This window comes from Helicobacter baculiformis (assembly GCF_900197685.1).
Taxonomy (GTDB): Bacteria; Campylobacterota; Campylobacteria; order Campylobacterales; family Helicobacteraceae; genus Helicobacter; species Helicobacter baculiformis.
In genome coordinates, this window is record NZ_FZMF01000067.1 from 1 (window position 1) to 40,555 (window position 40,555).

Here is a 40,555-nt window from a genome sequence, read left to right on the forward strand (position 1 = left end):
TGTTCTTTGACATCCAAGCAAGAGAGTCTTGAAGCGCAAACGCTGGGTTTATAACCCATTTGTTTTCAAGGTCTCTTTATAAACGAACAACGCTATCACTTTGTGAGTTTTAAAGAGCGATGGATTTAACTTAACTTTATGGAGAGTTTGATCCTGGCTCAGAGTGAACGCTGGCGGCGTGCCTAATACATGCAAGTCGAACGATGAAGCCTAGCTTGCTAGGCGGATTAGTGGCGCACGGGTGAGTAACGCATAGATGACATGCCCTTTAGTTTGGGATAGCCACTAGAAATGGTGATTAATACCAAATATTACCCTACGGGGGAAAGATTTATCGCTAAAGGATTGGTCTATGTCCTATCAGCTTGTTGGTGAGGTAAAGGCTCACCAAGGCTATGACGGGTATCCGGCCTGAGAGGGTGAACGGACACACTGGAACTGAGACACGGTCCAGACTCCTACGGGAGGCAGCAGTAGGGAATATTGCTCAATGGGCGCAAGCCTGAAGCAGCAACGCCGCGTGGAGGATGAAGGTTTTAGGATTGTAAACTCCTTTTGTCAGAGAAGATAATGACGGTATCTGACGAATAAGCACCGGCTAACTCCGTGCCAGCAGCCGCGGTAATACGGAGGGTGCAAGCGTTACTCGGAATCACTGGGCGTAAAGAGTGCGTAGGCGGGGTTGTAAGTCAGGTGTGAAATCCTATGGCTTAACCATAGAACTGCATTTGAAACTACAACCCTAGAGTGTGGGAGAGGCAGGTGGAATTCTTGGTGTAGGGGTAAAATCCGTAGAGATCAAGAGGAATACTCATTGCGAAGGCGACCTGCTGGAACAATACTGACGCTGATTGCACGAAAGCGTGGGGAGCAAACAGGATTAGATACCCTGGTAGTCCACGCCCTAAACGATGGATGCTAGTTGTTGGGGGGCTTTGTCCTCCCAGTAATGCAGCTAACGCCTTAAGCATCCCGCCTGGGGAGTACGGTCGCAAGATTAAAACTCAAAGGAATAGACGGGGACCCGCACAAGCGGTGGAGCATGTGGTTTAATTCGAAGATACACGAAGAACCTTACCTAGGCTTGACATTGAAGGAATCTGCTAGAAATAGCGGGGTGTCTAGCTTGCTAGACCCTGAAAACAGGTGCTGCACGGCTGTCGTCAGCTCGTGTCGTGAGATGTTGGGTTAAGTCCCGCAACGAGCGCAACCCTCTTTCTTAGTTGCTAACAGGTTAAGCTGAGCTCTCTAAGAAGACTGCCTGCGTAAGCAGGAGGAAGGTGAGGACGACGTCAAGTCATCATGGCCCTTACGCCTAGGGCTACACACGTGCTACAATGGGGTGCACAAAGAGATGCAATGCCGCGAGGTTGAGCTAATCTTAAAAACATCTCTCAGTTCGGATTGCAGGCTGCAACTCGCCTGCATGAAGCTGGAATCGCTAGTAATCGCAAATCAGCCATGTTGCGGTGAATACGTTCCCGGGTCTTGTACTCACCGCCCGTCACACCATGGGAGTTGTGTTTGCCTTAAGTCAGGATGCTAAAGTAGCTACTGCCCACGGCACACACAGCGACTGGGGTGAAGTCGTAACAAGGTAACCGTAGGTGAACCTGCGGTTGGATCACCTCCTTTCTTAGAGAATTGCCTTTAGCATTCGTTTGCTATAGGCTATAGCGTTGCGCTTTAGACTCTCTTGCTTGGGTGTTGGGAATTTTCTTTTTGTTTCTGTAGATCTTATTTCACCTGGGTAGTGGTCTCTGTATGAGTTTTTCAACTATCCTCTCCATCCATTTTTTTGCTCTGTTGCTTCCAGGTCCTGATTTTTTCATCGTGAGTTCGTATGCTCTAAAGACGGACTTTAAAAGTGCGTTTTTGGTCGTTTGTGGAGTTTCTTTAGCTATCCTCCTTTGGATTATCTTATCTTTGAGCGGACTACACATTATTTTTACAACTTTTCCTTTGATGAAAGTTTTATTGATTCTTTTAGGGATGTTTTATTTACTATACTTGGCTTTTTTGCTTTTAAAGAATTTGAAACAAGCAGAGGATTTTAAGGATCTAAGCTATACAGACAAACCTTTTCTTAGAGGGTTTTTGACAAATATTAGCAATGTTAAGGCTCTGTTTTATTTTGGCAGTATTTTTTCAAGCTTAAATTTTTCGCATAGTTTTTCTAATCTCAGTTTTCTTGTAATACTTCTGTTTCTAGAGAGTTTTTTATATTTTCTTGGTGTGGCTTTACTCTTTTCCAATCCTAAGATTAAAGCTTTGTATATCAAGCATTGCAAAAAGATAGATTTTGCCTGTGCTTTAATCTTTATCGGATTTGTTGTATATGTTTTCATTAATCTTGTAAGGGGCGCATAGATGATTAAAAATATAAAAACTTTAGATCAAGAAACTATCATAGATCTGTTGTATGGCAAAGCACATTTTTGTTCATTGGGATGCGTTTTTGATGAGAATATCATTGGTTTTTGGTATCAAAATACTTTAAAAACACGAAATAGGGCATTATCACAACGCTCCTCTTATAAAGAGAATCGGCATGGCGTATTATGAAAGCATGGAAAATGAAAACATTAGGAGAAGCTACTATGAGAATGCAAATAGAAATAATCTTTTGATTAAAGAGATTACTTTTCCATACATTTCTCCAATTGATTATATAATTTCTTATTTAGATGTTGTGTGGAATCAAGGCTGTAAGAGAGCTGTTTTTGAGGACTATAAGACATTTTCCGGTTTGATAAGGGTTTTAAATGAGAAGTCTGATATAGAGCCACATCAGGATGTTTTTAGGAGGGACAATTATCAGCTTTGGCAAAATTTGCCTATCAAGGAACAAATTGCTTTTAATTGTTTTTTAAGCGTTGCTGATGAAGGGGGAGAAATGGAGATATGGGATTTTAAGCTCAGTGATGAGGAATATCGGAGATTACAGCATAAAGATGAGAAATTGCGTTATGGGCTTGATAGAAATAAGGTTTTCTCTAAAAAGATAGAACATAGACCAAAATTGGGTGAAATAGTGTTGTTTAACGCTGGCTATTTACATGCAGTAAAAAAGGTAAAGAGGGGAAATAGATTGAGTATGTCAAGTTTTATAGGAATTATAGATGGTAGTGGTGCAGGTGTTAAATATTTGTAGTGAGGATGGGCATGTCTGATCTGGTATATTATCAGAACATGTATGGGGAGGGGCATGAGCAACGGGAAAAGCGCCCTTACTTTGTCATTTATCAAAATGAGCAGTTCGTCTTAGCGTTTCCAAAGACAACCCGAAATAAACAACATAAAGAATACCCTTCGCACAAGAATTATATTCTGGGTGATAGCGAGGTAATGATCGATCAACTACAAGTCATTCCAAAGGCACAGATATTAGAGCAGACCCGAGAAACAAAACTTAGTATCCAGTTACTGACTATGTCTATGTCAGCGCACAGAAAGCCGCTTATTGAGCATTTTTTAGAGCAGATCGTCTTACAAGATAAGCCTTATGAGACCAAAGCAGTTAAGGAGATTGCTTTTGGAGATATACTTTCCATGCGTAACGAAAACCCTATTCTAAATAAATATGATACCTTTATCGTGCTCTCTCATGCCAAATTTCATCTTTCTAGTATGTGTTTAGTCGCCCCTTGTAAACACAAATCGATCGTTTTTAAGTTATTGCATTGCATGGATTTTCAAGAAAGGGAATTTCAAATCAGAGATGACGACTATGTCAAAAAGTTAGAACCTACGGCTTTATATGATCAGATTAAGACATTTTTGAGCAAACTTTAAAGTCCACTCTAGATATGTAAATTACATCAACAACACGTCCGCGCATTGCACACGCATATAGGCTTAATTGAGTGTTCTCGTAGTGTTAAGATGGTGTTAAACTGAATATAAAAGGCTTAAAGGAGTCATGCATGGACCTTCACGCAACACTCCTAAACTTAAATATTAAGTGCACTCAAGTGTACTAAAAAGTTATTACCACATCGGCATATTTCATCTTTTTAAGACTCTCTTTAAAAACATGGACATAGTTCCTCTAAAAGCAAACTTTTAGAAATAGTGAGATATAATCGAAACTTTTATGGGCATTTGTTGTCTTCTTCCAAAAGAAGGTTTACTTGTGTTCATGGGCTTATAGCTCAGGTGGTTAGAGCGCACCCCTGATAAGGGTGAGGTCAGAGGTTCAAGTCCTCTTAAGCCCACCATCTCATTTTCATCTTCTTTTTTTTGGGGGATTAGCTCAGTTGGAAGAGCGCCTGCTTTGCACGCAGGAGGTCAGCGGTTCGAGCCCGCTATCCTCCACCAAAAGAGTTCATGCTTACGCGTATATTGGGTAGTGGATGTGGGTTTGTTGCTTTCATTGCTATGTACAAAAAAAGAGACAATGCTACGAATTTGCATGAGTTGCCCATAGAGTTGAAACTCCCAATGCCTAACTTCAAAGATCACTTATTTTATCTTTGTTAAAGGGCGCTTTGTTGACTTTGTGTTACCGCTCATCCTGATATCTCTAGAAGTCTAGATTTAGTTCAGATTGCAGCGTATGTTTAAATAAAGGCTTTTGCAAATACTGAGAATGTGGATTAGTCAAACTTATAGTATGATTAAGCTATTAAATTAACACTCAGAGACAAGGCACTTAATCATGGGTTTTAAAACGAAGATTTTGTTGGTCTTAGCAGGATTGCTTGTTATAACCTTTGCATCTATCATTGCTATTATCAATGCGTCAGCGAGTTCCAGTATCACCAAAACGATACAGCATTCGCTAAACACAGCTGTAACTCTCATATCCTCATCTCTAGTGGAGTGGAATAATAATATCCGTATGGGCTTAGTGAATACGGCTAAAGATTTAGAATTACAAGATTTTAAGGACATTGCACGCATTACGCAAATTTTACAATTTGTACACGATGGTATGGTTACAGAAAATACTTATGTGGGGTTTGAAGATGGGCGTGTAGTAGGCACAATGTCCAACATTCCTAAAGACTACGATCCAAGAAAGAGGAAGTGGTATCAGGCCACCCAGCAGAGTAATACTATGGTGATCAGTAACCCGTATAAAGATATTTTTACGGGTAAATGGATTCTTACTTATAGCGTGCCTTTATCCAAAAATGGCGTTTTTCAAGGCGTATTAGCCCTCGATATTAGTTTGGATAGCTTTGGTCATAATGAGAAAAAATTTTACTTTGATGGGGGACGAATCCATATCTTAGATCGTGATGCCTTTGTGTTGCGTTCACCCATTTTTGAACAGGGTTCTAACTACCGCGATAGTCATTCCTATACGGGTGGTAAGGAATTAACCGATCAGATCTTCTCTACCACTTCTGGCTTTTTAGAACATAGGGCTGTGGGGATCGATAAGTTCTTCGTTTATACAACGGTTCCGGGTTTAGGCTGGAAGGTATTGGGTGTTATTAATAAAAAAGATGCATTCAGAAATCTTAGAAATCTCCAATCGACATTACTGATCATAGCCATCAGTTCTATCCTTTTTGTCTTAGCCGTGCTTTTTGGAGTGATCCAATTTTTATTTAAACCCTTGATCAAACTTAGAGATTTGATCATTGAACTAGTGTCTGAAGAAGGGGATTTAACTAAAAGATTGGCTGTAAAGGGTAAAGACGAAATTGCGATAATTTCCAAGAATATCAATGCATTTTTAGGAAAAACTCAAGGGATTATTTCTCAAATCAAGGAAATTAGCTCTGAAAACACCAAAATAGCCAGTGCCCTACATAAAAGTTCTGATAATGTACAACGACACACTCAGGAAGAAACTAAACGCATTGCTCTTGCTGTAAACAATGGAAACCATATTGTAAGTAGTATTTTGCCGGTGCGAGCAACGCCGACCTTAACAACAAGCATCTTGTGCAAACGGGGGATACTCTAGGTGAGGTGCGCTCTAAAATCCAAGACTTCAGCGCTAACCTAGCGAACAACGCTCAATTGGGCGTAGAGTTTTCCAACAGGCTAGAAGAAACCTCTAAAAACACAGAGAATATCAAGGCTGTTCTAACGATTATCTCTGACATTGCCGATCAAACAAATTTGCTTGCACTCAATGCAGCGATCGAGGCCGCGCGGGCGGGCGAACATGGACGTGGCTTTGCGGTGGTGGCTGATGAAGTGCGTAAACTTGCCGAAAAGACGCAAAATAGCTTGACAGAAATTAACACAACTGTTAATGAAGTGGTGCAAAGTGTGAGCTCTATTAGCCAAAGTTTACACAGCAATGCCCAAGAAATTCTAAAAACTTCCGAACTCACCAGTGCCCTGCAAGAAATTGTTGATGCAAATGTACAAAATATCCAAACCGTGATCAATGCTACGACAAAAGATGTTGAGGAGTTTAAGGGAGTTGCCGACGCAACAAAAGCGATCGTGGAAGAAATCCAAGAAATCAGCAAATTTGCATCGTTAAATTATCAAAGTGTGCAGGATATGAGCAAAGCCAGCTCCTCTTTGAACGACATGGCAAGCGTCTTTGATCTTGAATTGGGTAAATTTAAAGTTTAATCTTGTTTTTACGACCGCTTACCACCCAATCCTTGAGTTGATCCACTTTTTGGGTAGAGTTTCCCATCTCTTTAGTATAAGAATAAATGGTATCCCGCTCATTATCATGCCAACGGCTATCCACTAGAGCAACAGAAGTTAGCTCCAACAATACGGCATGTTAGGCTTTGCTCAGCTCACTTAAAGGAGCTTCTTTTTCGCTAATGCTATGCTCGCATTGCTTCTTGATCACATCCAGCGCGCCTAGCTGCAACTCGTGCAACACGCCATCGGCTTCAATGACCTTTTCTAGCCAAATACAAAAACACTTGTTGCTGTTCCACATTTAAATCTTGGATAAACATATCCGCTCCTTGCTTAAAAACTAAAATACGAGGAGCATTGTAGCAAGAGAGAGAGCCAAGAGGCATTTGAAACAGATGCCCACATGAGAGGCATACAATAAAATCCAATCGGGTGTAGTGCAGTTAATGGGTTCTAAACACCCTTTGCAAATGGGCGCTGTAGTTTTGAAGATATTGTTCGACTTGGGGGTTTTTGCTCACATCATTGCAGATAAAAGTGGGCAGGGCGTGCATGCCTAAAAACTCGTGGGCTTTGTGTAGAGGGAAATATACGCCATCTACACCCATCCCCTCAAAGAATTCTTCTTTGTCTGTAAAAGCCTCTAAAGGCGCGTTCCAAGTGAGCGAAAACATGTATTGCTTGCCTTGCAACAACCCACCTCTGCCATAATTCTTAGTGGGGTTATCTAAAGTGCGTCCGTCATTTTTAAAGAGTCTGCCCCGTCCAGTGGTGAAAACCTCATCCATGTATTTTTTCACAATCCAAGGCGCGCCCATCCACCAACCGGGCATCTGCCAAATCAAAACATCCGCTTTTAGGATTTTTATAATCTCTTCTTCAATGTCATAGCCTTGATCGATTTGGGTTTGGGTGGTGCTATGCCCTAATTCTTGCAAGGTTTGCCATGCGTGGGCGTGTAAAGCCGCACTAAGTCTTGCGCCAGAACTGCCAAATTTCTTTGCTCCATTGAGCAGTAAAACATGTCGCATTAAAAATCCTTCAGGGTTACATCAAAACATAGAGGGGGATGGTGTCAAAGGGGGGACTTGAACCCCCGACCTCCGGCTTATGAGACCAGCGCTCTAGACCAGCTGAGCTACCTTGACAAAAACGCCTATTATAAAGGCATTTTGCTTAAAAATACTTGATTAGAGCATCACATCAAGGGCTTGGTAGGCTTGATCATAAGCGTTTTTATAGCGATCTACAAAATTTTGATCCAAACCTAGGGCTTTTTTGAACTGACTCTCTTGAATGGCTTGCAAGCCGTCAAATTTGCGTTCGATCTCTTTAGCGTCTTGTTGAATCTGCCCGCCATAAAAACTTGTCAAGCTGTAGAGCGACTGAGCGGCTAGGCGTTTTTCATTCTCATTCATCCCCGCCGTGGCGCGCAAAAACGCGCTGTACTCGTTATCGCTCATCAACTCCAAGACTAAAAAGCCATAAGTCTCGCGCTTTAAGCCATTGGGCTCGCGCTCCACTTTAGAGACCTCAGCGACCACTTCGGGCTGTTTTTCTCCCTTAGCGGGCGCGGGAGTTTCACCGCGTTCTAAATGAGACGCGTTCAACAGGGCATAGAGATTAGGTTGGTTGCGTATATCTTTAACTTCCATGAAATCCATCCTAAATCAAAGGTACACATCCAAAGCAAAAATTAGTCCAACTTGATCTTAAAGCCCTCCAATGGCTATAATAGCGCATGCAAACATTAGAATCACCCTTTTTTCCTCTCGATGCGCCCGCGCGCTTTTTTGCCTCCACCCATGCCCCTATTGCCTTTCACTTTAAAAAATGCTCTCGAGATTTTAGCGTGGTAGAAGAACCTCTTTACCCCTTTAGTGGGTGTGGGGAGCATGTCATTCTCAGGGTACGCAAGAAGGACAAGAGTACTTGGGAGATGCTCTCCATGCTCTCTGCCGTGAGCGGGTGCAAAATCTCAGAATTTGGTTATGCCGGGTTAAAGGACAAGCAAGCCATCAGCACGCAATACATTTCTCTGCCCAAAATCCACGCCCCCACCCTCGAAAAACACGCCCCTACTCTGCTAGAGCATGGTATTAAGATTTTAGAAATCAACGCCCATAACCATAAAATCCGCTTAGGGCATCTCAAGGGTAACCACTTCTTTATGCGCTTAAAAAAACTCAAACCACTAGATGCGCGCAAAATAGAGCAGGTGCTAGACTTTTTAAAGGTGTATGGCTTCCCTAATTACTTTGGGGCGCAACGCTTTGGCAAGAGTGGGGATAATTTTAAACAGGCGCACACCCATCATAAAAAGCTCAACGCCTTTTTTCTCTCCAGTTATCAAAGCCATCTGTTCAACCATTGGTTGAGCACGCGCATGCGCTTGAACACGCTACTAGCCCACTTCTCCCCCCAAGAGATCCGCTCTGAATTTGCCAGTTTAGACCTAGACACCCTCAAAGCCCTCCAAGATCAAGAACACTATTTTAAACTCTTAGAGGGGGATATTCTGTGCCATTATCCCTTTGGCAAATACTTTGAACATGACGACCCACACAATTGCGCGCGCCTGCGCGCCCAAGAGATTGCCCCTACCGGTTTGCTCACCGGGCAAAAAGCACTCCATGCCAAAGAACTAGCATGGCATTTAGAGCGCCCCTATGTGCACCCCTTGAACACTAAGGGAGATCGCCGTTACGCGTTAGTCTTCCCTAGTGATGTGCGTTTTACCTATCTCCCTCAAGAAGCCCATGGCAAATTAGAATTTTTTCTGCCCAAGGGGGCGTATGCCACGATCTTTTTAGAAGAGATCGCCGGGCGCATTCTATTTTCCCCTAAGGAGTTAGCATGAGCTTTGATCAAATCATCGCCTCTAACCAACGCAAAAGCCTATTAGTTTTGATCACCTATGGGGCAACCTTTGTACTGATTGGCTTGCTTGTGGATTTGGTGCGCATTAATGCGCCTAGTTTGGGGGTAGGTTTGGCGCGCCTACTCAGCTTTCAGGTGATGCCCACCATCACGCTGATCATGTTAGCGGTGGCTTTGGGGATCATTGTCTTTTGTATCAACAACTCCCAAGCGATCATGCTCTCTGGCAATGAATACAAGCGCATCGATCCTAGCCATGTTTTGCGCGGCAAGGAGCGCATGCTCTCTGAGATTTTAGAAGAGTTGTTGCGCGCCTCTAACACCCCCTTTAGACCCCAACTCTATGTGATGGACGCGCCCTTTATGAACGCTTTTGCTAGCGGTTGGGATGGCAATAACGCGCTCATCGCGCTGACCACAACGCTTATTGACAATTTGGATCGCCAAGAGATCAAGGCGGTCATGGCGCATGAACTCAGCCATATTTTGCATGGAGACATTCGCCTAACCATGTGCGTGGGGATTTTGAGCAATATCATGCTCTTGGGGGCGAATGTGGGCGTGTGGGCGTTTTTAGGGGGGCGCAACAATAGCGGGGCGAATATAGCGCGCACGATCTTGCTGGTCTTGCAATTCATTTTGCCCATCTTTAGCTTGCTCCTACAAATGTATTTGAGTCGCTCTAGGGAGTTTATGGCAGATAGCGGGGCGGCTTATATCATGCATGATAGCGCGCCCATGGTGTCTGCCTTGCAAAAAATCGCTAGTAATTATGCCAGCCATGATTTTAGCCAAGCCGATCCCAACCCCACTAGACTCGCCAGCTATATCTTTAACCCCGCTGAACTTTTTAACACCCACCCTAGCATTGAACAACGCATCGCGCTGTTACAAAGAGGGCGTTAATGCAAGAGTTATGGGCTCAATTATGCGCATGCATAGGTGAAGACCCCCAAAGAGAGGGGCTAAAAGACACCCCCAAACGCCTCAAAGAGCTTTGGAATCACCTCATGCAGGGCTATCACTTAAACCCTGAACACATTTTACAAAGTGCTTTTAGTATTGAAGCGTGCGATGGGATTGTTATGCTTAAGGATATTGAGTTTTATAGCATGTGCGAACACCACTTACTGCCCTTTTTTGGGCATGTGAGTGTGGGCTATATCCCTAGAGATAAGGTTGTGGGCTTGGATGCGATCGCCAAATTAGTAGAGGCTTTCTCAAGGCGTTTACAGATTCAAGAACGCTTGAGTGAGGAGATTGCTAGCACCTTTGAGCGGATTTTACAGCCTAAGGGCGTGGGGGTGTTTTGTGTCGCCAAACACCTATGCATGGCGATGCGCGGGGTGCAAAAACAAGAGGCGTTAGTGAAAACCAGCGCGCTTAAGGGGCTTTTTAAAAGCGATGCGCGCACCCGTGCGGAGTTTATGCAATTATTACAATCCTAACTTCTTGCCTGTTTGGACAAACAGAGTACCAAACCCAAGGCTAAAGAATTGGCGATAATGGAGCTTCCCCCATAGCTCAAAAAGGGCACGGCGATCCCCTTGATAGGGATGATCCCGCTCACCCCAAAGGCGTTAATGATGAAAGAAAAGCCCATCAGCAACGCCACACCCAAGCAAAAAAGCATGTGCTTGGGATTGTCTAGGCGGTTGGTGATCTTAAACATCCCATGCAGGAGGGCTAACATCAACCCCACACAAATAAAGATCGCCACAAAGCCCAATTCTTCAGCCAGCCCGGCTAAGATCATATCCGTGTGCACCTCGCTTAAAAAACCCAGTTTCACCACCCCCTCGCCCAAGCCCTGCCCGAGTATCCCCCCATGCTTGATGGCGTTGGTGGCATGATAAATTTGGTAGGGTTCGGGCAGATTGTCAATGCGCAAGCTATTGGCAAGTTTGGAGGGCAATAAAGAGAGGATCGAGCTTTGCAGATTAGACCACCAAAGTTTCATGCGCAAAATGCGGTGCGCGCTGGTGAAAATCGCCACCAGCCCGATACACAGCGCAAGGGTGAAAAAGATTTTAAAGAGTTTAAAGCTCCCCCCAGAGAAAATGAGCAAAAAGCCCAAGACAATCGCTAGTAAGATCACCTGCCCCAAATCGTTTTGCAACACCCCGATAAAAAAGGCGGCGCATAGAAACAAGACGAAATAGGGGATGAGGATCATCAGCTCCTCTTTCACGCTGGCTTTTTCTTGATTAAAGAAGGTGCGCGACAAACTCCATGACAAGAAAAACACAAAGCCCACTTTAAAAAACTCTGTAGGGGCAAGCGAAAAGAAGGGGAGGCGAATCCATCGCTTTGCCCCCCCCGCGCTAGAGGACATGCTCTCAGGCAAAAAATTCATCAACACGATGAGTAAAAACGAGCCAAAGAAGAGCACAAAGCCCAGTTTGACAAACCATTTATCCGGATCCAACCACGAAACCCCCCACATCAGCACAATCCCCACCCCCACAGCCACCGCTTGGCGCACAAAAAAATGGAATTCTTGGTAGCGGTATAGTAAGGTGGTGTAGGTGGAGAGAGAGTAGCTCATCACTACGCTTAAGCCCATGAGCAGGCTTGCATAGAGAAATAAACGCCGGTAAGCCATCCACGACCTTTGGAAAATATGTTTGGAAACTATGCTATAATTATACAAAATTTTACCGGTTTGGCTTTTGGGGTTGTGGAATACTCCTTGCTTTTATATACTTATAAGAAAGGGTCGTTATGGATTTGTCTAAAGCCTATCCGTTGGTGTACAAGGCGATGGATTACCGCGCCTTGCGGCAGGATTTGATCGCGAGCAATATCGCCAATGTGGACACGCCTTTTTACCGCCCTAAGGATTTGGATTTTGAAACCATGCTAGCCCACAAAAAGGCAGAGGTCTTTGATCATCAAAAAGACCAGCACCTAGAGCTTGCGGTTACCAATAAAAGGCATTTAGAGCCTAAGGATTATGAGGACAACAAGGCGACCATCTTTTTTAGAGATGGGCACTTGGCTAAGAATGATGGCAATAGCGTGGACATTGATATTGAAACCTCAGAGATGGGGAAAAACTCTACCATGTATTTGGCTTTGACCACCGCGCTTAAAAAGCACAGAAGCATCGTTAATTACGCCATTGACGCGGCGAAGAATATTTAGAGGAAAGGACAGCCCATGTTTTTATCTAGTTTTGACATCAGCGGTTATGGATTATCCGCTCAAAGAGTGCGCGCCAATCTCATTTCTTCTAATATCGCCAACGCCAACACCACCCGCACCGATGAGGGCGGACCTTACCGCCGTCAAGAGGCGATCTTCAAGTCCTTTGACTTCAACAAGGTGTTGAACGAAAAGCTTGCGGAGAATAATAATTTGATGGAGTATGAAGACCCCTTAGATGAGAGCGATGACATTGAAAAGCCCAATCCGCCCATCATGGGGGTTTACATTGAAAAGATCGTCCGGGACGACAAGGCTCCCCTCCTCAAGTACGACCCCACCCACCCGGACGCGGACGCAAATGGCTATGTGTCCTACCCTAATGTAAACCCGGTGGTAGAAATGGCGGATTTGATTGAAGCCACGCGCGCCTACCAAGCCAATGTGGCGGCGTTTCAGAGCACGAAAAATATGGCGACCAACGCCATTGGCATGCTACAAGCTTAATTTACAAGAAAGGAGATTCTCTTTTAGACTTAAAGATTAGCTGAAAGGGACGATATAGGTGAACACGATGCAAGGAGTCAACATGAAAACTTTATACACTGATATAGGGTTGAATAAAGCTAGCACTCCTTTAGATTCAAAGGCGCATGAGAATCTAATGGAGAAGGGGGAGTTCTCTGCGATGCTCAAGCACTCTATTGATGAACTCAACAACACCCAAAAAGAATCCGACAAGGCGCTTGCGGACATGGCGACCGGGCAGGTGAAAGACCTGCACCAAGCCGCCATTGCCATTGGCAAAGCCGAAACCAGCATGAAACTCATGCTAGAGGTGCGCAACAAGGCGATCAGCGCTTATAAAGAACTCTTGAGGACTCAGATTTAACTAGCCTATGTGGCTTGTGCTTGAAGGGTTTTTTTAAGTGAGCACTGAGCCCAACTCCCCCTACTCCGACCCTAGAAACCCCGATTTAGACCCTAGACGCACCGAAAGACTCTTACTCATCTTCATGGTGGTAGGGGGCTGTTTGTTGCTCTTTGTGGTGGTGATGTTTTTCAAGGCGTTGTTGCCTAGAAAAATGCCCGCTTTCGTGGCTACCAAGACCAATATCGCCATGCGGGGCAGCATTTATAGCCAAGATGGTTTTTCTCTAGCCAGTAGCCAAAAGCTCTTTAAGGTGAGTTTTAACCCCCTCTCCATTGACCCAGACAAGCGGGATTTTTTCATTGACCTGCTCTCTATCTACACCAATATCCCCCGTTCTCTCATCGCCCAAAAATGCACCCAAACCACCTATGTAACCCTCTCTTATAGCATTAACGCCAACACGGCGGCTAGCTTGCGCCAACTCAATGCCAAGCTTTTAGCCTATAATGTTTTCGTGGAGTATGAGGATGCCAATAAGAAAATCATGCCCAAGGTGGGCTTGAGTATTGAAGTGAGCGGGATGGCGCGCAATTACCCTTATAAGGACAATTTTGAACCCCTAGTGGGCTATGTCAAAAAGATCGACACCTCTAAAATCACGATGGTACAAGGGGTCAAGGGCTTAGAAAAGTTTGACAACAAAATGCTCAGTGCCAAACATGACGGGCAGGACACGGGCAAGCGCGACATTGGCTTTAACTTGATTGAAGACAAGAGTTTTGAGAGCATCGCTAGAGTGGATGGTTTTGACATCACTTTGAGCATCCCCTTAAAAATCCAGCGCGATCTAGAGCGCATTTTAGATCGGGCAAAAACCCATTACAAATCCCAACAGATCATCGCGGGCGTGTTTTCTCCTAGCAATGGCGAAATTCTCACCTTAGCGACCACCAATAGATTTAACCCCAATAATATTCAAAAGAGCGATTACGGGGCGTTAAATGTGGACGCGATCGAGCTCTCCTTTGAGCCGGGCAGCACCATTAAACCCATTGTCTACAGCTTATTGATAGATAAAAAGCGGATCAATCCCGCCCAGCCCATTGATCTAAGCCATGGTATCTACAAATTGGGCAAATACACGATCAAAGACGATCTTATCCCCCCCAAAAACGCCACCATTGAAGATGTCTTAGTGCGTTCTAGCAATGTGGGCATGATCAAACTCTCCAAACGACTCAACGCCCAAGAGATGTATGAAGGGCTTAAGAGTTTTGGGGTGAGCGAACCTACCGGGATTGACTTGCCCTATGAGAAAAACGGGTTATTGCCCAGTGTACGCCTGCTCAGTGGTGAAGTGTATAAGGGCAGTGTCTCTTATGGCTATGGTTTGCGCACCACCTTTATGCAACTTCTGCGCGCTTATGGGGTTTTTGCCAACGATGGCTTTTTAGTAACCCCCCATTTAGCCCAACGCTTCAACGCCGCTAATGGCGATGTGTACACTCCCAATTTCCCGGCTAAAAAGCAAGTCATCGGCAAAGAGAGCGCGCGCAAAATGCAAGAACTCCTCATCAAGGTCGTAACGCATGGCACGGGCAAGAGCGCGCAGGTGAGCGGGCTTGTCATCGGGGGCAAGACGGGCACAGCGCGCATTGCCAACAAGGGCAGATACACCGATGTGTACAATAGTTCGTTTTTTGGCTTTGCTAAGGACAAACAAAACACTTATGGGATCGGGGTGGTGGTCTTTGGCTCTTTGGGCAGTGAAGAGTATTATGGTAGCCAGACTGCTGCGCCCATTTTTAAACAGATTGTGCAAATGCTCATCAAAAACCAGTATCTCACTCCCACCGCTCCGCACAAAGATTAAGCCAATCCTAACGCGCGCATGCTAGACTAAAAACATATCCAAAGGAGAATTATGATCACCCAAGAAGAAGTGCTACAGGCACTTAAACATGTTATTTATCCCAATTTTGAACGCGATATTGTGAGTTTTGGTTTTGTCAAGAATGTAACCTTGCATGAGAATCGCCTAGGACTGCTTTTAGAAATCCCCTCTAGCTCTTCTGAGGTCAAAGCCACCTTGGAGCAAGCGGTGCGTGCCAAAATGCAAGAAATAGGCATTAGTGCCCTGCAGCTAGACATCAAAACCCCCCCCAAAAGAGAACCCCAACAAGCCACCAGCAATAAAAACCTAGCCCCCAATATCAAACATGTGGTGATGGTCAGCTCAGGCAAGGGCGGGGTGGGCAAGAGTACCACAAGCGTTAATCTAGCCATCGCCCTAGCCCAACGCCAACAAAAAGTTGGGCTTTTAGATGCCGATGTTTATGGTCCTAATATCCCTAGAATGTTAGGCTTGGTGGGCGTGGATCCGATGAGCGATCCTAGTGGTAAAAAACTCATCCCCCTAGAGGCTTTTAATGTGAAAACCATGAGCATGGGTTTGCTCTATGAAGAGGGGCAGAGTCTCATTTGGCGCGGACCCATGCTGATGCGCGCCATTGAGCAAATGCTTACCGACATTTTATGGGGACAGCTAGACATTCTCATCGTGGACATGCCCCCGGGCACCGGGGATGCCCAGCTCACTTTAGCCCAAGGTGTGCCCATTAGTGCGGGCATTAGTGTAACCACGCCCCAACTGGTGAGCTTAGATGACGCGGCGCGCTCTTTGGACATGTTTGCTAAATTGCATGTCCCCATTGCGGGCGTGATTGAGAATATGAGCGGGTTTGTTTGCCCCCATTGCGCGCACACTAGCGATATTTTTGGCAAAGACAACTTGAGCACGCTCTTAGAGGCGTATCAAACCCACCTGCTTGCGCGTATCCCGCTAGAAATGCAAGTTAGAGAGGGGGGGGATAAGGGCACACCCATTAGTGTGCTCAATCCTAAATCCCCGGTCAGCCTTGCCTACCAACAAGCCAGCGACAAGCTTTTAGAGTTTTTAGCCAAAGTGGCGCGCGAAGAGCTAGCCACCAATAAAGAGATTCAGCCCACGATCCGCTAATTCTGTGCTTAACGCTCTCAAACGCGCCGTCCACCTCTACGATCCGGGTTACTTTAGCCTGATCTACGCACTTAAAGCGACCCTTACAACTTTTGTATGTGCGACTTTGGGCGCACTTTTTTTTAGCCCCTCTATCATGATTTGGGCAGGATTTCAAAGTATTTTTATCTACTTTTTGAGTGTACTCATTAGCGACAAGGATCATGAAATCTACTATTTATTGGGGTTTGTAGGATTAAGTTGTGTGATTATCGTGTTGGTTTACCCTGTAGCGCATTTTGGGGTGTGGCTATGCGTACCTTTATGCCTTATCACTTTCTCCGTAGGACTATCTATGGCTTATAGCATGGATTTACACAAGGTCTGTAACACCGCTCTTTCTAATGGGTTGATAACCTGTTTATATGTAGATGCCCACGCACCCATTGATTTTAAACAGAGCTTGGGGATGGTAAGTTTACTAGGGGCAGTGAGTATTGTGTTGCAGTATTTTATCTTTGTTTCCAAGTACAGCGCCTTCACTAAAAAGCGTTTTGGCATTCTGCTCTCCAATATGGAGCTGATGTTGCAATACGCCAACCGCCCACGCGATTACGCCATGATTCAAACCCAAGTGCTCCAACAAATCCAAAACACCAAGATCATCTTAAGCTCCAAGTCCAGCAAGATCAAAGACCCCCACACCGTTCAAAACCTGCAACGAAGTCTTTTTCAATTGCACGCTTTAGAAGAAATTTACCACTCTATCCATTCCATCTATGGTTACTTTAACACCCAAACCCTAGAGCTTGTCCGTCAAGAACTCTTGCTCAACCTCAAAATTTTAGCAGGCATGTTCACCGAACAAAACACCCCCTTGCGTACCGATGCCCTACAACATCTTGATCCCCATGTAGATAAGCTCGTGCGCCATTCTATTGAGATTATTTACAACAAAATGGAGGTATTTTTAATCGGTGGAGAGGGCATGCCCTTAAGTTCCCCTACCAGTACCCCTCCCTCTTTCAAAAATATCTTAGAAGCTTTGCATTTTAAGCACCCCGTTTTTCAATACGCCTTTAAATACGCTACCGCTATGGGAATTTCTGTATTTACTGCACGCTACTTTGGTTTTAACCATGGCATGTGGATTGCGATGGCAACTTTACTTGTTTCGCGCTCTTCTATTGGGAGCACTAAAGAAACCCAATTAGAATTCGTGAAAGGGTCAGCCATCGGGTTATTACCCGGCTTGTTGGTGGTGTGGCTTTTTGCGGACACTTGGTTTTTCTATGTCTGTCTTGTGCTTGGCGTATTTCTTTTCATTTATCTAAAAGTTTATTCCTATACCACATGGGCAGCTGCACTCATGTTTGCCTTTTTGCTCTGTTTTTCACTCTTTGCACGAGACTTTGTAGATATTGTGGCTTCTAGAGTGATAGATATCGCGTTAGGGATCACTATCGTTTATAGTGTCTTTCTATTTTTATGGCCAAAATACGATAAAGATGCCTTTATCCAGCACACTAAAAGCGTATTAAGTACTCTTAAAAACCTTTTAAGTCTTACGCTTAAACCCCATAATCTACATGCCCTAGAAACTCAGACAACATTTTTAAGTCAACTTAACGATTTTAGACTCTGCTTGAAGAACGCCCGCAGTGAAACTTCTGATACTAAAAGTATCCAATCTCTTTTTCGTGCACTCAAATGTTTAGATGTGCTGGATACCTTAACTTACCGACTCTATGAATATTGCCATAACACTCCCCTTTCTGCAGAAACCCAACTTCTTGTGCACAACAACACACGCCTTATTCTCTCGCGCTACACTCAAATACTCAACTACCTACACAACAAACCTCACTATTTTAAGCCACAGCAAGCTGGGCGTTTGCTTAGCATTAGTCATGACCTAGATACCTTATTTGACACACTATTTTTAACTCAAAATAAGTTATTTAAGGAAGTTACTTTTGTGTTTAAGTATTAAACTGGCTTTAGATTTTCTCATATGATGGAAGTTTGCACATAGATGAGTGAAGCTAATATAAAGATTTTTAGGCTATAATGGCGGTTTTGGAAAGAAATTTAGAAAAAGGACGAGTGTGCCCACTATCAACCAGTTGATCAGGAAAGAAAGGAAAAAAATTCTTAAAAAAACAAAATCACCCGCTTTGGTGGAGTGTCCTCAAAGAAGGGGAGTTTGTACTAGAGTTTACACTACCACCCCTAAAAAACCCAATTCGGCGTTAAGGAAGGTAGCCAAAGTGCGCTTGACCAGTAAGTTTGAAGTGATTAGCTATATTCCCGGAGAGGGGCATAACTTGCAAGAGCACTCCATCGTATTGGTGCGTGGAGGTCGTGTAAAGGACTTGCCAGGAGTAAAGTACCACATTGTGCGCGGAGCGCTAGACACTGCTGGAGTAAATAAACGCTCCGTTTCTCGCAGTAAATATGGGGCTAAAAAGGCTAAAGCTGGGGCTGAGAAGAAAAAATAAAGGTAAGATATGAGAAGAAAACGAGCGCCAATTAGAGAGGTTTTGGGAGATCCGGTTTACAATAGCAAGGTCATCACAAAATTTATTAATAAGATGATGTATGATGGCAAGAAGAGCGTAGCAGAGAAGATTATTTATGCTGCACTGAGTAAGATTGAAGAAAAAAGCGGAGAAAAGGGCATTGAGGTCTTTGAAAAAGCTTTAGAAAATGTTAAGCCCTTATTGGAAGTACGCTCTAGGCGCGTGGGCGGGGCGACTTACCAAGTGCCTGTAGAAGTACGCCCAGCGCGCCAACAATCTCTCTCAATTCGCTGGATCTTAGAAGCCACCCGTAAGCGCAACGAGCGTATGATGGTAGATAAACTGGCTAATGAGTTACTGGACGCTGCTAGCGACAAGGGTGCGGCTTTCAGAAAAAAAGAAGAAATCCATAAAATGGCAGAAGCAAATAAAGCTTTCGCCCACTATCGCTGGTAAGGGGACGCGATGGCACGCAAAACTCCTTTAGAAAAAATTAGAAATATTGGAATCGCTGCACACATCGATGCGGGTAAAACCACAACTTCCGAACGGATTTTATTTTATACCGGGGTTAGCCATAAGATTGGTGAAGTGCATGATGGCGCGGCGACGATGGATTGGATGGAACAGGAAAAAGAACGCGGAATCACTATCACTTCGGCGGCGACGACTTGTTTTTGGCAGGATCATCAAATTAACTTGATCGACACTCCCGGGCATGTGGACTTCACTATTGAAGTGGAACGATCCATGCGTGTTTTGGATGGCGCGGTTGCAGTTTTTTGCTCTGTGGGCGGAGTGCAACCCCAAAGTGAGACCGTATGGCGACAGGCAAACAAATACGGCGTGCCTCGTATCGTGTTTGTCAACAAAATGGATCGCATCGGCGCGAATTTTTACAGCGTAGAAAGCCAAATTAAAGAACGCTTGAAAGCTAATCCTATCCCCATTAATATTCCCATTGGTGCAGAAGATACTTTTCAAGGCGTAATTGACCTGGTGGCGATGAAAGCGATCATTTGGAATAATGAGGCGATGGGGGCTAAATATGATGTGGAAGAGATCCCCTCTGACTTGCAAGCCAAAGCACAAGAGTACCGCGATAAATTATTAGAGGCGGTTGCTGAGCAAGACGAATCTTTGATGGAAAAGTATTTAGGTGGAGAGACCTTGAGCGTAGAGGAGATCAAGCGCGGGATTAAAATCGGTTGCTTGAATATGGCGCTCATTCCTATGCTCTGTGGTTCGTCATTTAAAAATAAGGGTGTGCAGACTTTATTGGATGCGGTTATTGACTACTTGCCTGCACCCACTGAAGTGGCAGATATCAAGGGTGTAGACCCCAAGAGTGACGAAGAGATTAAGGTGCAATCCAGTGATGAAGGCGATTTTGCTGGACTGGCTTTTAAAATTATGACAGACCCTTTTGTGGGACAGCTCACCTTTGTACGGGTTTATCGTGGCAAACTTGAATCTGGTAGCTATATCTATAACTCGACTAAGGATAAAAAAGAGCGCGTAGGACGCTTGTTAAAAATGCACTCCAACAAGCGCGAAGACATTAAAGAGGTTTATGCGGGTGAGATTTGCGCCTTTGTAGGACTCAAAGATACTCTGACTGGCGATACACTCTGTCATGAGAAAAGCCCTGTCGTGCTAGAACGTATGGAGTTTCCAGAACCTGTTATTCATATTGCTGTAGAGCCTAAAACCAAAGCCGATCAGGAAAAAATGGGTGTGGCTTTGGGTAAGCTTGCTGAGGAAGATCCCAGTTTTAGAGTGATGACCCAAGAGGAGACTGGGCAGACTCTGATTGGAGGCATGGGCGAATTACATCTAGAAATCATAGTTGATCGCCTTAAGAGAGAGTTTAAAGTCGAAGCAGAGGTTGGTCAACCCCAAGTTGCCTTTAGAGAAACCATTCGAAGCGAGGTACAAAAGGAACATAAATACGCCAAACAATCCGGTGGACGAGGGCAGTATGGGCATGTTTTTATCAAGTTGGAGCCTAAAGAACCCGGAAGTGGTTACGAATTTGTGAATCAGATCAGCGGTGGTGTGATTCCTAAAGAATATATTCCCGCTGTCGATAAAGGCATTCAAGAGGCGATGCAAAGCGGGGTTTTGGCAGGTTATCCTGTTGTAGATTTTAAAGTAACACTTTATGATGGAAGCTATCATGAAGTGGATTCTTCAGAAATGGCATTCAAAATTGCCGGCTCGATGGCTTTTAAGGAAGCCTGTAGAATAGCTAACCCAGTGCTTTTAGAACCGATGATGAAGGTCGAAGTAGAAGTGCCCGAAGAATATATGGGCGATGTAATTGGAGATTTGAATCGGCGCAGGGGACAAATCAATGCGATGGAAGATCGCTTGGGACTTAAAATCGTGAATGCTTTTGTACCGTTGGTGGAGATGTTTGGCTATTCTACGGATTTGCGTTCAGCTACGCAGGGGAGGGGCACTTATTCAATGGAGTTTGATCACTATGGTGAAGTGCCTGCCAATATTGCTAAAGAAATCGTAGAAAAGCGCAAAGGCTAATTACAAATTGCTAACTTATACTAGCTGATCCCTAGCTTTGAGTGTGCAGACAGGGATGCCCTTTCTGTGCGCCCGTATAGACCTTTAAGACTTGCCATGCGCGCCGTAGGTTCCCCTGAGCTTTAGCTATGGAGCGTGTTAATCGAACACCCATTCGCGTGCTTTTTGCTAAGATGGCTATTACCACGCCCTACTAAGATAACTTTAGTGCCTGCTAGATGGCAAACTCTATATATTTGGCAATGAGGATAGCTTTAGAAATTATAAAGGGGCTCAAAGATATAACTCCTAGCGTTGTCATCATACAGAACTTGAAAAAGTAGAGGAATGGATAAGTATCAAGTCGTCATAGAGAGAAATTCCTTTTATTTTTCGAACACAAAGTTTGAGGAAGAATGCGAGGCGAGCACCATAAATTGCCTCAAAACTTTACTGCTGAACCTGCAAAATACAATCCGCAATAGAGGTTGTCAAGAAGAAGTTTTTGTAGAGTTTATGAGGTGTCATGAGTTTGGCTTGGAGGCTCTGCTTGTGCTCAATGCGCTAGCCTATGAAAATCTTAAGCGCATCATCACGATAGCAAGGATTGTGAAAGATAGGGAATTATCTAGACTTTTATGTCTAGAGGGGTGGGGAAACAACAAGGATGAGAGAGATATTAGGGAATGGGGCGATGCCAAGATAAAGAATCTTATTAGGGATAATGGGGACTTTGCTCGCGGACTTGTTAATCTTTTTTTTAAGGGTTCCTCTAACCCGTTCTTGGCTAAAACTCTGCCTCTGTTTGAGCTAAGCAAGCTCAACTTGTTAAAAATGAGTTTTGAGCCCCATGCTATGCTGGATACTTTAATTCGCTACAGACAGAAAGGGTCTTATAGCGGTTCTATGGGCAATAATCCTGAATCGGCGATTAGGGGTATTTTAGAGGACTGTAACATCTCTTTTGAAAGTGGAGATTTACCCCTTTTAAGCACGTATGAAGGACTTAAGAAGCGCACAATGGATTTTATAATCCCCAATAAAGAGAAACCACAACTTATTATAGAATCCTCATTTTTGAGCACAACAAGCAGTGGACAAGGCGATAAAGCAAAAACGGAGCTAGCGATCTCTCAGCTTGTCAAAAAATACTATCCAAAAACCAAGTTTGTGGGCTTTATTGATGGCATTGACTGGTATGTCAGAAAACAGGATTTAAAACGCATGGTAGAAGCTTACCAAGATGTTTTCACTTTTAGAGCTGATGAGTTAGAACGCTTCAGAGTGTTCATACAGAATAACTTAAAAAATGCCTGATCTTCCTTTAAACCGAATCTTGCATGGAGATTGTTTGGAGCTGTTTAAACATGTCCCCGATAACAGCATCGATTGTATCTTTGCCGATCCTCCTTTTAACCTCAAGAAAAAATATAACTCTCACAAAGATAAGCTCGAATGCTCAGAGTATGTCCAATGGTGCGAAGTGTGGATAGATGCATGTTTGCGGGTGCTTAAGAGTAATGGTTGCCTTTTTTTGCACAATATTCCAAAATGGCTTACTTTTTATGCCTCTTTCCTCAATACGCGAGCTGTATTTAGGCATTGGATCAGCTGGGATGCAATGAGTGCGCCTATGGGAAAAACCTTGCAACCCGCTCATTATGGTATTTTATTCTATTCTAAGGGAGATATAAGTGGGCGTTTTAAGGAAATCCGCTACCCGCATAAAAGGGATAGGAAAGGCGCGCTTTTAAAAGATTATGGGGGTAAAAAAGGAATGTTGCATCCCTTTGGTCCACTTTGTTCTGATGTATGGGCTGATATACATCGGATTCGCCATGCTAAAAAGAGAGATAAACACCCCTGTCAGTTGCCCCTGCATTTGCTAGAACGTATCCTTTTAATGAGTACAGAAGCTGGTGATGTGATTCTGGATCCCTTTTTAGGTACAGGCACTACAGCCATCGCTGCAAAGAGACTACAAAGGAATTTTATAGGCTTTGAAAAGGATGACGCGTATTGTCGCATAGCTCATGAAAAGGTGGATGCAGAAAAATTTATTTCCAAACTAGGAGATGTTTATGTTAGTTTTTATCTCAATGAAGTGATCACTTTAAGAGAATGCGATTGGTTAGATTTAAAAAATTCTTTTAAAATCCCACAAGAAATTAAAGATATTGACACACAAAAAATCAAACTGAAGACTGCAAAAGAGGTCAAGAGGTCATAACAATGGCAAAAACACTCTACCAGATCGTCGCATAAAAAGGCACTCCAAAGCAAAAAACAGCTTTAAGCGCGTTAAGAGTAGGGCAGCTAGCATGTTTTAGGGATTGTTGCCGCACGCGAGATTTTTGCTTTTCATTTCAGATAGATCAAGGCTTAAGATTAAGCTCAAACTCCATGATCTCTAATGTTTATGTCCGGTGTTTATGGTCGTGGTATCAAGATGGGGCTTTGGGTCTGAAAGAGTTTGGATATGCAAAGACATTTCTTGGGAAATGGTGTCAGTATATGTGGCGGATGTGCTAGAGTGATTTGAGCTATAGGTACTAGTTTGATAGAGCGTATTTATCCCATGTGAAAAGCTAGTTTTGCTAAGACTGACTAATTGCACAATATCCTGAACTCCCCCTTGTGTATGGCATAGAGACTGGATAAAACGAGGTATACGCTGCACTAAAAAAACTTCTAAGAGTGTGCTCACAACGACAAGCAAATAAGTTTCATAAGCTTGTGGAGTACTGAGTGTAGGGATCAAAGTCTGCAACACACGAGCATTGTAACAAGCGAGCAATATGATTAGGGGTTGATAGAAACTCAAAGCAACGCACTTTTTCAGGTAGAGCCAAAGTATCGCCCTAGTATTGGCAAAGAAACCTAGTGGCAATACCAACACCCCTAAAGCCAACCAAAGATAAATTTCAATAGCGATCATTAAAGCTAGAGCTAACAATAAAATAAGCAATGCGCCCTGAGAAAGCAGAACAGCCATACCAAGAAAACTATGGATGTTTGAAGTAGAAGTATCCATAATTTGTAATAACAAGCCTAGAGTGTGGAAGGTCTGGTTAGTCAGGAAGGCAAAATCTAAATGTGTGCTATCTATACCAAAACTAGAATTTTGTAGGCTAGAGCGTACAATTGCCATCAAAACATCTGCGCCATAGAAAACGAGACTTTTAAGGGTAGCATAAAAGTCTTGCGGGTGTTTCCACGCATAATTAAAAAGTACAAAAAAGCCCGCAAAACCCGCTAGAGAGAATAAGGTGTTGGAGTAAAATAAATCTCCCAAGCGTATGCGTTGATATGCCCATGCCATTAAAGCTAAGCTAACAACGATATTCAAGGGCAGTTTTAAGTTATCTAAAATTCTATCTCCCATACCAGCCAAAAGTACTTGTGTGGGATCTATGAAAAAGTGCAAGAGAGTCTGGTAAAGCTCCACAGCTAACCTTGATACAAACCTTGATACAAAAGTGCGTGTATTCTAACAAACGGGGACTAAAGGGGGGCTGTGTAATCCTCTGAATAGGTGCGGGATTTCGATCAATTTGTACGACTTGAAACATCCAAGCTAATATGTAATTTATTAATATATAATTCAGAAAATAATACTATAACGAGGCGAATCGTATTTGAAGGAAGTGGATGATCGGGAAATTTTTTATGGCTTGTTTTTTGGTAGCACATGTTTTTGCTGCTACGCCCAAGGATACTATTGTCATTGGTGTTGAGAACGAGACTAAACGCATTAATCCTTTATTTGATGGTCCTCATGACCCTGCGCTCTATTTTGTTTATAGCGGATTGACCCGATTCGCTCCCGACATGAAAGTTGAGCCAGATTTAGCTAAAAGTTGGGAAGTCAGTAAAGATGGACTCAGTTGGACTTTTCATTTAAGAGACGATGTGCTTTGGCATGACGGGCAGAAATTCAGTGCAGCAGATGTGGAATTTACGATCAACCAAGCACTTAACGATAAAATTAATACCCCGGCCCGGGCAGATTTTGAGGAGATTAAAAAAGTAGAGGTGGTGGATGCCCACACGATTAAGTTCACACTCAAGACTCCTTTCCCCCCCCTCTTGGATGTACTCAGTATGGGTATTCTGCCTAAGCATTTATTGCAAAATAAAGATATCAGTACCGATTCTTTCAACCAACACCCCATCGGTACAGGACCCTTTAAGCTTGTTCAATGGCAGAAGGGCGATCACATCAGTTTTGTAGCTAACCAACATTTTTACCGGGGCAAGCCAAAATCCCCCAAGGTGATCTTAAAAATCGTCCCCGATCATAGAGTGCGCACTTATGAGCTTAAGAATGGGTCGTTAGATGTGGCGTTAATTGAGCCTAATTTGGTAGGAAAACTTAAAGATGATAAGAATGTCAAAGTCATGGACTTAAAAAGCGCAGACTATAGGGCGTTAATGTTCAATTTCCACAATCCAATCCTAAAGTCCTTGGCAGTGCGTCAGGCAATTGAATACGCTATTAACCGCAAGCTCATCGCTACTAAGGTGCTTTATGGTTATGGCTCTGTGGCAAACAACCCGATCCAAGCGAGTTGGGCAAACGATCCTCATGCCAAAACCTATCCCTACGATCCTAAAAAAACTAGAGAAATCTTAGAAAAAGATGGCTGGAAGTTGCATAATAAGGTGTTTGTCAAGAATGGCAAACCATTAGAGTTTGACATTTATGCCCGTAGCCATGACCCAATTCGCGTAGCACTTGCTAATATTTTGCAAAGCGAGCTGAGCAAGGTAGGCATCAAAGCCCACGCTATTTCTAAGAATAGCGGAGCGTTTGAGATCACCAAAGTTGATTCTTTTATTATCGGCTGGGGGAGTCCCTTAGATCCGGACATGCAAACTTATCGAGTATTTAGCTCTAAAATGGATGTCAGTACCAACAAAGCCGGGTGGAATTACAGCCACTATAGTAATCCTCAAGTTGATGAAGCTTTGCTCAAGGCAAGAACAGCGACCAGTTTAGTGGAAAGAAAAACATGGTATGCCAAATTCATTAATGCCCTGCACGATAATCCGCCCTTTGCCTTCCTTGTTTACTTGAATTACCCGCTTGCCTATAGTAGCAAAATTCACGGAATCAAGCCCACTATTTTGGGACATCACGGGGCACGCTTTACGCACAATGTAGAAGAATGGATAAAAAAATAAGGAGTTTCTATGTTCAAATTGTTTCTAGCTGCTTTGCTAGCCACCCATGTTTTTGCTGCCACACCTAAGGATACCATCGTAATTGGTGTTGAAAACGAAACCACGCGTATCAACCCTCTTTTTGATGAGGATCATGACAGCGCTTTAGACTTTGTCTTTAGTGGATTAACACGTTTTTCTCCGGACATGAAAGTTGAGCCAGATTTAGCTAAAAGTTGGAAAGTAAGTAAGGATGGCTTAATTTGGACATTTTATTTAAGGGAAAATGTTTTATGGCATGACGGGCAGAAATTTAGTGCTGAAGATGTGAAGTTTACCATTGAGCAGGCACTTAATGACAAGCTCAACGCCCCTGCGCGTGCCAGCTTTGAAGAAGTAAAGAGTGTGGAGGTACTCAATCCTTACACTCTGAAGATCACTTTGAAAACCCCTTTCCCACCACTCTTAGATGCACTCAGCATTGGTATGCTTCCTAAACATCTTTTAGAGGGTAAAGATTTAAATACTGATGCGTTTAACCAAAAACCTATTGGCACGGGACCCTTTAAATTTGTTCAATGGCAGAAGGGTAGCTATATTCGTTTTGAAGCCAACCCCAACTTTTACCGCGGCAAACCCAAAGCAAGCAAAGTAATCTTAAAAATTGTACCCGATTACAATGTAAGAACTTATGAGATTAAGAATGGAAATTTAGATGTCGCGCTCATCGAATCTAATTTAGTCAAAGGGCTTGAGCACGACAAACACATTAAGATCATGAACATGAGTAGCGCCGACTATAGGGCTTTGATGTTTAATTTCCATAATGAGCTCTTAAAATCTTTGGCTGTGAGAAAAGCGATTAACTATGCCATCGATCGCAAGCTCATTGCTAGTAAGATTCTTCATGGTTATGGTTTTAGCGCGAATAACCCTATCCAAATGAGTTGGGCTAACGATAAGAATGCTCAAGTTTATACTTATGATTTAAAAAAAGCTAAAGAAATTCTAGCTAAAGATGGTTGGAAGCTTAAAAACAAAGTTCTATATAAGAATGGCAAGCCTCTAGAGTTTGATATCTACGCCTTCAACAATGACCCACTCCGCGTTACTTTGGCTAATGTTTTGCAAAGTGAATTAGCTAAGATTGGGATTAAGGCGCGTGCCATTGCTAAAAATAGCGGTGCTTTTGAAATCGATCAAGTAGATAGTTTTATCATCGGCTGGGGAAGTCCACTTGATCCAGATGTGCAAACCTACCGCGTTTTTAGTTCCAAAATGGACGCGAGCACGAATGAAAATGGTTGGAACTATAACCACTACAGCGATAAAAAAGTCGACGAAGCTCTGTTAAAAGCCCGCACCACAGATAAAGTTGCCCAAAGGAAATTGTGGTACAGTAAATTTATTAATGCTTTGCACGATGATCCCCCCTTTGCATTTTTGGTATATCTGCGCTATCCTTTAGCTTACAGCGATAAAATCCACGGAATCAAGCCCACTATTTTGGGACATCACGGGGCGCGCTTTACGCACAATGTAGAAGAATGGAGTAAGAATTAGTGTTTTTCTTTGCCACTAAAAGGGTGGCAGGAGCCCTGTTTCTCCTTTGTATTTTTAGCTTTTTTATCTTTGTCATGCTGGATTTTTCCAGTGGCAATGTTGTTTCTGGTATCTATGGAGATAGTATCCAAGCATTGAATCCGGCAGTCAAAGAGCGCGTAATAGCCAATTTAGGGCTAGACCGCCCTTTGATGGTACGCTATTTGGAATGGTTTTCTCGCTTCTTGCATGGCGATTTTGGTGTTAGTTTTGCAAGTGGAGAAAAAGTGCTCGATATCGTCAAAGAACGCCTACCCTACACTTTAATTCTAGGACTCACAAGCTTTTTCCTAAGTTTTATTTTAGCTCTTGTATTGGGAGGCTTGAGCGCCCTATTCAGAGGTTCGCTCTTGGATAAAATCGTGTTAGTTGTTACTCTATCATTTTTTAGTGTGCCTAGTTTTTGGTTAGGGTTGGTTTTTGTGATGTTTTTCAGTGTGATTTTAGGCTTTTTCCCCAGTTCTGGTGTCTATGATCTTGGGGGAGAGCAAAGTTTGGGGGATTTACTGCATCATATGGTACTTCCCGTTTCCGTGCTAACCCTCTCTCACTTAGCAATCTATACTCGCCTCGTGCGCAGTGTCGTACTAGAAACTTTCAAAGAACCCTTTATTGCTAGCTACCGATCTTGGGGGGTAGATGAAAAAATAATCCAATTAAAACTTGTTTTACGCTATTGTCTTCTACCCATTGTGAGCTATTTTGGGGCGAATGCTGCGGGAATCTTGGGTGGAACTTATATTGTGGAAAGTGTGTTTTCCATTGGAGGGCTGGGTAACACAACAATTAATGCGCTTTTAAACAAAGATTACCCGTTAGCACTGGCGATCATTTTGCTAAGCACCATCGTAGTAGTCTTATTTAATCTCGCGGTGGAAATTGTAGCAAAAATTTTAAACCCAAGATGGCAAGCTTGAAAAAGATTATTCTCTATGCGGCTATTTTTTTAGGCATGACAGCTCTTTTACCCCTGTGTGCCCCCTTTAATCCCGGTGAGGTGGATTTACTTAATCTCAAGTTACCCCCTGATACAGTACACTTTCTAGGTACAGATTTTTTAGGGCGCGATGAGTTTTCTAGACTCTTATTTGCCTTTAGAAACTCTGTATTTATTGGGTTATTGAGTGGCGTGTTTGCTCTTCTTATCGCCTTTGCTTTCGCCTTTATCACATGCAACGCTCCCAAGATGATCCAGTCTCTACTCTTACGCTTTTTAGATGGTTTCTTATCTTTACCTAATTTGCTGCTCATCTTACTTTTTAGTGCGTTTAATCACCGTGGGTTTAGTATTTTGAGCATTAGTCTGCTTTTGGCAGTGTTTTCATGGGGGAGTGTTGCTAAAGTGATTTACGATACATTTTCGGACATTGGTACGAATGAGTTTGTTTTAAATGAAAAGGCATTGGGTGCTTCGCGTTTTGCTCTCATGTTTTTTGAAATTCTACCTGTAGCCAAAAGTAGCGTGTTTGTACTTTTTGTGAATACCTGTGCGCATGCCATTAGCACAGAAGCCTTGTTAAGTTTTTTTGGGTTAGGTTTGATGGTGGGCGAGGCGAGTTTAGGTAATATGCTTAACGAAGCTTCGCAAGCGATTTTTATAGGGGCATGGTGGCTTGTCTTAACCCCCGGTTTGGTTGTCTTTGCTATCGTGTTTACCCTGATGCTGTTAGGCGAAAGGGTGCAAAAACATGGTTGAGGTCGCGCGTCTGAATGTCCACACACCCCAGACTCAGATTTTACATAGTATCAGTTTTGCTACCGATGCCCATTTAGCAATTTTAGGGAGTAGCGGGAGTGGGAAAAGCACCCTATGTAAAGCTATCTGTGGTATTCTGCCTAATAGTCTTAGGGCAGACTACGCCAAATTATATACGGATGGACGGGCTAGTTATGTTTTCCAAGATTGTATTAGTTGTTTTTTCCCTTATCTTAAAATCAAAGACACCTTTAAGATGGTTTTAAAAGAGATGACAGAAAAAGCATCGCCTATTTTTGATCGCCTCAATATTCCTTCTAAGGCTTGGAATCTCTACCCGTATGAGCTTAGTCGTGGAATGGCAAGCCGAATCCAAATCGCCCTCAATCTAGCCCTAGAAGCTAAAATTCTCTTGCTAGATGAGGTAACAAGCTCCTTAGATGCAGACAATACCCATAGCGTCATCGAATTACTCTTGCAGCTGGAGACTCAAAGGGTGGTTATTACCCATGACGAAGAAGTCGCATTCAGACTTTGCGATATGGTTTTGGTCTTGGAAAGCGGGCAGATAACTTATTTTGGAGACAAAATGGGATACTTCTCATGAGTCTGACCATTGCTCATTTAAAAAAGTCCTATGGAGAGGACACGATTCTACAAGATATTAGTTTTCATATAGATACCGGAGAAAGTGTGGCACTTATGGGAACTAGTGGCAGTGGGAAAAGTACACTGGCAAAATGTATCGCTAGGCTCGAATCTATGAGTGGGGGGCAGATTCTGTATAAAGGGGAGAATATTCTCAAAATTAAGGAAAGTGTATTTAGAAAAAATATCCAGTATGTATTTCAAGATCAACTCAACGCGCTTAACCCTGCCAAACGGGTTAAGGACCTCTTGATGAGCGTATGTAGGCGTTTTAGTATCAAGGAGGATTTAGCACAGATTTTACAGAATGCTAGGCTTGCCCCCGCTCTTTTAGATAGATTTCCTAGAGAACTTAGTGGAGGTGAGAGGCAAAGACTAGGGGTTGCTAGAGCTATGTTGGTTAAGCCGCAGGTATTGCTTTTAGATGAAATCACCAGTGCGCTAGATAAGCGTCTTAAGCACGAGATTATGGAAGTGTTGATGGATTACAAGAAAAAATTTGAGATTAGCATGATCTGTATCACCCATGATAGAACCATTGCCCAAAAGTATTTTTCGCGTCAACTGGTTATCGATAAGGGGCGCTTAATCAAAGATGAGAAAAGCTGAACTTGTGCGCCTTCAATACTTAAGTCCATCGTATTGCAAATTCATGTTTTTGGCATAGTAATAAAAACGCACCATGATCAAATCGAAAACGCGCGCTTGTTTTTGTCGCACAGATGTTCTTTATACCCCCCAAAATAAGCGTATTGTAATTTTAGCCATGTTAGAGTAAGTCTTATCGCTTCCCTAATTTAAATATCAGCGTAGGTTTGGCTTGACCTCATCCGCCCTTAAGGACCCTAATGGCTTACGAACCCCATAAACAAAGAACCCATACCCCTGTGAGTGGGTATCGCATTGAAGAATTGCGTGCAAAACCCACCGAAAAACTCCTAGAGATCGCCAACGAACTCAGGGTAGAAAACCCCCAGGAGTACAAACGCCAAGATTTGATGTTTGAAATCCTCAAAAACCAAGTCTCTCAGGGGGGCTATATTCTCTTCACGGGCATTTTAGAGATGTCCAATGAAGGGTATGGTTTTTTAAGGGGGATGGATGGGAGTTTTTCAGACAACCATAACGACACCTATGTGAGTCATTCGCAAATCAAGCGTTTCGCTTTGCGCAATGGCGACATTGTTACCGGACAAGTGCGTGCCCCCAAAGAACAAGAGAAATACTATGCCCTTTTAAAGATTGAGGCGGTCAATTACCTCCCCCTAGATGAAATCCGCCACCGCCCCCTCTTTGACAACCTAACCCCCCTCTTCCCCACCGAGCAAATCAAGCTAGAATACGAACCCACAAAGGTAACCGGGCGCATGCTCGATCTCTTTAGCCCCATTGGCAAGGGGCAACGCGCCCTCATTGTCGCCCCGCCCCGCACGGGTAAAACCGAACTGATGAAAGAGCTAGCCCATGGAATCACGGCTAACCACCCAGAAATGGAGCTCATTATTTTATTGGTGGACGAGCGCCCCGAAGAGGTTACGGACATGCAACGCAGCGTGCGTGCCCAAGTCTTTAGCTCTACCTTTGATCTGCCCTCACACAACCATGTACGCATTGCCGAGTTGGTGCTAGAGCGGGCTAAAAGGCGCGTAGAGATGGGTAAGGATGTGGTTATTTTACTAGATTCGATCACCCGTCTAGCTAGGGCGTACAACGCGATCACCCCTTCCAGTGGCAAGGTCTTAAGCGGGGGGGTGGACGCGCACGCCCTGCACCGCCCCAAACGCTTTTTTGGCGCGGCGCGCAACATTGAAGAGGGGGGGAGTTTGAGCATTATTGCCACCGCTTTGATTGAAACCGGATCGCGCATGGATGAGGTGATCTTTGAGGAGTTTAAAGGCACGGGCAATAGCGAAATTGTACTAGCGCGTAGCATCTCCGATCGGCGTATTTACCCCGCCTTTGATGTGCTCAAATCCGGCACGCGCAAGGATAATATCTTGCTAGGTAAAGACAAACTCACAAAAGTGTGGGTCTTGCGCAATGTGATGCAACAAATGGACGATGTAGAAGCGCTCAACTTCATCTACTCTAAAATGCAAACCACGAAGGACAACGCCGAGTTTTTGGATTTGATGAATCAAGGTTCTTAGTGCGTGTGGGGATTTTTGATAGCGGGGTGGGGGGGCTTAGTGTGCTTAAAAGCGTGTTGCAGGCGCGCTTGTTTGCAGAGATTATTTACTATGGGGACACCGCCCGCGTGCCCTATGGAACCAAAGACCCCCAAACGATCGCGCGCTTTGCCCTAGAAGCCCTAGATTTTTTCAAACCCCACCGCATAGAAATGCTCATTGTGGCTTGCAATAGCGTGAGCGCGTGGGCACTGCCCCAAATGCGTGCGCGCTCTAAAATCCCCATTGTGGGGGTGATTGAGCCTGGGATTTTAGCCATCACCAAAGACACCCCTAAGGACACTCCTATTTTGGTACTGGGCACAAAAGCCACCATCGCCTCGGGGCGTTACGCTAAGGAGTTGCACGCCCATGGCTACTCCCATGTACAAAGCCTAGCCACGGGGTTATTTGTGCCCTTGATTGAAGAGGGGATTTTAGAAGGTCCCCTTTTGCATGCATGCATGCGCCATTATTTTAACGATCTTAGCAGCACCCCTAGCGTGGTGGTGCTAGGCTGTACCCACTTTCCTTGGATTGCTCCGGCCTTAAAAAACTATTTTAAAGATCGCATAGATTGCACGTTGGTGCATTGTGGCGATGCGATTGTGCATTATTTACAAGAAAGCTACCGCCTAAGCCCCCTTAAGCACCCCTCTAAAGCGCGCTTTTTTGCTAGCGCAGATGTGGAGGGGCTCAAAGCCCAAGCGCAGGCGTGGTTGGGGCTAGGGTAAAAACCTTTCTGTTTGTCTAAGTTTGCTGTTAGCAAATCACTTCTACAGAGTTTTTAAGCAAACTAAAAACGAACAAAAGAGTATTTATACACATATTAGAGAACGCACAAAAGACATAGAAAGTAGCACCAACTGCCTCTTGGTGTTTCATGTCTATGAAAAACACAGGATCAACGGGCATGTAGTATGCAAGAAAATCTAAAGCTTACTTTATTGCCCCTCTAATCCTTGTGCCTGGGCATGCGCGATCAAGGGCTCGATCACGGGGTCTAGGTTGCCTGAGAGCATGATCTCCTCTAGACTATAGAGAGTTAAATTAATGCGGTGATCGCTCAAGCGGTTTTGTGGGTAGTTGTAAGTGCGAATCCGCTCGCTGCGATCCCCGCTGCCCACCTGCATTTTGCGCTCCTCTGAGTGGGCTTGTTGTTGCTCCTCAATTTGTTTTTCATACAAGCGGGCTTTTAAAATCTTTAGGGCTTTGTCCTTGTTTTTGTGCTGGGATTTCTCATCTTGCATAGAAACGCTGATCCCACTGGGTACATGCGTGATTCGCACCGCCGAGTCGGTGGTGTTCACGCACTGCCCCCCATGCCCGCCCGCTCTAAAGACCTCAATGCGCAAATCACTCGGATTAATGTTGATCTCCACATCGTCTGCTTCGGGCATGATCGCCACAGTGATGGCTGAGGTGTGGATACGCCCCTGTGATTCGGTCTCGGGCACGCGTTGCACGCGGTGCGTACCCGCTTCAAATTTGAGCCGTGAATACACTCCCTGCCCCTTGATGAGCGCGATCATCTCCTTATAGCCCCCTACGCTATTCTCACTAGAGCTGACAATCTCCACCTTCCAACGCTTCAAATCCGCATAACGGCAGTAGGCTTTAAAGAGATCGCCCACAAAGATCCCCGCCTCATCGCCCCCCGTGCCCGCGCGCAATTCTAAATAGATGTTTTTATTGTCATTAGGGTCTTTAGGGATGAGCAAAATCTTAATGCGCTCTTCTAGGGCTTTGCTTTGCTCTTCTAAGAGTTTGAGCTCTTCTTTAGCCAATTCGCCCAACTCCTTATCCTCTAATAAGGCTTTGTTTTCTTGAATAGAGTCCAACACACCCAAATACTCTTTTGCCTGTGTGGCGAGCTCCTCTAAGCTGGCTTGCTCTTTACTCAACTCAGTGAGGCGTTTGACATCGTTTAAAACTTCGGGTTGGGTGAGGGAGTGGGCGAGCGCGTCATAGCGCGCCACGACTTCTTTTAGTTTAGCAGAGAGCACGATTTTAAGCGTTGGCTAGAGCGATCTTTTTCACACTCGCGTTCAAACGCGACACCTTCCTAGAGGCGGTGTTTTTCTTTAAAACGCCTTTGCTCACGAATTTATGCAATTCTTTATTTGCCACTTTAAGGGATTCTTGGGCTTTGGGCAGATCGTTATGCGCCACCGCTTCGCGCACCGCTTTGACAATATTTTTCAAGCGGGTTTTATAAAAGCGGTTGCGCTCGGTGCGCTTAATGGTTTGACGGATGCGTTTTTGCGCCGACCTATGGTTTGCCATACACTTAATCCTTTTATCAAAAATAATGTGTTAGAATTGTAGCTTTATCTTAATTAAAGAGAACTAAATTTCTTTGGGGCGCGCATGATTTTTGGCACGGATGGAGTCAGGGGCAGGGCGGGCGTGGAGATCACGCCTATGTTTGTGATGCAACTGGGCATCGCTGCCGGGCTCTATTTTCGCAAACACGCCATTAGCAATAAAATCTTAGTGGGCAAGGACACGCGCCGCAGCGGTTACATGATTGAAAACGCCCTAGTGAGCGCGCTCACCTCTGTAGGCTATGATGTGATTCAAATCGGTCCTATGCCCACGCCCGCCATCGCCTTTTTAACCGAGAACATGCGCTGTGATGCGGGGGTGATGATTAGTGCGAGTCATAACCCTTTTGAAGACAATGGGATCAAATTTTTTGATCGCTTTGGCTACAAGCTCCAAAGGGAGAGCGAATTACAGATTGAAAAAATCTTTGCGGATAGCAAGCGCGTGGAGCAGAGTTGCCAATCTGGGTTAGATATCGGGAGCGCTAAACGCATTGACGATGTGATCGGGCGCTACATCGTACATTTGAAAAACTCCTTCCCTAAACATCTCAATTTGCAGGGCATGCGCGTGGTGATAGATACTGCCAATGGGGCGGGTTACAAGGTCGCCCCTGTAGTCTTTAGCGAGCTGGGCGCAGATGTGATTGTGATCAATGATGAACCCAATGGGAGCAATATCAACGCCCAATGCGGTGCGCTCTATCCGCTTGAACTCAGCCAAGAGGTGAGGCGCTACCGCGCGGACTTGGGCATTGCCCTAGATGGGGATGCGGATCGGCTAGTGGTGGTGGATCATTTGGGCGTGGTGGTGCCCGGGGACAAGCTCATTGGCGCACTCGCCCTTTACAACCACAAGCGCAACACCCTCAGTAACGCGAGCATTGTGGCGACCACCATGAGCAATCTCTCCTTAGAAGAGTATCTCAAGCAACACCATATCGGGGTGGTGTTTTGCGATGTGGGGGATAAATGCGTGAGCGCGGCGATGCAACAGCATGGTTTGAATTTTGGGGCAGAGCAGAGCGGGCATCTCATCTTTGGGGACTATGCTAAAACCGGAGATGGGATTATGGGCGCGTTGCAGGTGGCTGCGATGGTGGTAGAGAGCAAACAACCTAGTAGTAAGGTGCTCAACCCTTTTAATCTTTACCCCCAAGTGCTAGAAAATGTGCGCGTGAAAGAGAAAAAGCCCTTAGACAAATTGCCCGGGTTTGAGCAAAAACTCCAAGCCTTAGAAAAAGCCCACATCCGCCATCTCATTCGCTACTCGGGTACAGAAAATCTCTTGCGCATTCTGCTAGAAGGCAAGGAGCGCACCCTCTTAGAAAATAAAGCAAAGGAGCTCAAAGCTTTTTTACAAGAGCAGTTGCTTTGAGCGGTACGTCTTTTAAGCGCGCGCTATCTTGGTTTGTGGGGGTGGGGTTACTAGCAATACTCTGCGATCAAGCCATCAAGCAGTGGATTTTACAGGGTTTTAGAGCGGAGGGACCCGTGATCTCTATTGTGCTTGCCTACAATAAGGGCGTGGCTTTTTCTATGCTAGAATTCTTAGGACCTTGGCTCAAGTATTTGCAAGCCCTCTTAATTGTAGGGATGGCGATCATGCTCTTGTCCCAACGGGCGTTTTTTATGCAGACTTATCTCCCCTTTGGGTTGATTTTAGGAGCTGGGAGCTCTAATTTGCTCGATCGCTTTGTGCATGGGCATGTGGTGGATTATGTCTATTGGCATTACAAATTTGACTTTGCCGTGTTCAATCTAGCCGATGTGCTCATTGATGTAGGCGTGGGTTTGCTCTTGCTAGACGCGCTCAAACAAAGTTTAAGCAAGCGCAAATTAAAATAGGGCTTTTGGTCGCGTAGCTCAGTGGTAGAGCACTACCTTGACATGGTAGGGGTCGCTGGTTCAAGTCCAGTCGGGACCACCATCTTTCAACCTATTTGAATTTCGAACTCCAATAATCTAATCACTTATGGGTGCACTTTGCGTACCTGCGTAATACTCTGCCCCCCAACCCGTAATTATCTGTGTCAATCTCTTCAATGATCGCCACGGTAAAAGTCTTGCTTTTATTGAGGACTTGGACTAATACATCTGTAACCCCGGTGATCAACGCCTCCTTTGCTCCTTAGTGGGGCCATCTTCTTTAGTGATTTTGATATTGACAAAGGGCATGGATTCTTTCCTAAGTTTAAAACCTCTTAGTTTAGAATACCTGTTTATTTTAAATGCTAGGCATATTTGGTAGGCTTTATCAGTCTCTTTGCGGGTAAGACAGACTCTAAAATTTAAGAAACTAAAGATACCAAGATCAAGGAGTGTTCATGATTTTCAACGGCTCTATTTTGGATATTTTGGCACAAATAGAAGATTCTAGCTTTGATTGCATCATCACCTCCCCCCCTTATAATGTGGGTAAGGACTATGAAAAGACCAAGAGTTTAGATGACTATTTAAGCGCGTTTGAACCTGTGTTAAAGGGGCTAAAAAGGGTGCTTAAAGAGAGTGGGAGTGTTGCATGGCAGGTGGGTAATTTCATCAAAGATAAAGAAGTCTATCCCCTAGACATTTACTTTTACCCCCTCTTTAAGGATTTGGGCTTTAGACTGAGAAACCGCATCATTTGGAAATTTGGGCATGGCTTGCACTCCAAGCTTAGATTTAGCGGGCGTTATGAAACCATACTCTGGTTTAGCAAGAGCGATGATTACACTTTTAATTTAGACAGCGTGCGCGTGCCGGCCAAATACCCGGGAAAACGCCACTTTAAGGGAGCTAAAAAAGGGCAGCTCTCAGGCAACCCCAAGGGCAAGAACCCGGCAGATGTGTGGGAGATTGTCGCCACAGATTGGGAGCGCCAGATTTGGGACATTGTCAATGTCAAGAGCAACCATGTAGAAAAAACTGCCCACCCTTGCCAATTCCCCATAGAATTAGTTGATCGCCTCATTTTAGCTTTGAGCAATCCGGGTGAGCGCATTTTAGATCCCTTTGGTGGGGTGGGGACAACGCTAATCAGCGCGCTTAAAAATGGCAGAAAAGCCCTCTGTGTGGAAAAAGAAGAGCTGTATTGCCAAATCGCTCAAGAGCGGGTGCTAGATTTCTTTAAAGGCACGCTCAAATGGCGCAAAATGGGTCAAGAAATTTACACTCCCAAGAACGATGGCGTGGCGCGTGTGCCAGAGGAGTGGCGCGGATTGGGGGTGTATTGAAAATTGCGTATTGGCACTCTCACCTCAATGGGCTAGAGTTTTTACAAGTCCATCACTTGGATTTGTGGCAAGAGATACAGAGTGTTATTCTTAACACCAATGCCTATGTGTGCCAAACAAAAATCTCGCAAGAAAGAGGCAGACAAGGCAATCGCTTATTTTCTCCAGCAGAGATCAACAAAGCTTTTAAGACTTCTTTAAATGCTTTGGGTTGGCTAGAAAATAGGCAAACCTATTACCTCACGCCCCACCAATCCCTAGCCTTTGAAACCATGTATTTAAACCCTGAAATGCAAAAGCAAGCCATAGAGGCGCAAGGAGAGATCGCCTACTTTTCTTATAACCAAACCGACTTTTTAAAATCCCGTATTGCCATAGAAGTGCAGCTTGGCAAATACGCCTTTGTCGCCTATGATCTCTTTGTCAAACATATGGCTTTTTATGTCGCTAATGCTATTGATGTGGGCATTGAGATCGTCCCCACTAAAGCGATGTGCACGCAAATGTCTAGCGGGATCGCCTATTATGAAAGTGAGGTGTATAATCTCTACAGACAAGGGCGCAACACCCCAGCCGTGCCTTTAGTTTTAATAGGGATTGAGCCTTAAAACTCTCTCTCTCTTGACGCTTAAAAGTGTGGTTTTACAAAGCTTGAAAAAGCATCAAGTATTCATCCATTAGTACCCCCATGTTATGGTCTTTATGGTCTTGTTCCAACTACTAGATTATTAGGAGTTACTCTCCATGCGGAGGCGGATTTTTGCCTGCTTTCTAGCCACCTTTGTGGCTAATGGCTTGGCGCGTTTTGGATATGTGGTGCTCATCCCTATGCTCATTGTTTCAGGCAAGCTCCAGCCCGATCAGAGCATCCAGCTAGGCATTGCGATTTTAGTGGGCTATATTTTCGGAAGCTTTAGCATCGGGGTTTTGCAAAAATATTGGAGTTTAGAAGCGATCGCGAAGTTAAGCTTTTTGTGCATCGCTTTAAGTTTCTTTGCCTGTTTTTTTGATTCTCTGCCCTTTGTGTGGGCGTGGGCGTGGCGCTTTTTAGCCGGGTTAGCCTCTGCGGCGTTGATGGTGTTGGCTGCTCCCTTGTCTCTAAGTCTTGTGAAAGAAAAACACCGATCTAGCGTGAGTGGCTTTATTTTTAGCGGGATTGGGATAGGGGCGATCTTTAGTGGCTTTGTGTTGCCCTTGTTTGCGCCCTTTATCCATTGGGCATGGATTTTATTAGGTAGCTTGAGCCTGCTAGCTTTTTTCTTTGCTCTCTTCTCTTTAAAACCCCTCCATCCTCCCAAATCCCCCTCCCAAACCTCTAACTTCAAGCCTTCGTTCTTTTTCCTCTTACTCGTGATCTCCTATGTGCTCAATGCCATTGGCTATCTCCCCCACACCCTCTTTTGGGTGGATTATCTCGTGCGTGCCCTGCATTTTAGTAACGCTGTTGCGGGCGCGTCTTGGGCGTTCTTTGGTTTGGGATCGGCATGTGGGGCGATTTTAAGCGGGTTTTTAGCTAGGGGGATTGGCTTGAAATGGGCTTCTATTGTGGTGCTTGCGATCAAAGCTTTCGCCTGCTTGATTCCTGCTTTTTCTTCTCATTTGGCTTGGCTCAATCTCTCTATCTTTTTAATGGGTTGCACTACAACGGGGAATGTCGCGCTCACAAATGCTATGGCGTTGCGCTTAGTGGGCAAGGATGCCTTTGCGCGCGCTTCAAGTTGGCTCACCTTTAATTTTGCCATCTTCCAAGCCCTCTTTTCTTTTATCTTTAGCGCGGGTCTGCACCATGTGAGTTTTTTTAGCCTATTTGTCTTTTGTGGAATNNTTGTGGTGTTGTTGCCGGTTAAAGAGGCTAAATTTTAGCCCAAAGACATGCGCGGACACCATGCAATACCCAGAGCGTTGAACAAGGTTGTTAAAGAAGTGTAGATAGCTTGGGGGTCTAAATCCTTGAGGATGAAGACTAATTGGGATAGGCGCTCTTGTGTGGGGTTTAAATGGGTGGGGGGGTAGATGATGTGCTGTACACCATTGAGCGCGATACAGGCTTGCTCTGTGCGGATAAGACCCTTTGTGCGCAAAATGCGATCCCCATATCTGTAGAGCAAGAAACTCAGCCACAACGCAAAAGCGCTCCAGTCTATGCGCTCTTCAAACTCCAAACACAGGGTTTTAAAGCGTTGGTGTGCGTGGCTAGGGGGGGTGGGGGGATGGGA

Annotated in this window: 41 protein-coding genes, 4 tRNA genes, 1 rRNA gene and 1 pseudogene; 37 read left to right on the forward strand and 10 right to left on the reverse strand. The window is 44.4% G+C overall.

Going from position 1 to position 40,555, the window contains the following annotated elements; translation table 11 throughout:
- The first annotated feature begins 135 nt into the window (after nt 1–135).
- The 9 genes from C6G87_RS07745 (at nt 136) to C6G87_RS09085 (ending at nt 6,549) form a co-directional block, all read left to right on the forward strand.
- Nucleotides 136–1,635 (forward strand): 16S ribosomal RNA (locus C6G87_RS07745).
- A gap of 129 nt (nt 1,636–1,764) precedes the next feature.
- Nucleotides 1,765–2,370 carry a LysE family transporter gene (locus tag C6G87_RS07750; protein WP_104752932.1) on the forward strand — a complete coding sequence of 202 codons (606 nt, stop codon included), beginning with the start codon at nt 1,765–1,767 and terminating at the stop codon, nt 2,368–2,370.
- On the forward strand, nt 2,371–2,565 hold the full coding sequence (locus C6G87_RS07755) for a hypothetical protein (protein ID WP_104752933.1): 195 nt from the start codon (nt 2,371–2,373) through the stop codon (nt 2,563–2,565).
- Nucleotides 2,552–3,154, forward strand: a complete 603-nt coding sequence (locus C6G87_RS07760; protein WP_104752934.1) for a 2OG-Fe(II)-dependent halogenase WelO5 family protein — start codon at nt 2,552–2,554, stop codon at nt 3,152–3,154. The genes C6G87_RS07755 and C6G87_RS07760 overlap by 14 nt, the downstream gene beginning before the upstream one ends.
- A gap of 11 nt (nt 3,155–3,165) precedes the next feature.
- Nucleotides 3,166–3,795 carry a type II toxin-antitoxin system PemK/MazF family toxin gene (locus C6G87_RS07765; protein ID WP_104752935.1) on the forward strand — a complete coding sequence of 210 codons (630 nt, stop codon included), beginning with the start codon at nt 3,166–3,168 and terminating at the stop codon, nt 3,793–3,795.
- Nucleotides 3,796–4,143: 348 nt separating this feature from the next.
- Nucleotides 4,144–4,220 (forward strand) — tRNA-Ile (locus tag C6G87_RS07770).
- A gap of 24 nt (nt 4,221–4,244) precedes the next feature.
- Nucleotides 4,245–4,320 (forward strand) — tRNA-Ala (locus C6G87_RS07775).
- 340 nt (nt 4,321–4,660) lie between these two features.
- A complete protein-coding gene (locus C6G87_RS08640; RefSeq protein ID WP_158653135.1) occupies nt 4,661–5,923 on the forward strand; it encodes a cache domain-containing protein in 1,263 nt (420 codons plus the stop codon).
- Nucleotides 5,902–6,549 (forward strand): methyl-accepting chemotaxis protein, encoded by a 648-nt coding sequence (locus C6G87_RS09085; RefSeq protein ID WP_158653136.1) that lies wholly within the window; start codon nt 5,902–5,904, stop codon nt 6,547–6,549. Before C6G87_RS08640 ends, C6G87_RS09085 begins: the two co-directional genes overlap by 22 nt.
- A gap of 160 nt (nt 6,550–6,709) precedes the next feature.
- On the opposite strand, the gene C6G87_RS08905 is transcribed toward C6G87_RS09085, so the two are convergent.
- From C6G87_RS08905 to C6G87_RS07800, 4 genes are all read right to left on the reverse strand, one after another.
- Entirely contained in the window at nt 6,710–6,874 is a 165-nt protein-coding gene (locus tag C6G87_RS08905) for a hypothetical protein (RefSeq protein WP_233709071.1), read from the reverse strand.
- A gap of 142 nt (nt 6,875–7,016) precedes the next feature.
- Entirely contained in the window at nt 7,017–7,604 is a 588-nt protein-coding gene (locus C6G87_RS07790) for an NAD(P)H-dependent oxidoreductase (RefSeq protein ID WP_104752936.1), read from the reverse strand.
- A gap of 39 nt (nt 7,605–7,643) precedes the next feature.
- A tRNA-Met gene (locus tag C6G87_RS07795) sits at nt 7,644–7,721 on the reverse strand.
- Between the two features lie 42 nt (nt 7,722–7,763).
- A complete protein-coding gene (locus C6G87_RS07800) occupies nt 7,764–8,228 on the reverse strand; it encodes a hypothetical protein (RefSeq protein WP_104752937.1) in 465 nt (154 codons plus the stop codon).
- 86 nt (nt 8,229–8,314) lie between these two features.
- On the opposite strand from C6G87_RS07800, the gene truD reads away from it, so the two are divergent.
- From truD to folE, 3 genes are read left to right on the forward strand one after another with little or no spacing between them, the layout of a single operon-like run.
- Nucleotides 8,315–9,433 (forward strand): tRNA pseudouridine(13) synthase TruD, encoded by a 1,119-nt coding sequence (gene truD / locus C6G87_RS07805; protein WP_104752938.1) that lies wholly within the window; start codon nt 8,315–8,317, stop codon nt 9,431–9,433.
- A complete protein-coding gene (gene htpX / locus C6G87_RS07810) occupies nt 9,430–10,359 on the forward strand; it encodes a zinc metalloprotease HtpX (protein ID WP_104752939.1) in 930 nt (309 codons plus the stop codon). Before truD ends, htpX begins: the two co-directional genes overlap by 4 nt.
- Nucleotides 10,359–10,901, forward strand: a complete 543-nt coding sequence (gene folE / locus C6G87_RS07815; protein WP_104752940.1) for a GTP cyclohydrolase I FolE — start codon at nt 10,359–10,361, stop codon at nt 10,899–10,901. The genes htpX and folE overlap by 1 nt, the downstream gene beginning before the upstream one ends.
- Here the strand turns inward: folE and C6G87_RS07820 are convergent.
- Nucleotides 10,898–12,058 (reverse strand): FtsW/RodA/SpoVE family cell cycle protein, encoded by a 1,161-nt coding sequence (locus C6G87_RS07820; RefSeq protein WP_104752941.1) that lies wholly within the window; start codon nt 12,056–12,058, stop codon nt 10,898–10,900. The two genes, folE and C6G87_RS07820, sit on opposite strands and share 4 nt — an antisense overlap.
- A 119-nt stretch (nt 12,059–12,177) precedes the next feature.
- Here C6G87_RS07820 and flgB point away from each other — a divergent pair, with 119 nt between their 5' ends.
- The 11 genes from flgB to C6G87_RS07875 all read left to right on the forward strand — a co-directional run bounded on the left by flgB (nt 12,178) and on the right by C6G87_RS07875 (nt 23,747).
- The gene (gene flgB / locus C6G87_RS07825) at nt 12,178–12,600 is read left to right on the forward strand and encodes a flagellar basal body rod protein FlgB (protein WP_104752942.1); all 423 of its coding nucleotides are present in this window, start codon (nt 12,178–12,180) and stop codon (nt 12,598–12,600) included.
- A 15-nt stretch (nt 12,601–12,615) separates the two neighbouring features.
- On the forward strand, nt 12,616–13,107 hold the full coding sequence (gene flgC, locus C6G87_RS07830; RefSeq protein WP_104752943.1) for a flagellar basal body rod protein FlgC: 492 nt from the start codon (nt 12,616–12,618) through the stop codon (nt 13,105–13,107).
- Nucleotides 13,108–13,189: 82 nt separating this feature from the next.
- A complete protein-coding gene (gene fliE / locus C6G87_RS07835; RefSeq protein WP_013468841.1) occupies nt 13,190–13,492 on the forward strand; it encodes a flagellar hook-basal body complex protein FliE in 303 nt (100 codons plus the stop codon).
- Nucleotides 13,493–13,616: 124 nt separating this feature from the next.
- Nucleotides 13,617–15,347, forward strand: a complete 1,731-nt coding sequence (locus C6G87_RS07840) for a peptidoglycan D,D-transpeptidase FtsI family protein (RefSeq protein WP_382262799.1) — start codon at nt 13,617–13,619, stop codon at nt 15,345–15,347.
- Nucleotides 15,348–15,398: 51 nt separating this feature from the next.
- Complete coding sequence (locus C6G87_RS07845) at nt 15,399–16,493, forward strand: Mrp/NBP35 family ATP-binding protein (protein WP_104752945.1); 1,095 nt, start codon at nt 15,399–15,401, stop codon at nt 16,491–16,493.
- A 4-nt stretch (nt 16,494–16,497) separates the two neighbouring features.
- Nucleotides 16,498–18,465 (forward strand): FUSC family protein, encoded by a 1,968-nt coding sequence (locus C6G87_RS07850; protein ID WP_104752946.1) that lies wholly within the window; start codon nt 16,498–16,500, stop codon nt 18,463–18,465.
- Nucleotides 18,466–18,580: 115 nt separating this feature from the next.
- The gene (gene rpsL / locus C6G87_RS07855) at nt 18,581–18,973 is read left to right on the forward strand and encodes a 30S ribosomal protein S12 (RefSeq protein WP_013468810.1); all 393 of its coding nucleotides are present in this window, start codon (nt 18,581–18,583) and stop codon (nt 18,971–18,973) included.
- 9 nt (nt 18,974–18,982) lie between these two features.
- Nucleotides 18,983–19,450: a 30S ribosomal protein S7 gene (rpsG, locus tag C6G87_RS07860; protein WP_104752947.1), complete on the forward strand. Its 468-nt coding sequence runs from the start codon at nt 18,983–18,985 to the stop codon at nt 19,448–19,450.
- 9 nt (nt 19,451–19,459) lie between these two features.
- Nucleotides 19,460–21,538 carry an elongation factor G gene (gene fusA, locus C6G87_RS07865; RefSeq protein WP_104752948.1) on the forward strand — a complete coding sequence of 693 codons (2,079 nt, stop codon included), beginning with the start codon at nt 19,460–19,462 and terminating at the stop codon, nt 21,536–21,538.
- Nucleotides 21,539–21,865: 327 nt separating this feature from the next.
- Nucleotides 21,866–22,834, forward strand: coding sequence for a DpnII family type II restriction endonuclease (locus C6G87_RS08565; RefSeq protein ID WP_158653137.1), 969 nt, complete (start codon nt 21,866–21,868; stop codon nt 22,832–22,834).
- Between the two features lie 34 nt (nt 22,835–22,868).
- Nucleotides 22,869–23,747, forward strand: coding sequence for a DNA-methyltransferase (locus C6G87_RS07875; protein ID WP_199767674.1), 879 nt, complete (start codon nt 22,869–22,871; stop codon nt 23,745–23,747).
- Between the two features lie 180 nt (nt 23,748–23,927).
- Here the strand turns inward: C6G87_RS07875 and C6G87_RS07880 are convergent, their stop codons facing one another.
- Entirely contained in the window at nt 23,928–24,965 is a 1,038-nt protein-coding gene (locus C6G87_RS07880) for a hypothetical protein (protein WP_233709072.1), read from the reverse strand.
- Nucleotides 24,966–25,168: 203 nt separating this feature from the next.
- On the opposite strand from C6G87_RS07880, the gene C6G87_RS07885 reads away from it, so the two are divergent.
- The 8 genes from C6G87_RS07885 to murI all read left to right on the forward strand — a co-directional run bounded on the left by C6G87_RS07885 (nt 25,169) and on the right by murI (nt 33,531).
- On the forward strand, nt 25,169–26,704 hold the full coding sequence (locus C6G87_RS07885) for an ABC transporter substrate-binding protein (protein WP_104752950.1): 1,536 nt from the start codon (nt 25,169–25,171) through the stop codon (nt 26,702–26,704).
- A gap of 9 nt (nt 26,705–26,713) precedes the next feature.
- Nucleotides 26,714–28,246 (forward strand): ABC transporter substrate-binding protein, encoded by a 1,533-nt coding sequence (locus C6G87_RS07890; RefSeq protein ID WP_104752951.1) that lies wholly within the window; start codon nt 26,714–26,716, stop codon nt 28,244–28,246.
- Nucleotides 28,246–29,202 (forward strand): ABC transporter permease, encoded by a 957-nt coding sequence (locus C6G87_RS07895; protein ID WP_104752952.1) that lies wholly within the window; start codon nt 28,246–28,248, stop codon nt 29,200–29,202. The genes C6G87_RS07890 and C6G87_RS07895 overlap by 1 nt, the downstream gene beginning before the upstream one ends.
- Nucleotides 29,190–29,981: an ABC transporter permease gene (locus tag C6G87_RS07900; RefSeq protein ID WP_233709073.1), complete on the forward strand. Its 792-nt coding sequence runs from the start codon at nt 29,190–29,192 to the stop codon at nt 29,979–29,981. The genes C6G87_RS07895 and C6G87_RS07900 overlap by 13 nt, the downstream gene beginning before the upstream one ends.
- Nucleotides 29,974–30,588: an ATP-binding cassette domain-containing protein gene (locus tag C6G87_RS07905; RefSeq protein WP_104752954.1), complete on the forward strand. Its 615-nt coding sequence runs from the start codon at nt 29,974–29,976 to the stop codon at nt 30,586–30,588. The genes C6G87_RS07900 and C6G87_RS07905 overlap by 8 nt, the downstream gene beginning before the upstream one ends.
- Nucleotides 30,585–31,238: an ABC transporter ATP-binding protein gene (locus C6G87_RS07910; protein WP_104752955.1), complete on the forward strand. Its 654-nt coding sequence runs from the start codon at nt 30,585–30,587 to the stop codon at nt 31,236–31,238. The genes C6G87_RS07905 and C6G87_RS07910 overlap by 4 nt, the downstream gene beginning before the upstream one ends.
- A gap of 239 nt (nt 31,239–31,477) precedes the next feature.
- Nucleotides 31,478–32,779, forward strand: coding sequence for a transcription termination factor Rho (gene rho / locus C6G87_RS07915; RefSeq protein WP_104752956.1), 1,302 nt, complete (start codon nt 31,478–31,480; stop codon nt 32,777–32,779).
- Nucleotides 32,779–33,531, forward strand: coding sequence for a glutamate racemase (gene murI / locus C6G87_RS07920; protein WP_104752957.1), 753 nt, complete (start codon nt 32,779–32,781; stop codon nt 33,529–33,531). Before rho ends, murI begins: the two co-directional genes overlap by 1 nt.
- A 210-nt stretch (nt 33,532–33,741) precedes the next feature.
- Here the strand turns inward: murI and prfA are convergent, their stop codons facing one another.
- Nucleotides 33,742–34,803, reverse strand: a complete 1,062-nt coding sequence (gene prfA / locus C6G87_RS07925) for a peptide chain release factor 1 (RefSeq protein ID WP_104752958.1) — start codon at nt 34,801–34,803, stop codon at nt 33,742–33,744.
- A gap of 4 nt (nt 34,804–34,807) precedes the next feature.
- Nucleotides 34,808–35,083 carry a 30S ribosomal protein S20 gene (rpsT, locus tag C6G87_RS07930; RefSeq protein WP_104752959.1) on the reverse strand — a complete coding sequence of 92 codons (276 nt, stop codon included), beginning with the start codon at nt 35,081–35,083 and terminating at the stop codon, nt 34,808–34,810.
- An 84-nt stretch (nt 35,084–35,167) separates the two neighbouring features.
- Here rpsT and glmM point away from each other — a divergent pair, with 84 nt between their 5' ends.
- The 3 genes from glmM to C6G87_RS07945 all read left to right on the forward strand — a co-directional run bounded on the left by glmM (nt 35,168) and on the right by C6G87_RS07945 (nt 37,054).
- A complete protein-coding gene (gene glmM / locus C6G87_RS07935; protein ID WP_104752960.1) occupies nt 35,168–36,502 on the forward strand; it encodes a phosphoglucosamine mutase in 1,335 nt (444 codons plus the stop codon).
- On the forward strand, nt 36,499–36,972 hold the full coding sequence (gene lspA, locus C6G87_RS07940) for a signal peptidase II (protein WP_104752961.1): 474 nt from the start codon (nt 36,499–36,501) through the stop codon (nt 36,970–36,972). Before glmM ends, lspA begins: the two co-directional genes overlap by 4 nt.
- 7 nt (nt 36,973–36,979) lie before the next feature.
- Nucleotides 36,980–37,054, forward strand: a tRNA-Val gene (locus C6G87_RS07945).
- Between the two features lie 43 nt (nt 37,055–37,097).
- Here the strand turns inward: C6G87_RS07945 and C6G87_RS07950 are convergent.
- Nucleotides 37,098–37,302 (reverse strand): annotated as a pseudogene (locus tag C6G87_RS07950) (2-hydroxymuconate tautomerase family protein).
- Nucleotides 37,303–37,451: 149 nt separating this feature from the next.
- Between C6G87_RS07950 and C6G87_RS07955 the strand changes: the two are divergent.
- From C6G87_RS07955 to C6G87_RS07965, 3 genes are all read left to right on the forward strand, one after another.
- Nucleotides 37,452–38,339 (forward strand): DNA-methyltransferase, encoded by an 888-nt coding sequence (locus C6G87_RS07955; RefSeq protein ID WP_104752962.1) that lies wholly within the window; start codon nt 37,452–37,454, stop codon nt 38,337–38,339.
- Complete coding sequence (locus C6G87_RS07960) at nt 38,336–38,947, forward strand: BglII/BstYI family type II restriction endonuclease (protein ID WP_104752963.1); 612 nt, start codon at nt 38,336–38,338, stop codon at nt 38,945–38,947. The genes C6G87_RS07955 and C6G87_RS07960 overlap by 4 nt, the downstream gene beginning before the upstream one ends.
- A 136-nt stretch (nt 38,948–39,083) precedes the next feature.
- Nucleotides 39,084–40,202: a YbfB/YjiJ family MFS transporter gene (locus C6G87_RS07965; protein WP_199767675.1), complete on the forward strand. Its 1,119-nt coding sequence runs from the start codon at nt 39,084–39,086 to the stop codon at nt 40,200–40,202.
- On the opposite strand, the gene C6G87_RS07970 is transcribed toward C6G87_RS07965, so the two are convergent.
- Nucleotides 40,199–40,555 (reverse strand): CobW C-terminal domain-containing protein (locus C6G87_RS07970; protein WP_199767676.1); only part of this gene is annotated, 357 nt, incomplete at its 5' end. The two genes, C6G87_RS07965 and C6G87_RS07970, sit on opposite strands and share 4 nt — an antisense overlap.

Coding starts and splice junctions, on each gene's coding strand:
- C6G87_RS07750 (WP_104752932.1), top strand. CDS start 1,765: ATGAGTTTTTCAACTATCCTCTCCATCCATTTTTTTGCTCTGTTGCTT.
- C6G87_RS07755 (WP_104752933.1), top strand. CDS start 2,371: ATGATTAAAAATATAAAAACTTTAGATCAAGAAACTATCATAGATCTG.
- C6G87_RS07760 (WP_104752934.1), top strand. CDS start 2,552: ATGGCGTATTATGAAAGCATGGAAAATGAAAACATTAGGAGAAGCTAC.
- C6G87_RS07765 (WP_104752935.1), top strand. CDS start 3,166: ATGTCTGATCTGGTATATTATCAGAACATGTATGGGGAGGGGCATGAG.
- C6G87_RS08640 (WP_158653135.1), top strand. CDS start 4,661: ATGGGTTTTAAAACGAAGATTTTGTTGGTCTTAGCAGGATTGCTTGTT.
- C6G87_RS08905 (WP_233709071.1), bottom strand. CDS start 6,874: ATGTGGAACAGCAACAAGTGTTTTTGTATTTGGCTAGAAAAGGTCATT.
- C6G87_RS07790 (WP_104752936.1), bottom strand. CDS start 7,604: ATGCGACATGTTTTACTGCTCAATGGAGCAAAGAAATTTGGCAGTTCT.
- C6G87_RS07800 (WP_104752937.1), bottom strand. CDS start 8,228: ATGGAAGTTAAAGATATACGCAACCAACCTAATCTCTATGCCCTGTTG.
- truD (WP_104752938.1), top strand. CDS start 8,315: ATGCAAACATTAGAATCACCCTTTTTTCCTCTCGATGCGCCCGCGCGC.
- htpX (WP_104752939.1), top strand. CDS start 9,430: ATGAGCTTTGATCAAATCATCGCCTCTAACCAACGCAAAAGCCTATTA.
- folE (WP_104752940.1), top strand. CDS start 10,359: ATGCAAGAGTTATGGGCTCAATTATGCGCATGCATAGGTGAAGACCCC.
- C6G87_RS07820 (WP_104752941.1), bottom strand. CDS start 12,058: ATGGCTTACCGGCGTTTATTTCTCTATGCAAGCCTGCTCATGGGCTTA.
- flgB (WP_104752942.1), top strand. CDS start 12,178: ATGGATTTGTCTAAAGCCTATCCGTTGGTGTACAAGGCGATGGATTAC.
- flgC (WP_104752943.1), top strand. CDS start 12,616: ATGTTTTTATCTAGTTTTGACATCAGCGGTTATGGATTATCCGCTCAA.
- fliE (WP_013468841.1), top strand. CDS start 13,190: ATGAAAACTTTATACACTGATATAGGGTTGAATAAAGCTAGCACTCCT.
- C6G87_RS07840 (WP_382262799.1), top strand. CDS start 13,617: ATGGTGGTAGGGGGCTGTTTGTTGCTCTTTGTGGTGGTGATGTTTTTC.
- C6G87_RS07845 (WP_104752945.1), top strand. CDS start 15,399: ATGATCACCCAAGAAGAAGTGCTACAGGCACTTAAACATGTTATTTAT.
- rpsG (WP_104752947.1), top strand. CDS start 18,983: ATGAGAAGAAAACGAGCGCCAATTAGAGAGGTTTTGGGAGATCCGGTT.
- fusA (WP_104752948.1), top strand. CDS start 19,460: ATGGCACGCAAAACTCCTTTAGAAAAAATTAGAAATATTGGAATCGCT.
- C6G87_RS08565 (WP_158653137.1), top strand. CDS start 21,866: ATGGATAAGTATCAAGTCGTCATAGAGAGAAATTCCTTTTATTTTTCG.
- C6G87_RS07885 (WP_104752950.1), top strand. CDS start 25,169: ATGATCGGGAAATTTTTTATGGCTTGTTTTTTGGTAGCACATGTTTTT.
- C6G87_RS07890 (WP_104752951.1), top strand. CDS start 26,714: ATGTTCAAATTGTTTCTAGCTGCTTTGCTAGCCACCCATGTTTTTGCT.
- C6G87_RS07900 (WP_233709073.1), top strand. CDS start 29,190: ATGGCAAGCTTGAAAAAGATTATTCTCTATGCGGCTATTTTTTTAGGC.
- C6G87_RS07905 (WP_104752954.1), top strand. CDS start 29,974: ATGGTTGAGGTCGCGCGTCTGAATGTCCACACACCCCAGACTCAGATT.
- C6G87_RS07910 (WP_104752955.1), top strand. CDS start 30,585: ATGAGTCTGACCATTGCTCATTTAAAAAAGTCCTATGGAGAGGACACG.
- rho (WP_104752956.1), top strand. CDS start 31,478: ATGGCTTACGAACCCCATAAACAAAGAACCCATACCCCTGTGAGTGGG.
- rpsT (WP_104752959.1), bottom strand. CDS start 35,083: ATGGCAAACCATAGGTCGGCGCAAAAACGCATCCGTCAAACCATTAAG.
- glmM (WP_104752960.1), top strand. CDS start 35,168: ATGATTTTTGGCACGGATGGAGTCAGGGGCAGGGCGGGCGTGGAGATC.
- C6G87_RS07955 (WP_104752962.1), top strand. CDS start 37,452: ATGATTTTCAACGGCTCTATTTTGGATATTTTGGCACAAATAGAAGAT.